This is a genomic window from Bradyrhizobium sp., assembly GCF_035309285.1.
Taxonomy (GTDB): Bacteria; Pseudomonadota; Alphaproteobacteria; order Rhizobiales; family Xanthobacteraceae; genus Bradyrhizobium.
The window spans coordinates 1-56,170 of the sequence record NZ_DATGFH010000002.1 but is presented as its reverse complement, the minus strand read 5'-3'; the positions used below and the strand labels follow the sequence as shown (position 1 = coordinate 56,170).

The window sequence follows — 56,170 nt, the reverse complement described above, 5'->3', positions numbered from 1 at the left end:
GGCAACGCCAAACACGCCTTTGTGGGAAGTCTTCATCCGCAGCCGCAACGGCCTCGCGCACAAGCATTGTGGCTCGCTGCATGCAGCCGATGCCACGCTGGCGCTGCAGGCCGCGCGCGACATCTACACCCGCCGCGGCGAGGGTCTCTCCATCTGGGTCGTGCCGTCGAATGCGATCACCGCCTCCGATCCATCCGAGAAGGGCATGATGTTCGAGCCGGCGGAGTCGAAGATCTACCGGCATCCGACCTTTTACGACGTGCCCGAGGAAGTCGGGCATATGTGACGTTTTTCGTCATTGCGAGCCAACGGGTCCGCGCGGAGCGCGGCCCGATGACAGGCTCCGCGAAGCAATCCATCGCGCCGCAAGCAAGATGTGGATTGCTTCGTCGCTTCCGCCTTCGCTCTTTGGCCTACGGCGGACAAGTCGCTCCTCGCAATGACGACGGAGCTTATCTAAGCGGATTTGAAACCATGACTGCTGCGTCAATTTCGGTCTCCGAAACCCCGCTGGTGCTCTACACGCTTCGCCGCGCCGACGATGCGCTGATCCTCGGGCATCGGCTATCGGAATGGTGCGGGCATGCGCCGATGCTGGAAGAGGACATGGCGCTCGCCAATATGGGCCTCGACCTGCTCGGCCAGGCCCGCGAGCTTTACACCTATGCCGCCAAAGTCGAGGGCAAGGGCAACGACGAGGACAAGTTCGCCTATCTCCGCGACGTCAGGCAGTACCGGAACCTGCTTCTGATGGAGCAGCCCAATGGTGATTTCGCCCGCACCATGATGCGGCAGTTCTTCTATTCCGCCTTCGCCGATCTCTACTGGCGCGCAATGATGAAATCGTCCGACATGACGCTGGCTGCCATCGCGGCGAAGTCGGAGAAGGAGAGCGCCTATCATCTCCGCCACTCGTCCGAATGGATCGTGCGGCTCGGCGACGGCACCGACGAAAGCCACGCCTGCGCGCAAGGTGCGATCGACGATCTCTGGGCGTTCACCGGCGAGATGTTCGCGGTCGATGACAGCGAGCACGCTTTGATCGAGACCGGCGTCGCGATCGATCCCGCGAGCCTCAAACCGCAATGGCTCAAGACCGTGACCGGCGTCGTCAACGAGGCAACGCTGGCGCTGCCGACGAACGACTGGATGCAGCAAGGCGGCCGCGTCGGCCGTCACAGCGAGCATCTCGGCCATCTCCTCTCCGAGTTGCAGTCGCTGCAGCGAACGTTTCCGGGGGCGACATGGTGACTGCCACTCTCAGCCCTGCTGATTTGCGCCAGCGCGCCTGGGATGTCGCCGCGCGCGTGGTCGATCCCGAAATCCCCGTGCTGACGATCGCCGATCTCGGCGTGCTGCGCGAAGTCAATGTGACCGACGGCGGCATCGAGGTCGCGATCACACCGACCTATTCCGGTTGCCCGGCGATGAACATGATTGCGCTCGAGATTGAGCTGGCGCTGGAGCGGGAAGGCCTTGGCAGGCCCAAGATCCGCACGGTGCTGTCGCCGGCCTGGACCACCGACTGGATGAGCGAGGATGGCCGCCGCAAGCTCCGGGAATACGGCATCGCGCCGCCGCTGGCCTCAAGCTCCCGCCGTGCGCTGTTCGGCGTGCAGGAAGTCGCGTGTCCGCAGTGTGGCTCGATCGACACCGAGCTCATTTCCGAGTTCGGCTCGACCTCCTGCAAGGCGTTGTGGCGCTGCAGGGCCTGCCGCGAACCTTTCGACTATTTCAAGTGTCACTGATCATGCGAGTGCCGTCATTGCGAGGAGCGAAGCGACGAAGCAATCCATTCTTGCATTGCCGCAGGATGGATTGCTTCGCGGAGCCTGTCATCGGGCCGCGCTCCGCGCGGACCCGTTGGCTCGCAATGACGGGAGGAAAGATCTGATGTCGTCTCCGACACCCCGTTTTCACCGCCTTGCTGTCGGCGATCTGCGCCGTGAAACCGCAGATGCCGTATCGCTGACCTTCGTTATCCCTCAAGAGCTCGCAGACGATTACGCCTTCGCCCCCGGCCAATACCTGACCTTGCGCACCACGATGGACGGCGAGGAAGTGCGCCGTTCCTACTCGATCTGTTCCGGCCCTGATGACGGCGAGCTGCGCATTGCCGTGAAAAAAGTCGATGGCGGCGCGTTCTCGTCCTGGGCGGCGGACGAATTGAAGGCCGGCGATCAGCTCGACGTGCTGACGCCGACCGGCCGCTTCGGCGTGACGGCTGCGCCCGATGAAGCGCGCATCTATGTCGGCTTTGCCGCCGGCAGCGGCATCACGCCGATTCTCTCGATCGTGAAAGGTGTGCTCGCACGTGAGCCGGAAAGCCGATTCTTCCTGTTCTACGGCAACCGCTCGAGCGAAGGCGTGATGTTCCTTGAGGCGTTGGAAGAGCTGAAGGATCGCTTTCTGCAACGCTTCTCGCTGTTCCATGTCATCTCCGGCGAGGAACAGGACATCCCGATCCTGCACGGCCGCCTCGACGGGGAGAAGGCGAGGGTGCTGCTGCGCTCGCTCGTTCCTGCCGCAACCGTCGATCACGTCTTCATCTGCGGCCCGACCGGCATGAGTGATGAGTTGGAGGCGACCTGTCGCGACATCGGCATCGCGGAGGATCGCATCCATGTCGAGCGTTTCGTCTCCGGCCTCGGCGGCAAGCCGCGGCCGAAAAAGGTGATTGCACCGAGCGCGCCGCCAAAGGCTTTCGCGTCGCTGATCATCGACGGCAAGCGCCGCGAGGTACCCGTAGCCGAAGGCGAGGCGATCCTGGATGCGGCGCTTCGCGCCGGCGTCGACCTGCCGTTCGCCTGCAAGGGCGGCATGTGCTCGACCTGCCGCGCCAAGCTCGTTGAGGGCGAGGCCGAGATGGACGTGAACTATTCGCTGGAGCCGTGGGAGCTGAAGGCAGGCTTTATCCTGACCTGCCAGGCCAAGCCGGTTTCGGAAAAGATCGTGGTGGACTACGATCACGTGTGAAGTTGTCATTCCGGGGCGATGCAAAGCATCGAGCCCGGAATCTCGAGATTCCGGGTCTGGTGCTAACGCACCATCCCGGAATCTCGAGATTCCGGGTCTGGTGCTAACGCACCATCCCGGAATGACGGAGAATAGGAGCTTGATGTGAACGTGAAGGCCACGCTATCGCCGGACGACCTCGCGCGGGCCTGCGCGGACGCGATGTGGAACGAGGACGATGCCTCCGCCTCGCTCGGCATGACAATCGTCGATGTCGGGCCGGGCCGCGCGACGCTCTCCATGACCGTGCAGCCGCACATGGTGAACGGCCAGCGCATCGCTCACGGCGGCTTCATTTTCACGCTCGCCGATTCCGCTTTCGCCTTTGCCTGCAACAGCCACAATGAGAAGGCTGTCGCAGCGCAAGGCAGCATCACCTTCATCAAGCCGGGCCGGCTCGGCGATCTGCTGGTTGCGTACGCGCGCGAAATTTCGCGGAACGGCCGCTCCGGGATCTATGACGTGCAGGTTAAAGTGGGCGAGGAGGTGATCGCCGAGTTTCGCGGTCATTCCCGGGTCATACCGGGCAGATGGCTGCCCGAGACCGACACCAGGCAAAAATAAGACATTTGAGGAAACGCAGGATGGCTTCGACAAATCTCAAGACCAGGGGAGGCGGTTACACCCCCGAGCTCGACGACGTCGAGCGCGCCTCACGCGACGAGATCATGGCGCTGCAGACCAAGCGCCTCGCCTGGTCGCTGAAACACGCCTACGACAACGTCGCGCATTACAAGAAGGCATTCGATACTGCGGGCGTGCATCCCTCCGACTTCAAGGAGCTGTCCGATCTCGCCAAATTTCCGTTCACGGTGAAGACGGACCTGCGTGACAACTATCCCTTCAACATGTTCGCGGTGCCGCGCGAGAAGCTCGTGCGCGTGCACGCGTCATCCGGCACCACGGGTAGGCCGATCGTTGTCGGCTATACCAGGGCCGACATCGACATCTGGTCGCAGGTCATGGCGCGCTCGATCCGCGCCGCCGGCGGCCGCACCGGCATGATCATCCACAATGCCTATGGCTATGGTCTCTTCACCGGCGGCTTGGGGGTGCACTACGGCGCCGAACACCTCGGCTGCACCGTGGTGCCGATCTCCGGCGGCATGACCGAGCGGCAGGTGCAGCTCATCAATGATTTCCGCCCCGACATCATCACGGTGACGCCGAGCTACATGCTGGCGATATCAGACGAGTTCAAGCGCCGCGGCCTCGACCCGCGCAAATCCTCGCTGAAATTCGGCATCTTTGGCGCCGAGCCGTGGACCAACGCCATGCGCGCCGAGATCGAGCAGACCTTCGACATGGACGCGACCGATATTTACGGCCTCTCCGAAGTGATTGGCCCGGGCGTGGCGCAGGAATGCGTGGAGACCAAGGATGGCCTGCACATCTGGGAGGATCATTTCTATCCCGAGGTGATCGACCCCGACACCGGCGAGGTGCTGCCCGACGGCGAAAGGGGCGAGTTGGTGTTCACCTCGCTCACCAAGGAAGCCTTCCCGGTGATCCGCTATCGCACGCGTGACCTGACGCGGCTGTTGCCGGGCACGGCGCGGCCCGCCATGCGGCGGATGGAGAAGGTCACCGGCCGCTCCGACGACATGATCATCCTGCGCGGCGTCAACGTGTTCCCGACGCAGATCGAGGAGGCGCTGCTCGCGACCCACTGGTGCGGCGGCCATTTCATCATCGAGCTCACCCGCGAGGGCCGCATGGACGAGATGGCGATCCTCGCCGAATCGCGCCCCGAGCACTGGGACGGCGGCGGCCTTGTGGAACACGCCGACAAGGTCGCGTCTTTCATCAAGAACACGATCGGCATCACGGCCGCAGTCCGGATCGTCGCCCCCGACACCCTGGAACGCTCGCTCGGCAAGGCCAAGCGTGTTTACGACAAGCGGCCGAAAGCATAGCTTTCTCCCCTCATGGTGAGGAGGCGCGTAGCGCCGTCTCGAACCATGAGGCCCCAGACGGGCCTACATCCTTCGAGACGCCGCTTCGCGGCTCCTCAGGATGAGGAGTGGGAGCGGAGTGCTCGGAGATGACAAATGGCGAAGGTGCCTTCCTCTATATTCTCCGATGCGCCGACGGGAGCTTCTATATCGGGATAACCCGGACAGCTCTCGAAATCAGAATCGCTCAGCATAATTCTGGCGCGCTCGGCGGCTACACGGCAACGCGTCGACCCGTAACTCTCGTTTTCTCGCAATGGTTCGAGCGGATCACCGACGCGATCGAGAATGAACGTAAGCTCAAGAAATGGAGTCGCGCAAAGAAAGAGGCTTTCGTGCGAGGCGATTTCATGGCACTGCGACAGCTTGCGGCACGCCGATCGTCGCGGCCTCGCTAGCTACTGGAGATGTTGATGAAGCCGGCCTCCAGACCGGATCGTTTTGCGGTCGAAGCCCGCTGCGTGCGGCTCAAGGCCGGGGCGGAGAACGCGGCGGCGCTTGCGCCCGTGGTCGAGCGGCATACGCTCGCGCGCGCCGCGAGCCAGGTGCTGATCGAGATCAAAGCCGCTGCCGTCAATCCCTCCGACGTCAAGGCCGCCACCGGGCTGATGCCCCATGCGGTGTTTCCGCGCACTTCGGGGCGCGACTATGCCGGCATCGTCGTCGACGGCCCGCGCGGCACGGTCGGGCGCGAGGTGTTTGGCTCATCCGGCGATCTCGGCATCCGTCGTGACGGCACCCACGCGACGCATCTTGCCGTCGAGGCCGAGGCGACCGTGGAGAAGCCCAGGGGCCTTTCCTTTGAGGAAGCCGCCGGCATCTGCGTTCCCTTCGTCACCGCGATGGAGGGATTTCGCCGCGCCGGCATGCCAAAGCCGGGCGAGACCGTGCTGGTCATGGGCGTTACCGGCAAGGTCGGACAGGCCGCGGTGCAGATCGCGACCTGGCAGGGCGCGCGCGCCATCGGCGTGGCGCGCAAGGCGGAGGCTTATGAGGGGCATTCGAATTCGAAAGTCGAAATGATCGACGCTTCCGCGGCCGATGTCGCCGCTCGCGTGCGCGAGCTGACGGGCGGCAAGGGCGCCGATATCGTCTTCAACACCGTTGGCGATCCCTATTTCCAGGCCGCGCATAAGTCGCTTGCGCTACGTGGCCGCCAGATTCTGATCGCCGCAATCGACCGCATCGTCCAATTCAATATCCTGGAGTTCTATCGCGGCCAGCACACCTATGTCGGTATCGACACGTTGGGGCTTTCCTCGGTTGCAACTGGCGCTGTCCTGCGCGAACTTGCGCCAGGTTTTGCCGCCGGCAAATTGAAGCCGTTTACGATCAATCCGTCCGCGATCTATCCTCTCGAGGAAGCCAAGCGCGCCTTTGTCGCGGTCGCCGGCTCGTCGCGCGACCGCGTTATCTTGAAACCGTGAACCGAACAGAATCGTCATTGCGAGGAGCGAAGCGACGAAGCGATCCAGATTTGTTCCGCATCTAGACCGCTGGATTGCTTCCGCCTTCGCTCGTTGAGCTACGGCGGACAAGTCGCTTCGCTCGCAGTGACGAGGGAGTACCTATGGATCCAAACCAAATCGCCGTCCTTTCCGGCCTCGTCATCGGCCTGCTCTTTGGGTCGATCGCGCTGCTTTCCGGCTTTTGCATGATGAGCAGCCTGCGCGGCTGGTGGGCCGACGGTGACGGCCGGCTGGTGCGCACCTATGCGCTCGCCATGGGCGTTGCGATCGCGGCCTCGCAATTACTCGCCGCGCGCGGCGCGGTCGATCTCGGCAAGTCGATCTACATGCAGCCGTCGTTCTCGGCGCCTGTTCTGTTCTTCGGCGGCCTCTTGTTCGGCTACGGCATGGTGCTGTCGAATGGCTGCGGCTCTCGCGCGCTGGTGCTGCTCGGGAAAGGAAACCTGCGCTCCTTCGTGGTGGTGATCGTGCTCGGGATCTTTGCCGAGATCACGTTGAAGGGCCTGATCGCACCGGCGCGAATCGCTGCCGTGCAGGTGACGCAGCTCACGGCCAGGATCACCTCGCTGCCGGCGCTGTTGTCGAGCGTTGGCGTCAACGAAATCTATGGACGGATGTTTGCGACCTCACTGGTCAGCGCAGCGCTGATCATCTTCGCCTTCTCGCATGGACCGTTCCGCCGCTCGTTCGGCCAGATCGTCGCAGGCGTCGCGATCGGGCTTCTGATCGCGGCCGGCTGGTACGCGACCGGGCATCTGGGTGCGGATGATTTCAATCCGGTGCCGGTGGCCTCGCTGACCTTCATCGCGCCGATCGCCGACAGCCTGCAATATGTGATGCTGTCGACGGGATCGACGCTCAATTTCGGCATCGCGACCGTCGGCGGCGTGTTCGCGGGCAGCCTGGTGACGGCGCTGCTCACCGGACGCTTCGAATTCGAAGGCTACCGCTCACCGCAGCATATGCTGCGCTCGGCGGGAGGCGCGGCGCTGATGGGCATCGGCGGCGTGATGTCCTTCGGCTGCTCGATCGGGCAGGGGCTGACCGGAATTTCCACGCTGGCGCTGGGATCGTTCGTGGCCGTCGCCGGAATCATGGCAGGCTCCGCGATCGCCCTGCGTGGCGCGCTCAGGGTGCGGCCGCTGCCGGCGTAATGCGCGAGGTCGCGAGCGTCCTCCACGTCAATCCGCGGCTCGGGTCACGATCCGAATCTCCGAGGTGAGGGTGCGGTGCACCGGACATTTGTCCGCGATTTCGAGGATGCGCTTGCGCTGGTCGGAATCAAGCGGGCCTTCGAGGCCGATCGCAACCTCGATCTGGTCGAGCATGCCCTCCCTGGTCTCGCATTCCGCGCAGTCTTTCGCGTAAATCTTGCTGTGGTTCAGCGTCACGGTGGCACGCTCGAGCGGGAACGACTTTCGGTCGGCATAGAGCCGCATGGTCATGGATTTGCAGGCCCCTAAGCCCGCGAGCAGGAAATCGTAGGGGCCGGGACCTGAATCCTCGCCGCCGGCGGAAGCGGGCTCGTCGGCGAGCAGATGATGCGGGCCGATCGTAACGGTGTTCTGGAACTTGCTTTGGCGCGTTTCGCGCACCGTGACCCGACGCGGCTCGGCTGCCTCCGTGGTGTGTTCCGCGGCGGCGAGATCGACGTAACGCGTTGCCCAGGTCGCGATGACGTCGGCGACATATGCGGAATCGCGCCGGTCGCTCAGGAGATGATCGGCGCCCGCGAGGGACACAAAGCTCTTCGGATGCCTGGCTGCGACAAAGATGCGCGTCGCATTGCCGATGCCGACGGTGTCGTCGGTCGGCGAGTGCATCACGAGCAGCGCCTTGTGGAGTTGCTTGATCTTTTCCATCAGGCCGTTTTCGGCGACATCGTCGAGAAATTCGCGCTTGATGGTGAAGGCGCGGCCGGCGAGCGAGACTTGCGCCTGGCCGTCGCTGCGGATGGTCTCGACATGATCCCTGAACAGGCCCGTGACATGGGCGGGGTCTGAGGGCGCCGCGATGGTGACGACGGCCTTCGCTTCCGGAACCTGGGCGGCGGCCGCAAGAATCGCCGCTCCGCCGAGGCTGTGGCCGATCAGGATTGCAGGGGCTTTGCGCGTTGCCCGCAGATGATCGGCGGCGCGGACGAGATCGGCTACATTGGAGGAGAAGGTCGAATTGGCGAAATCGCCCTCGCTCGATCCGAGCCCGGTGAAGTCGAAGCGTAGCGTGGCGATGCCCTTGGCTGCGAGCGCGATCGCAATGCGCCTCGCGGCCAGCACGTCCTTGCCGCAGGTGAAGCAATGCGCAAACAGCGCATAGGCCGTGGGCTCGCCGTCGGGCAGATCAAGCGCGGCCGCAAGCTGATGGCCGCCTTCGCCTTCGAATTGGAATTTTTCGGTGGGCATGCGGGTCTCCTCAGTCGTCGGAATAGCGCTGCTCACGCCAGGGGTCGCCGCGGTTATGATAGCCGCGGACTTCCCAATAGCCGGGCGCATCGTGTTCGAGGAATTCGATTGCCTGCAACCATTTTGCGCTCTTCCAGAAATAGAGATGCGGCACCACGAGCCGTACCGGTCCGCCATGCTCCGCCGCGAGCGGCTTGCCGGACCAGCTATGGACGAGCAGAGCGTCTTCGGCGGCGAAATCCTCCAGCGGCAGGTTGGTGGTATAGCCATCGTAGGAGTGCAGCACGACGAAACGTGCATTGTCGCGCGGCTCGCAGGCCTCCAGCAGCTCGCGTGTCGGCAGGCCGATCCATTGGTTGTCGTAGCGCGACCAGGTGGTGACGCAATGAATATCGGATGTGACCGGCGTTTGCGCGCGCGCCGAAAACTCGGAGAAATCCCAGAAGATCGGATTCTCGATCGCGCCATAGACATCGAGCCGCCAGCGCTCGCGCGAGATTTCCGGCGTGAGCCCGAGATCGAGCGTCGGCCAATCCTTCGTCAAGTGTTGCCCCGGCGGCAGGCGCTGCTCCTCGGGCCGCGCAATCCTGCCGGTGAGGAAACGGCCCTCCTGCGCCCAGCGCCGCTTGGAGCGCGTCAGCTTGGAGTCCGGCGGCGGCTCATGTTCATCGGTCACGGCAGGCCTCCCTTCGGGCGGCCTGCTCTTGTCGCTGATGTCGTCTCAGGCCGTCGTCCCGAATAACATCGGGAGCTGCCGCGGTCCACGCACGGTGCCTTCCGACCAGGTGACCTTGCCGGCGGGATCGAGGCGGAAATCGGGAATCCGCTTCAGCCATTCCTCGAGCGCCACCGTCATTTCCATGCGCGCGAGGTTGGAACCGACGCAGCGGTGGATGCCGAGGCCAAAGGCGGCGTGGCGGTTTTCCTTGCGGTCGATCACCACCTTCTCGGCGTCGGGAAACATCGCGGGATCGCGGTTAGCGGCAGGGAAGGAGAGCAGCACCATATTGCCGGCCCTGACCGGGCAGCCGGAAATGGTGGTCTCCTTCATCACCTCGCGCGCCATCGTCACCGGTGAATAGGCGCGCAGCAATTCCTCCACGGCGAGCGGCATCAGCGCCGGCTCCTTGACCAGCCGCTCACGGTCTGTGGGCGTCCTGGCGAGATGCCATAGCGCCGCGCCGATTGCGCTCCAGGTGGTGTCGATGCCCGCGATCAAAAGCAGCCGCAGCGAGCCCCGCACATGAGCGTCGTCCAGCGGCTTGCCGTCCTTGCCCTTCGCATTCATCAGCGTCGAGATCAGGTCGTCGGAGGGGTGCGTCTTGCGATGCTCGATATGGCCGGCGAAGTAGCTGTCCATTTCCTCAGCAGCCTTCACCAGGGTTTCCTGGTTTTTGATGCCGAGTTCGAGGATCTGGTGAATCCACTGGATGAACTGGTCGCCGTCCTTCTCGGGAATCCCCAGCATATGGGCGATGGCGCGGACCGGAATGTGCTTGGTGTAGCGCGCCGCCGCGTCGCATTTGCCATCGGCGATGAACGCGTCGATCAGCTCGTTGCAGATCGCGCGCACCCGCGGCTCGAGCTTCTTCATCGCGTCGGGCGTGAACGGCGGCAGCAGCAACTGCTTGGCCGGCTTGTGCTCCGGCGGGTCGGAGGTGATCGGCGGTGCTTTGGCCGTCTGCTCGGGACGCACGTCGCGCACGATGACGCGGCGCGAGGAAAAATGCTCGGTGTCGTTGGCGATTGCGCGCACGGCTTCGTAGGTTGTCGGCATATAGCAGCCGAGGTAACGCTCGGTATGCACGATGGGCGAGGCCGCGCGCAGCTCGTCCCAGATCGGGAAGGGATCGTCGGTCCAGCGCGGATCGGTATGGTCGAAATCGTTGACCCAGTCGGTGACCGGGGGATGTTTGGGCAAATAGCTCACAGCATCGGACATAAGGGTGGTTCCTTGTGCTCTGTTCGCTTGGTCGTTCAATACCGGGCGCGCGGAGGGGATTACTCCTCCGTCACTTGAATCGCGATTTCCGGGCAGTTGGTCTGGGCGAGCCAAGCCTTGTCTTCGAGGCCTGCGGGTACGGCGCCGTCGCCGATTTCGTGAGCGTTGCCGTATTCGTCGAGCTCGAACAGCTCGGGCGCCAGCGATTTGCAGCGGGCATGCCCCTGGCATTTGCCCTGGTCTACGTGGATTTTCAGCTTGGCCATGGCAAGCGCTTCCCTCTGTGACGCGCGAACTCGTGGCTTCGCGCGGACGTCCCTGGTTTGGATGATGCGCGGCTTCTTGCGCGCCGCGTCCTGAAGTTATACCATATTACATTCGCGTTCGCCGCATTCGTCAAGTAAAAAGATCACCGTTCACGTGAGGTTCAATGTCGCGCCAACTCGCCCGCAAGCCGCAAAATACCTACCATCACGGCGACCTCCGCGATGCGCTGGTGCAGGCCGCCTTGCGCGAGGCGGAGCAGGGCGGGCCTGAAGCGATCAGCCTCAAGGCGCTCGCGAAGCAGCTGGGCGTGTCGCAGCCTGCGCCGTACCGGCACTTTGCCGACCGGGAGGCGCTGTTGCAGGCCGTCACCGCGGAAGCCTTCCGCCAATTCAACGAGATCCTGCGCGCGGCGATCGACGGGCCCTCGAAACGCTCGAAGCTGTCGCGCTTTGCGCAGGCTGCGCTCGATTTCGGGCTGAAGCGGAACGGCATGTACCGCTTGATGTTCGCTTCGCGCACCATGGCTTGCGCCGAAAAGGACTCAGAGCTGCACGTAGCCGCGCGGGAGTCGCTGCACCTTCTGATCGAATCGTTCGAGGCGCCTGCGGTCGGTCTCTTGCGCGAGCGGCACGCCTTGCAGGTTTGGGCCGCGCTGCATGGCGTAATCTCGCTCGCCGAGCAGGGCCTGCTCACCGGTCAGGTCGCGCAGATCACGCGCGAGGAACTGATCGAGGACATCGTGCAGCAGACCAAGATGGCGCTGCAACTTGCGATCGAGAAAGCAGGCGGCGCTGGAGCCTCGTAGGGTGGGCAAAGGCGCAGCGCGCCGTGCCCACCGTTCATGATCTCGGTGGGAATGGTGGGCACGCTTCGCTTTGCCCACCCTACAATTCGCGGATCAAGCCTTCGCCACCCTTGGCTCGATCGGCGTGGTCCCGCGTAGTTCCAGAATATCCTCCAGCGCCTTTGCACCGGCGAGCAATTGCGCCTCGCCGCGCGGGGCTGCGACCATCTGTAGTCCGATCGGCAGGCCCGATGCGGTGAAGCCGCAGGGAAGCGACAGCGCGGGGCAGCAGGCCAGCGTGATCGCATAGACGATGCCGAGCCATTCGACGTAATTGTCGAACTTCTTGCCATCGCATTCGGCGACGTAGCGGTGCTCGATCGGATAGGGCGGCACGATAGTCGCGGGACAAAGCAAGAGATCGTAGGTCTCGAAGAATTTCACCGCGCGCTCGGCCAATGCGACGCGCTGCGCTTCGGCGCGCTCGAGCTTTTCGACCGTGAGCTTCAAGCCTTCTTCGATATTCCAGATCACTTCAGGCTTGAGCAGGTCGCGCTTGCTGCGAAGCAGCGCCGCCTTGCTCAGCGCAAAATCGAACGCGCGCAGCACATGGAAACACTCGTGAGCTTCGCGCAAATCAGGATGCGCTTCTTCGACCGTGACGCCGGCCTGGGCAAGGCGTTCGGCGGCCTTGCGCGTGACCGCCTTCACCTCGGGATCGACCGGGGTGATGCCGAGATCGGGTGAGTAGGCGACCCGCTTCGGCGTCTTTCCGCTCCGCGCCGATGACAGGAAAGAGACCGGCAGCACCGGCAGCGACAGCGGATCCGCTGGATGCTCGCCGCTCATGGCGTCTAACAGCAGTGCGAGATCCTCGACATTGCGCGCCATCGGTCCCTGGACGCCGAGATTGCGGTCGATCGCGGCCGAGGGCGTGTGCGCGACGCGGCCGATGCTCGGACGCAGGCCCACGATGCCGCAGAAGCTCGCCGGGTTGCGCAGCGAGCCGCCCATGTCGGAGCCGTGCGCGAGCCAGGCCGTACCGGTCGCAAGCGCCACCGCCGCGCCGCCGGACGAACCGGCCGCGCTCTTCGACGTATCCCAGGGATTGAGCGTCGGGCCGAACACCTCGTTGAAGGTGTTGGCGCCGGCGCCGAACTCGGGTGTATTCGATTTGGCGTAGATCATTGCACCGTTGCTCTCGAGATGCTCGACCAGGATGTCCGAGCGGGCCGGGACATTGTCCTTGTAGATTGGCGAGCCCTGCGTCGTTCGCACGCCTGCAACGTTGGTCAGGTCCTTGATCGGCACGGGTAGCCCGGCAAGCAGGCCGCGCTCGGCCGGCTTCTTCTGCATCAGCGTCCTGGCGTGGGCGCGAGCGCGCTCGAAGCACAGCGTCGGCAGCGCGTTAACCTTGCCATCCACCTCCGCGATTCGCTTCTCCAGCACGTCGAGCAGGTCGAGCGGCGTGACTTCGCCCTTTTTCAGCTTGTCGACGATCGCGTTGGCGGTCTCCCGCACCAGTCCCTGATCAGCCAATGGCGTTTCTCCTGAGCAATTTCTCTGTACTGTCATTCCGGGGCGGTCCGAAGGACCGAACCCGGAATCTCGAGATTCCGGGTTCGCCTCTTCGAGGCGCCCCCGAATGACGGCTCTTCCGCAGCTTAGCCCCAGCCCGCGGCTATTCCGCCGTCGACGGTAAAGATCACGCCCGAGGTATAGCCGGAGCGGTCGGAGGCGAGGAACGCCATGAGATCGCCGATCTCACGCGCGCGTGCCGGTCGGCCCAGCGGCATCCCCTTCTGAAATTCCGTGTAGCGGTTCTCGTCGCCGAACTGATGTTTGGCGCGCGTCTTGAGCAGCGTGACGTGGCGGTCGGTGCCGACCGGCCCCGGATTGATGCCGACCACGCGGATATTGTCGGCGAGGCTTTTTCCGCCGAGCGCGCGGGTGAACGCCATCAGCGCCGCGTTGCCGGCGCTGCCGCAGATGTAATTGGCGTCGAACTTCTCGCCGGCCGCGCCGATATCGTTGACGATCACCCCGCCGCCGCGAGCCTTCATCTGCGCATAGATCGCCCGCGTCAGGTTGATATAGCCGAACACCTTGAGCTCCCAGGCATGCCGCCAGGTTGGCTCGTCGATCTTGTCGATCGAACCGCCGGGAATGTCGCCGGCATTGTTGATGAGGATGTCGATGTCGGTGGCGTCCTTCACCAACCTCTGGATGTCCTCGGGCTTACGCAAGTCGACCACATGGCTGGCGGCGTCGATCTGGTGCTGCGAGCGCAGGCGGTCGGTCAGCGCCTTCAGCGCATCGCCAGAGCGGGCGGCGAGGCGAAGATGACAGCCTTCCTCGGCAAAGGCTTCAGCCGCGGCCGCGCCAATGCCTTTGGAGGCGCCGGTGATGAGAACGCGCTTGCCGCGCAGATGCAGGTCCATGGGAATGCTCGCTGGTTCGAAAAGAGGCAGGGGCGGGGGGCAGGTTCTTTGCGGTCAACATTGCACTGCAGCGTTGATCTCAACGCCAGTTTGGTCCATTGCAGGGCCATCAAACAAGCGCTTAAAGCGCAGATCAGACAGTCAAGGACGTTCTCGATGAATAGCGCAAAGAAGACATACCGGATCGCGGTCATTCCCGGCGACGGGATCGGCAAGGAGGTGATGCCGGAGGGCCTGCGCGTCATCGAGGCGGCGGCGAAGAAGCACGGCGTCGCCGTGAAGTTCGACCATTTCGATTTCGCCTCCTACGATTATTACGAGAAGCACGGCCAGATGATGCCGGACGACTGGAAGGAGAAGATCGGCAAGCACGACGCGATCTATTTCGGCGCGGTCGGTTGGCCCGCGAAGATTCCGGATCACATTTCGCTGTGGGGGTCGCTGATCAAGTTTCGCCGGGAGTTCGACCAGTATGTGAACCTGCGTCCGGTCCGGCTGATGCCCGGCGTGCCGTCGCCGCTTGCCAATCGCAAGCCCGGCGACATCGATTTCTGGGTGGTGCGCGAGAACACCGAAGGTGAATATTCCTCCGTCGGCGGCCGCATGTTCCCGGACACCGACCGCGAGTTCGTGACGCAACAGACTGTGATGACGCGCACCGGCGTCGACCGTATCCTCAAATTCGCGTTCGAGCTGGCGCAGTCCCGGCCGAAGAAGCACTTGACCTCGGCGACGAAATCCAACGGCATCGCCATCACCATGCCTTATTGGGACGAACGCGTAGAGGCGATGGCCAAGACATTCCCGAAAGTGAAATGGGACAAGTATCACATCGACATTCTCACCGCGAATTTCGTGCTGCATCCGGACTGGTTCGACGTCGTGGTCGGCTCGAACCTGTTCGGCGATATTTTGTCGGACCTCGGTCCTGCCTGCACCGGCACCATTGGCATCGCGCCGTCGGGCAACATCAATCCGGAGGGCGATTTTCCGAGCGTGTTCGAGCCGGTGCACGGTTCGGCGCCCGACATCGCGGGGCAGGGCATCGCCAATCCGATCGGCATGATCTGGTCGGGCGCGATGATGTTCGAGCATCTCGGTGAGAAGCAGGCCGCGGAAGCCATCGTCGGCGCCATCGAGCGCACGCTCGCCGAGCGCACGCTGCGCACGAAGGACCTCGGCGGCAATGCGGACACCACGGCTTGCGGCAAGGCGGTCGCGGAGATGGTGGATTAGTGCACACCGCCGTCATTGCGAGGAGCGAAGCGACGAAGCAATCCATCGCCCAGCCTGCTGAAGCTTGGATTGCTTCGCTTCGCTCGCAATGACGGCGTCAGCCCTTCGCGATCCTCCGGCAATGCTCCCACGCGGCGTGGATCAAATTCTCGCTTGCTTCGGGCGTGCGGAAGGCCGAATGCGCGGACAGCGTGACGTTGGGGATCCTGGTCAGTTGATGATCCTTCGGCATCGGCTCGATGTTGTAGACGTCGAGCCCGGCGTGGCGGATGTGGCCGGACTTCAACGCGTCGATCATGGCTTGCTCGTCGACAATGGCGCCGCGCGCTGTGTTGATCAGGATCACGCCTTTTCGCATTGCTGCGATCTTGTTGCGCGAGAGGAAGCCGCGGGTCTCGTCGTTGAGAAGCAGATGAATGGAAATCACGTGGCTGTCGGCGAGCAACGTATCGAGGCTCACGAACTCCACGCCGGGAAAGGTCTTCGGCGTCCGGTTCCATGCGATGACCTTCATGCCGCTGCCGGTTGCAATGCGCGCGACTTCCGCGGCGATGCCGCCAAAGCCGATCAGTCCCAGTGTTTTGCCGGTGAGCTGCATGGCGTCCTCGCGCAGCCAGTTGCCGACGCGCATCTCGCGATCCATCTGCGCCAGCACGCGGGCTGACGCCCACATCAGCGCGATCGCGGATTCGGCGACCGCCGTGTCGCCATAGCCCTTGATCAGATGCACGGACATGCCGAGCCCTGCGAGCTCCTCCGGGTTCATGTAGCTGCGCGCGCCGGTGCCGAGGAACACGATGTGCTTCAGCCCCGCGCATTTCTTCGCCACGTCCGTCGGAAGGGCGGTGTGGTCGACGACGCCGATCTCGGCTCCATCAAGGATCGACGGCCATTGCTCCGCCTTGATGTTCGGATCGAGATGCACCTTCACATCGGGATCGCCGGGCTTGCGCTGCCGCTCAAAGATCTCGGCCAGTGAATCATTGGCGTCGACAAACACTCCGCGCACCGAAACCTCCCTTTATTGTTGTTGTCAGGATGCGACGCCGGCCAGCGCCAGCACAGTATGCATCAGCACATTGGCGCCGGCGGTGCAATCGAGCTGCGTGGCGTCCTCCAGTTCGTTGTGGCTGACGCCGTCCTTGCAGGGCACGAACACCATCGCCGCCGGCACGATGGTGTTGAGGTTGCAGGCGTCGTGGCCGGCGCCAGACGTGATGCGCCGATGGCTGTAGCCCAGCGTCTTCGCGGCATTCTCGATCGTCTCGACCAGCTTCGGATTGAAATGCGTCGGCGGCTTGCGCCAGACGAGATCGAGCTTGACGTCAACCTTGCGACGCGCCGCGATCTCGGCGACGGCCGCGCGCAAATCACGATCCAGCGCGTCCATGATCGTGCCATCCGCGCTTCGACAATCTACGGTGAAAGCGATCTCGCCGGGAATGACATTGCGCGAAGGTTTTGCGATCACGGCCTCGCCGATGGTGCCGACCGCGTTGGGGCCGTGCTTCTTTGCGATGCTCTCCATCGCCAGCACGATCTCCGACAATGTCGCCAGCGCATCGCGGCGCAGCGGCATCGGCGTCGAGCCGGCATGACTTTCGAAGCCCGTGATCTTGCCGTCGTACCACAGGACGCCCTGACCGGAATCGACGACGCCGATGGTCTTGCCCTCGGCCTCCAGGATCGGTCCTTGCTCGATATGCAGCTCGACGAAGCCGGAGAATTTCTGGGTGCCGACGGCCGTCGCGCCACGGTAGCCGATGGCATCGAGCGCTTCGGCCACCGTCACGCCTTCGGCGTCCTTGCGCGACAGAATATCGTCCGTCGTGAAGTCGCCGACATAGGCGGCCGACGCCATCATCGCCGGCGCAAAGCGCGAGCCTTCCTCGTTGGTCCAGTTGCAGATGCAGAGCGGCACCTCTGTCTCGATGCCGGCGTCGTTGAGCGTCCGCACCACTTCGAGCGCCGCAAGCGTGCCGAGCACGCCGTCATACTTGCCGCCTGTCGGTTGCGTATCGAGATGCGAGCCGAGACCGACCGGCGGCTTCGACATGTCCTTTCCCTTACGCAAGCCAAACATCGAGCCCAGCGTGTCGACATGCACCTCGAGGCCCGCGTCTTCGCACGCCCTCCGGAACCAGTCGCGGACCTGCTTGTCTTCGGCAGACAGCGTCAGCCGCCGCACGCCGCCCTTCGGCGTTGCGCCGAATTTCGCGGTTTCGTGGATGGTGCCCCACAGACGGGCGGAATCGATCTGCAGGTTGGATGCGATTTTGGTCATTCAGGCTTCCGGAATTGCTTATGCTTCTGGCGGGGCTGCATGGTAGAATTACATGCATAACCTGTCGAGGCACGGAGCGCACACGATGAATGTTGGTTTGACCCGAACGGAGCAGGGCGAGCAGGTCACGCCGAGCCTCAAGGCGCGGCTCGATTGCCGCGCGGGCATGGCCTCTTCCACGGCCGGCATCGCCAATGGCTATGTCCAGGGCAATCTCGCGATCCTGCCGGAAAAGTTCGCCTCAAGCTTCCATCGCTTCTGCCAGCTCAACCCGAAACCGTGCCCGATCATCGGCATGTCCGACGTCGGCAACCCGAAAATCCCTGCGCTCGGGATTGACCTCGACATCCGTACCGACGTGCCGCGCTATCGTGTCTGGCGCGACGGCGAAGTGGCCGACGAGCCGACCGACATCATGGCGCATTGGCGCGATGATCTCGTCGCCTTCGTGCTCGGCTGCTCGTTCTCGTTCGAAGAGGCGCTGATGGCCGAGGGCCTGCCGATCCGCCATATCGAGCACAAGGTACGCGTGCCGATGTACCGCACCAATATCCAGTGCCAGCCGGCTGGACCCTTCGCGGGTCCCATGGTGGTCTCGATGCGGCCGTTCAAACCGGCGGATGCGATCCGCGCGGTGCAGATCACCACGCGCTTTCCGAGCGTGCACGGTGCGCCGGTGCATCTCGGCCATCCGCATTCGATCGGGATCGCGGATATCTCCGGGCCCGATTACGGCGATCCGGTGCCGGTCGAGGCCGATGAAATCCCGGTGTTCTGGGCCTGCGGCGTCACCCCGCAATCGGTCATCGCCGCGGCGAAAATCCCGTTCGCCATCACGCACGCGCCGGGATTGATGCTGATCACGGATCTGCAGAACAAGCATCTCGCGGTGTTATAGCGAGCCGTCATTGCGAGGAGCAGAGCGACGAAGCAATCCACATTGTCTCCGCGGAGATAGTCTGGATTGCTTCGCTTCGATCGCAATGACGCTGGTCTGCCGCAATCGTAGGGTGGGCAAAGCGAAGCGTGCCCACCATTTATGTTGAGGCTTATGACGGTGGGCACGGCGCGTGCGCGCCTTTGCCCACCCTACCAATCGTGCCCGTGCTCGGGCAACGTCAGCCCGAACGTCTTTGTCAAATCGTTGATCTGCGCCGGCGACAAATAACGCGGGTTCATCCCGCGCAGCAGCAGATAGAGCTTTGCCGTTTCCTCGAGCTCCTCGGTTGCGAACACCGCGGCTTCCAGGGTGTCGCCGGAGACCACGGGGCCGTGATTGGCGAGCAGCACGGACGAATATTTTCCGGCCAGGCCCTTGATGGCATCGGCGACGGCAGGATCGCCCGGCCGGTAATAGGGCACGAGCGCGGTCGCGCCGCATTTCATCAAATAATAGGCCGTCATCGGCGGCAGCGCGGCGCGCGGGTCGATCTCCGGCAGCATCGACAGCGCAACCGAATGGGTGGAGTGCAGATGCACCACGGCGCGCGCTGCGGTCCTCGTCTGGTAGAGCGCCGAATGCAGCGGCACTTCCTTGGTGGGCGCATCACCGGAGACGAGCTTGCCGTCGGCCGCCAGCCGCGACAATTTGGCGGGATCGAGGAAGCCCAGCGAGGCATTGGTCGGCGTTACCAGCCACCCGCCGTCCTCTAATTTGACGCTGATATTGCCCGAGGAGCCCGGCGTCAGCCCGCGCTCGAACAGCGAGCGGCCGAAGCGGCAGATGTCCTCGCGAAGCCTTGTTTCACTCATATCACTTCCTGCCATCTTCCCGTTTTTCGCCTTGTCTCATGCTTTGGCAGCGCGGCCAAGCCGTGATAGGCAAAGGCCAAAGCACCAAGAAACGAAGGAACCCCGGATGCCCGCCACAGATAAACCACCCGTCGCCGTGATCGGGCTCGGCTCGATGGGCTTTGGCATGGCGACGTCGCTCAAGCGCGCCGGCTTCGATGTCACCGGCTGCGATGTCACAGCCGACAGCGTCGCCCGCTTCGTCAAGGAGGGCGGCAAGGGGGCCAGGACGCCGGCGGAAGCGGCCAGGACCGCAGGCATCGTCGTCAGTGTGGTCGTCAACGCCGCGCAGACCGAAACGATCCTGTTCGGCAAGGACGGTGTCGCCGAGACGCTGGCCAGGGACGCGGTCTTCGTCTCGTCGGCGACCATGGACCCCGACGTCGCGCGCCGGCTCGCGAAGGACCTGGAAGCGACCGGCCGGCATTATCTGGATGCGCCGATCTCCGGCGGCGCGCAGCGCGCAGCCCAAGGCGAGCTCACCATTCTCGCCTCCGGCAGCGCGGCAGCGTTCGCCAAAGCGCGGCCGGCGCTGAACGCAATGGCGGCCAAGCTTTACGAGCTCGGCGATGCAGCAGGGCAGGGCGCCGCATTCAAGATGATCAACCAGCTTCTGGCCGGCGTGCATATCGCTGCCGCCTCTGAAGCGATTGCGTTCGCAGCCAGGCAGGGCCTCGACATCCGGAAGGTCTACGAGGTGATCACGGCGTCTGCCGGCAATTCCTGGATGTTCGAGAACCGCATGCCGCATGTGCTTGACGGCGACTACGCGCCGCGCAGCGCGGTCGAGATTTTTGTCAAAGACCTCGGCATCATCCAGGACATGGCGCGCAACGCGCGCTTTCCGGTGCCGGTCTCCGCCGCCGCGTTACAGATGTTTCTCGCCACCGCCGCCGCCGGCATGGGCCGCGACGATGACGCTTCGGTTGCGCGGATGTATGCGCGCATTACCGGCACCAGGCTGCCGGGCGAGTCCCACTAATCAGAAGACAAGAAGAGGACAGCGATGCCCCGTTTCGCCGCCAATCTCTCGATGATGTTTACCGAGGTGCCGTTTCTCGACCGCTTTGAAGCAGCCGCGAAAGCGGGCTTCACCGCAGTCGAATTCCTGTTTCCCTATGAGTTTCCGGCGAAGGAAATCGGCGCGCGCCTGCATGGCAATGGCCTCACGCAGGCGCTGTTCAACCTCCCGCCCGGTGATTGGGCCGCTGGCGAAAAAGGTTTTGCCGCGCTGCCGGCGCGTTTCGCCGATCTGCAGCAGAGCCTGCATACCGCGCTGCCTTACGCACAGGCGACCGGCGTGAAGCGCCTGCATCTGATGGCCGGCATTGCGGAGCGCAGCGACGCCAAGGCGGTGGAGCAGTTTTACAAATCTGTGGCATGGGCCGCGGAGTTTTTTGCGCCGCATGGCCTCGACGTCGTGATCGAGCCAATCAACCCGCGCAACGTGCCGGGCTATTTCCTGAACAATTTCATCTTCGCGCGCGATCTCATCAATGAACTGAAGATCCCGAATCTGAAGCTGCAATTCGACATCTATCACTGCCAGATCATCCATGGCGACGTCACCATGCATCTGCGCGACATGATGCCGATGATCGGCCACATCCAGATCGCCAGCATTCCCTCGCGCAATGAGCCCGATGGAGAGGAATTGAACTATCCCTTTATCTTCGCCGAGCTTGACCGCCTCGGCTACAAGGGCTCTGTCGGCTGCGAATATAACCCGCGCGGCAAGACTACCGATGGACTCGCCTGGTTCAAGCCCTATGCGGGAGTAAAGCCGTGACATTGAAACTCGGCTGCATCGCCGATGACTATACCGGCGCCTCCGACCTCGCCAACACGCTGACGCGCGCCGGCCTTCGCACCGTGCAGACGATCGGCGTGCCTGCAGACGATCTCGCGATGCCGGAGGTCGATGCCGTCGTGGTGTCGCTGAAAAGCCGGTCGATCGAGGCTGGCATTGCGGTCGAACGCTCGCGCGCGGCGGAGAAATGGCTGCGCGGCCGGGGCGCGGCGCATGTGCTGTTCAAGATCTGCTCGACCTTCGATTCCACCGACAAGGGCAATATCGGCCCGGTCATGGATGCACTGAAGGAGGACTCCGGCGACAGGATCGTGCTGGTGACGCCGGCCTTCCCGGAGACGGGTCGCACCGTCTACCAGGGCAATCTCTTTGTCGGCACAGTCCCGCTGAACGAGAGCCCGTTGAAGGACCATCCGCTCAACCCGATGCACGATTCCAACCTGGTGCGGGTGCTGGCGCGCCAGAGCAGAACGAAGGTCGGTCTGGTCGACCTCGCGACTGTCACGCGGGGGCCGGAGGCGGTGCACGCCAAACTGGCTGACCTCGCCGGCAAGGGCGTCGGCGCCGCCATCATCGATGCGGTGTTCGACCTCGATCTCGAAACCATCGGGGCGGTGGCCATCGGGCACCGCGTTTCGGTCGGCGCCTCAGGCATCGGGCTTGGGCTGGCGCGGGCGCTTGTGCGCGGCAAGGCTATGCCGTCGGACGCCAGCGCGGGCGGTGCCGTTGGCGGCCCGGCTGCCTGCCTTGCCGGGAGTTGCTCCCAGGCGACGCTTGGCCAGATCGCGAGAGCCGAGAAGATCATGCCGGTGCTGCATCTCGATCCCGACCAGATCATCAAGGGCAACGGGGAAGCAAAGCGCGCGCTGGCCTGGGCCCGCGAACGGCTCGGCAGCGGACCAGTGCTGATCGCCTCGAGTGCTGCACCGGACCAGGTTGCCGCCCTTCAGGCTCGTCACGGCCGCGATGCGGCGGGACACGCGATCGAGCAGGCGATGGCCGACATTGCCGAAGGCCTGGTGCAGTCCGGGGTGCATCGGCTGGTGGTCGCCGGTGGCGAGACGTCAGGCGCGGTGGTGGACCGCTTGCGGATTCCCGGTTTTCTCGTCGGCGCGGAGATTGCCGCCGGCGTGCCGGTGCTGCGCGCCGTCGGCGCGAAAGAGGGCAACATGCTGCTTGCCCTGAAATCGGGCAATTTCGGCGGGCCGGAGTTTTTCTCCGACGCCTTGAGCCTTATGCGCTAGGGCTTGTAGGGTGGGCAAAGCCAACGGGTCCGCGCGAAAGCGCGGCCCGATGACAGGCTCCGCGTGCCCTCCAACATCCAAAACTCGCGATAGAGGATTTTGGTGGGCACGGCGCTAACGCGCCTTTGCCCACCCTACGATTTTTTTGATTCTTATCCCACCCGCCACTGCGGGGTTCCGTCTTCGGCCATCATGATCTCGCCGAGAGAGCCGACCGGACTGCGGTCCATGTTGCAGAGACGCGCGAGCGTTTTCTCGTCGCTCGCGGGAATGCGACCCAGCGTTCGCCGTCCATCTTCCGTACGCAGCATGACGACGCCGTGCTCAATCTCGCCATTGTTGCGATAGATCACCGTGAAGGCCTCGACCTTGCCCTTGCCTTTTGCCTCGGTCACGAATTCCGGCACGGCGTGCTTGCTGCGATCGGCTTCCGACTGCACGGAGGTCGCTTGCGCGATCGCCTCGCGCGGCGCTTCGCGCGACAGCACCAGGCCATGATGCTTGGTGACGAAGCCGCCCTGGCCATAGAGCAGGCCGAGCTTTGCGCCATTGCGCATTGTCCGCACCATGGCGCAGGCCGCATGCGTCATGTACGTATTGAGCGGCGCACCAAAGAAGGTGAGCCCGCCGGTCACGGTAGGCCTGACGTCGGGGCCGAGTCCGAGCGTGCGCCGCGCCATCTTCGGCACGCAGGGAAAGCAGCTATAGAGCTCGATGGCATCGAACGTCTTGCCATCGCCGCCGACGAGGTTCATCACCGCGTTCAGCACCGCATTCTGCGGATGGCTCTCGTAAAACTGGTCGCGGAGCAAATAGTCGCGCGGCTCTTCCGCCGACGCACCACCGATAGGGTATACCAGCCGCTCCTCGGCTATGCCGGCCGCACGCGCTTTCGCAAGACTCGTCAGCAACACCGCCGCGCCCATGTTCACGGTGGGATTGGCGACCATCAGCTTGGTATAGGGCCAGGCGATCAGCCGGTTCTCTGGGCTGGGCGTCGTGATGTCATCCGAGGAGAAGCTTTTCTTCAGCCATGAGTTGGGATTTGCCGACGCGACGCCGGCATAAGCCGACCACAGCGCGCCGGATTCAGCGAGCGCCTCGCGCGGCGTCTGTCCCCAATGCGCCGAAGTCGCGGACTCATAGAGCGGATAGACCGTGATCGGGCGGAACACGCCGAGCTTTACCGCAAGGGGCTTCTGGAATGCCGCGCCGCGTTTCGGCTCCGGCACGTCATGCGCAAACGGCGTCCAGGGAGGGGTGACGTGTGCGCGCTCCGCCTTGGTCGCGGTCGATTGCGCTTCGGCACCGCAGACCGCGGCTACGCTGCATTCGCCGCGCGCGATGCGTTGGGCCGCTTCATGCAAATAGCGGATCGGGCTCTCGCCGCCGACCGGACCGTAATAGCAATGCGCCGGCTTGATGCCGAGGTGCTCGGCGAGCAGCTTTTCGGGATCGCGGTAGCGCCAGCTCAAGAAGTTGACCACGTCGAGCGAGCCGATCTCGCCGAGCAGTTTTGCACCGGAGTCGGCCTCGGCGCGCTTCAGCGCCTGTTCCAGCAAGACGAGAGGTTCGAGTCCTCGCGCAATTTCCTTGGGCCGGTCGACGATTTCGCCAACGCCAACGATGACGGGGATGCGGTCTTCGGGGATGGAAGATTTGCTATTTGCCATTTCTTCTTGTTGCTCTCACACATCTGCTTATCTGTCATTGCGAGATCCGTAGGGTGGGCAAAGGCGCGCTAGCGCCGTGCCCACCATTAGGCCTCTCGCGACAAAGCGGTGGGCAGGCTTCGCTTTGCCCACCCTACAAGTTCCGGATTTTCGCTTCGCTCGCACTGACGAAGTCACTCCGCGACCAGCGCGTTCATGTGCTCGATCGCCTCGATGAAATCTTCCTTGAACTCCTGCACCACGCTGCCCGCGGATTTCACGCTGTCGATCAGGCCGACGCCCTGGCCGACGAAGTAGCTCACGAGGTCGCGCGCTTTGGCGTTGCCTGCGGCCGCCGAACGGTCGATGGAGTTGAAGGCGTCGCGGCTGACGATCGATTGCAGCGGCATCGGGAGCGCGCCGGGGCTTTCGGGCGAGTGGTCCCAGGCATCGGTCCAGACCGAGCGCAACTGTCGTGCGGGCTTGCCGGTGCGGCCCTTCGAGCGCACTGCGTCGCGCGAGGAGGCTGCGATCATCTTCTCGCGGAAAATTTCGCTCGTCTCCGATTCCACGGTCGCAAGCCACACCGAGCCGGTCCACGCACCCGCAGCGCCCATCGCCATGCAGGCCGCCATCTGTCGTCCCGTCATGATGCCGCCGGCAGCGAGCACCGGCACGTCGCGGACCTTTTTGATCGCCTTGATCACCTCGGGCACCAGCACCATGGTCGATACCTCGCCGCAATGGCCGCCGGCCTCCGTGCCCTGCACGACCAGGATGTCGACTCCCGCCGCGACTTGGCGCAGCGCATGCTCCTTGGCGCCGACAAGCGCCGCCACCGGCACGCCATGCTTGCGGCCGCGATTGATCATCTCCTTCGGCGGCACGCCGAGCGCGTTTGCGATCAGTTTGATCGGATGGCGAAACGAGACGTCGAGCAATTGCAGCGCTGTCTCCGCGTCGAAGGGCTGCGGCTGATTGTCGGCGACGTTCCTGCTGGTCAGCTCGATATCGTACTTCTTCAGGAGATCGCGCGTGAAGTCGCGGTGCGCTTGCGGGACGCGCGCTTCCAGGCTCTTCCAGGTGACGTTCTTCTCGCCCGCTGTCGAGATGTTTTCGGGGATCAGCACATCGATGCCGTAGGGCTTGCCGTCGGCGTGGGCGTCGATCCACTTCAGTTCCTGCTCCAGCGTCTCCGGGGTATGCGCGGTCGCGCCGAATACACCAAAGCCGCCGGCCCGGCTCACCGCCGCCACCACGTCGCGGCAATGGCTGAAGGCGAACAGGGGAAACTCGATGCCCAGCATGTCGCAGATCGGCGATTTCATGGATCTCTCTCCCCGGGGAAGATTTTTCTGATCTTGCTTGAGTGAGCGAAACGCCGGTCGCGCGGGCGTGTCAAGTCTGGCAGGCGCTTTCCGCTTCGCAGAATATCTCCGCTGCGGTTTTGGCACTTGTGCTTTGGCGCTGCGGAGAGAATGCTTGCACGCAAATCGTCGATAGGAAATTCGGAAAGAGCCAAGCCAAATGACTGATGCCCCCGTCACCGAAAAGCCCGACTACGAACCGCCGAAGGTGTGGACCTGGAACAAGGAAAGCGGCGGCCGCTTTGCGTCCATCAACCGGCCGATCGCAGGTCCCACCCATGACAAGGAGCTGCCGGTCGGCAAGCATCCGCTGCAGCTCTATTCGCTGGCGACGCCGAACGGTGTCAAGGTCACGGTGATGCTGGAAGAACTGCTGGCGCTTGGCCACAAGGGCGCAGAGTATGACGCCTGGCTGATCCGCATCGATGGCAACCAGTTCGGTAGCGGCTTTGTCGCGGTCAATCCGAATTCGAAAATCCCGGCGCTGATGGATCGCTCCGGCCCCGAGCCGATCCGCGTATTCGAGTCCGGCTCGATCCTGTTCTACCTCGCCGAGAAATTCGGCGCGTTCCTGCCAAAAAACGCAAAGACCAGGGCGGAATGCATGTCCTGGCTGTTCTGGCAGATGGGCGCAGCACCCTATCTCGGTGGCGGTTTTGGCCACTTCTACGCCTATGCGCCGACCAAGATCGAATACGCGATCGATCGCTTCACCATGGAGGTGAAGCGCCAGCTCGACGTGCTCGACCGCAGGCTCTCCGACAATGAATATCTCGCGGGCAGCGTCTACACGATCGCCGATATGGCCGTCTGGCCCTGGTATGGCGCGCTGTCGAAGGGACTGCTCTATGGCGGCGGCGAATTCCTGTCGGTGCAGGACTACAAGAACGTGCAGCGCTGGACCGACCAGATCGCCAAGCGCCCCGCGGTGCGGCGCGGGCGGATGGTCAACCGCGTCTCCGGTGATCCCGCAAGCCAGTTGCATGAGCGCCACGACGCCAGCGATTTCGAGACGAAAACGCAGGACAAGATCGGAGAACCAGCCAAGACGTAGGCCGGCGCGAGACCGGGCAGGGAGGAGTCTTGATGAGTTTTTACGAGAAAGGCCCCGTTCGCATCCACTATGAGGAAGCCGGCGCCGGCTTTCCGCTCTTGGTGATCGCCGGCGGCGGGTTGAACTCGACCATTGCCGGGCTCTCCGGGCCGTTATCGCCTTACAATCCGATCACGGAGCTCAAGAGCGAGTATCGTGTCATCGCCGCCGACCTCCGCAACGCCAATGCCGGCCAGTCCTCAGGCCCGCTCGAGATCGACCGCCCCTGGGACTCCTATACCGACGACCATCTCGGCCTGATGGATCATCTCGGCATCGACAAGTTCATGGCGCACGGCTTCTGCATCGGCGGGCCGTTTATCTGGAATCTGTTGAAGCGCGCACCCGATCGCATCGTCGCAGCCGTGCTGGCGCAGCCGAGCGGCTCGCGGCCGGAGATGCCCGATCTGTTCTACGACAACAACATGAAGGGCTGGGCGCCGGAGCTGGTCAAGCGGCGTCCGGACATCACCATGGCGCAGGTCGACCAATTCCTCACCAGGATGTACCGCAGCAATCCCGATTTCGTCTTCACGGTGACGCGCGACTTCGTGCGCCAATGCCGGACGCCGGTCCTGATCCTGCCGGACGATGTCCCCGCGCATCCCTACGCGGTCGCCATGGAAACGGCGATGCTGGCGCCGAAGGCGGAGGTCAGCCTATTCCCCTGGAAGGAGCCGAAGGAGCGCGTCCCGCTCGCGGTGCGCCAGGTCCGCTCCTTCCTGCGCGCGCACCGGCCGGCGGTGGCGTAGATCTCCGTCGTCATTCCGGGATGCGTGCGCCAGCACGCAGGCCCGGAATCCATAATCCCAGGCCGATGGTTATGGATTCCGGGCTCGCGGCTTCGCCGCGCCCCGGAATGACGAGAGGTTTGTGACTGTGTCAGCTGATCGCCCGCGCCCCCTCGGCCGCCGGAAACACCACGCGGTCGTCGGTGCGGCAATAGCGGTCGGCAAACATGCGCCCCATCGGGTGGTAGCGCTCCATATGCACGCGCATGGCTTCGTCATCCCATAATTCGTCGCGAATGTAGAAGTTGATGCCTTCGCCCATGATGAGGACGCGGTCGCCGTTGACGTCGATCTCCTTCCAGGTCCTGCACTCCATCGACCAGGGCGCGTCGGCAAGCCGCGGGGCGGCGACCTTGGAGGAGGGGGCAAGCTTCAAGCCGAGATAGTGGGGCTCTCCGATCTCCGGCGGGAAGTCGCCACTGCTCTCATGCATGGCGCGCGCCAGAGGCTCGTCGGCGATGTTGACCACGAACTCGCCCGTGCGCTGGATGTTGGCAAGCGTATCCTTCATCCGCCCGTCCGGCCGCTTGTTGACGGCGAACATGCAGAGCGGCGGGTCCTCGCAGAAGACGTTGAAGAACGAAAAGGGCGCGGCATTGACCACGCCCGTCGGCCCGACCGAAGTCACCCACGCGATCGGGCGCGGCAGGACAAAGGAGGTTAACACCTTGTAACGTTCGCGCTGGGAGAGATCGGCGGCGGTGTATTCCATGATGCATTTCCCCAAGCCCCAGAGGCACCCTTGCCGCGCTTGCGCCGCAGGCCCGCGCCTCTCTTATCGGAGGCGCGTTCGCAAGAGATGCGCCAGCGTCGAACAGGCACAAAATCGCATCAACAGCTTTATACCCACAAGAGCGAAGACAGGTGTCCGTTGGCAATGCCGTCATGCAAATCTGCTTCATTTTCCAGCCATGAGATCAAAGGGGCGGGTAGGTCCGGGCACCGGCGAGGTTAAATCCATGAAGCGAGCCGTCATCTTGATGAACCGGTCCGCCCATTGGTGGCAGTGGGTCCGACACTTCGGCGATTTCGTCACGATCCCGCTGGCAATCCTGACGTTCGCGGGCCTTGCCGGCCTGTCGCGCCTCTATCTGGTGGTGGTGGGCTTGCTGGCCTGGACGCTGGTGGAATACCTCATGCACCGCTTTGTCTTTCACCACTTCCCACTGGCCCGGCACCTTCATCAGCTTCACCATGACCATCCGGCCGATCCTGACTCGGAGCGATCAAGCCTGAGTACGCCTTTAGTTGTGGCGCCCTTTGCATTGCTGTCGCTTGGCATCGCTGGCGTAGAGGATGGGTCGGCGATTCTTGCAGGACTGCTCGCAGGCTACCTGATTTTCATCGCGGTCCACCATGCTGTGCACCGCTGGCCGGTCAATCCGAGATCTCCGCTCTACTCAATAAAGCTCCGGCATCTCGTCCATCACCATCTTGAAGATTGCAATTTTGGCGTGACCACGGGCTTCTGGGACGTCATCTGTCGCTCCAGCGCAGGGGCGGTCGCAAAACGCCGGCTCCGATCTCGCCGATCTCTGGCGGGACGTCGCCGCCGGCCTCGCACATCGTATGAACCCGCTGGGTCGCATCGCCAGGGTGAGGAACGTACGGCTCCGCCCGCGTGTTAACACTCCGATTTCGGCCGCTGGCTTCCCAACAAAGTGGTTTGATCCGCGCCGGGTTGGCGCTAGCCTGACCCTTCGTCCGGAATCGGAGATCATGGGAAGCTTGGTTTTGCTCGACCTGATGGGTGGTGTCGCGCTGCTGTTGTGGGGCCTGCACATGGTCCACAGCGGCATCCTGCGCGCGTTCGGCCCGGATTTGCGGCGATTCTTGTCGAAGGCGCTGAACGACCGCTTCACGGCGTTTGCCGCGGGCCTCGGCCTCACCGCGCTGCTCCAGAGCAGCACGGCGACGGCTCTGATCACGAGCTCGTTTGCCGCCGAAGGCCTGGTCGGCCTCGTTCCGGCGCTCGCGATCATGCTGGGCGCCAATGTCGGCACCACCCTGATCGTGCAGGTGCTGTCGTTCAACATCACGGCGGTGGCGCCGGTATTCTTCATCGTCGGCCTGCTCGGCTTTCGCGCCGGTCCGCGCTCGCGCATCAAGGACGTCGGCCGCGTGTTTATCGGCCTCGGCCTGATGCTGCTGTCGCTCCATATCCTGCTTGATACGCTGGCGCCGGCGGAGAACGCGCCGACCGTTCGCGTGCTGCTTGATGCCGTCACCGGCGATCCCGTGCTGTGCATCCTGATCGGCGCCGCCGTCACCTGGGCCGCGCACTCCAGCGTCGCTACCGTGCTCCTGATCATGTCGCTCGCCTACGCCCATTTCGTCACGCCCACGGCTGCGCTGGAGCTGGTCCTCGGCGCCAATCTCGGGAGCGCGATCAACCCGCTGATCGAGGGCGCCAGGCGCGATAATCCCGCAAGCTACCGGCTCCCGCTCGGTAACCTGATCAACCGGATCGTTGGCATCGCTTTGGTCCTGCCGTTCCTGCGCCTATTCGCGGAGCATCTGGAGGCCTGGCAGCCCGATCTCGCCAAGCTCACCGCCACCTTTCACATCGCCTTCAACCTCGTGACGGCTGTCCTCTTCATTGGCGTGCTCGACGCGCTGGCAAGATTCCTGACCTGGTTGCTGCCGGACCGCGTCAAAGACACCGATCCGGCGCGACCCCGCTATCTCGACGAGACCGCGCTGGAGACGCCTTCGCTCGCGCTTGCGGACGCCGCCCGCGAGACGCTGCGGATGGGCGACATGGTCGAGACGATGTTGCGCAATGTCATGACTGCGATGATGACCAACGACCGCGCGTTGGTCGGCCAGGTGTCGCGCGCCGACAATGTGGTCGATCGGATCGATGAAGCGGTCAGGCTCTATCTTACCAAGCTCACTCGTGGCAGCCTGGACGAGCGCGAGGGCAGGCGCGCGATGGAGATCATCGCCTTTGCCAGCAATCTCGAACATATCGGCGATATCGTCGACAAGAACCTGAGCGAGCTCGCGACGAAGAAGATCAAGCGGCGTTTCCAGTTCTCCCAGGAGGGGGCCGATGAGCTATCCGCCTTCCACCGCCGGATCATGGATTCGCTCCGGATGGCGTTCGGCATCTTCATGTCGGGCGACGTCGACGAAGCGCGCCGGCTGCTCAACGACAAGGCCGCGCTCCGCAACGCGGAGCTCGCCGCGACCGAGCGGCATCTGGAGCGCCTGCGCGAAGGACGGCCGGAAAGCCTGGAGACCACCTCGCTGCACCTCGACGTCCTGCGCGACCTCAAGCGCATCCACAGCCATATCTGTTCGGTGGCCTATCCCGTACTGGAGGCCGCTGGACAGCTCGAGGCCTACCGTCGCGAAAGAAGTGAGCCCGCAGCGACTGCCGCGTCCATCACCCATCCCGTTTCGCGATAATCACCCCTTCGGGAACAGCTTGTCCCTGATGTAGCGCGAGGTCGCGGTCAGGCGGACGCCGCGCGGCTTGCGCCAGTCGGCGCGATCGATCTCGCGCTTGTCGCCGATCGCCAGCCGCCCGGAGGCCTTCTTGGCGATGAAAATGGCGTCGCTCATCCTGCGGCCGGAGTGGCGATTCTTGGCCTTGACTTCCTTCCACAGGCGAAGCCGGCCGAGCTTCAGTTTCGGCAGCTCTTCCTTGATCTCGCGCTTGAGACAAGCCTTGTCGTTTTCCTTTTGGCGCTTGCGGCCACCTGGAAACATCCAGCGACCGTCACGCCGCCGTCTCACCAGCAGGACTCGTCCCCGCTTTGCCGCCACGAGCTTGGATGACTTCGCCATTTTCTGTCGGGCACCGCCTTTTACCAAGAATCGCCGCGATTTTAGCGGGCTTTGGCCCAAACACCAAGATCACCAGGGTGAGCCGGTAATCCTACGGAGCCCGGCGCGGCGCCGTCGAGGGGTCTCAGCGCCTTCCTCCACGGTGCGGCAAAGGGCTTCGAGGGGACGACTTTGAGCTAGAATGCCGTGTACCCGCCGTCGATCACGAAGCAGTCCGCCGTATGGTACGACGAGGCCTTGCTCATCAGATAGACCGCGATGCCGCCGAAATCAGAGGGCTCCCCGAAGCGGCGCACCGGGATGCGCGGCATCACCGCGCCGACAAACTTGTCGTCGGCGAGCACGCGGGCGGTCATGTCGCTCTTGATCCAGCCGGGCAGGATCGCATTCGCGGTGACGCCGTAGCGTGCCAGTTCAACGGCGAGCGCCCGGCACAGCGCGTTGATGGCGGCCTTGGTGCCGGCATAGTGCTCGTTCCGCGCGGTGCCAAACAGCGAAGCAAGGCTTGAGGTCGCAACCAGCCGGCCGAAGGCGTCGCCTCCTTGCGCGCGCTCGGTCATGTGGCGAGCCGCGGCCTGGAACACATGGAACACGCCGTCGAGATTGGTCGCGAACATTTTGCGCCATTCTTCCTCGCTGCGCTCGATGAACGGCTTCCGTCCGCCGCCGCTAATGCCGGCGTTGGCAAAGCAGCCGTCGACGCGGCCGAACGCATCGAGCACAGCCTTCATCGCCTCCTTCACGGAAGCGGGATCGGCGACATCGCAGATGCGGGTGTCGACCTTGCCAGGTCCCTGGGCCATGGTCGCGGCGGCCGCCTTGTTCTTCTCGGCGTTGCGGCCCCAGATCGAGACGTTGCAGCCACTCAACGCAAGTGCCTGTGCGATTCCGAGGCCAATACCGCCGTTACCGCCGGTGATCACGGCCACGCGGCCCGAAAGGTCGAAGATGCTCATGGGTTTCTCCCTGGGACGTGCGTTGCCATGTTTGTATGACGCACGTCAGATAGCTTTCCCAAGCATGGACAAGCGCGTCTCAAAAATCAAATATGCGGCCCATGTCCATGTGATTTACCGCGGCACGGACTACGAGAAGCCGCTTGTGGAAAGAGGAAACGATGCAATTCAGGCACTGCACGCTCGACTTTGACGGACCGGTCGCGGTCCTCAAGCTGGATCACCAGGAGGTCATGAACGCGGTCTCGATGGACATGCTCGCCGGCCTTGGTGAAGCGCTCGACGAGATCGAGGACCGCAAGGCCGAGGTGCGCGGTCTGGTCCTGACCGGCGCGGGGCGCGCCTTCTGCACCGGCGCCAATCTGCAGGGCCGCAATCAGCCGCAGAAGGCGGGCCGCAGCAATGCCGGTCAATCGCTCGAGACCGGCTTCCATCCGTTCCTGCGGCGCGTCCGCAACCTGCATTGTCCACTGGTGACTGCGGTGAATGGACCTGCGGCGGGCGCGGGCATGAGCTTTGCGCTGCTCGGTGACATGATCCTCGCCGCGCGCTCGGCCTATTTCCTGCAAGCCTTCCGCCGCATCGGCCTCGTGCCCGATTGCGGCTCGACCTGGCTGTTGCCGCGCCTCGTCGGCAAGGCGCGCTCGATCGAGCTGTCGCTGATGGGCGAGCGGCTGCCGGCCGAGAAGGCGCTGGAATGGGGGCTCATCAACCGCGTCCATGATGACGCCGAGCTGATGAAAGAGGCGATGAAGCTCGCGCATGAGCTGGCCAACGGCCCAACCGTGGCGCTGTCGCTGATCCGGCAGCTCTATTGGGACAGCCCGGAAAACTCCTTTGAGGATCAACTCAACCTCGAAGCCAGGTCGCAACGCATGGCCGGTGCGACCGAGGACTTCAGGGAGGGCGTCACCGCGTTCCTGGAGAAGCGGCCGGCCAAGTTCAAGGGAAAATGATCGAGCAAGCGCTTCACCGCTGCGTCGCCTCCTTCTATCCCGGCGCGACCGGTGTCGCCGGCGCTGCAAAGCTTTCGGGCGGCGCAAGCCAGGAAACCTGGTCGTTCGACATCGTCCACGCCGGCGGCACCTTCGGCGCGATCCTGCGCCGTTCGCCCAAGGGCTACGGCGCGGCGCCGACGCGCGCGGCGGGGTTGGGCGCCGAAGCCCGGCTGATGCAGCTTGCGCATGAGGCCGGCCTGCCATCGCCAAAGGTGATGCATGTGCTGAGGCCCGAGGATGATCTCGGCACCGGCTTCATCATGGCGCGCGTGGAAGGAGAGACCATCGCGCGCAAGATCCTGCGCGACGAGCAGTTCGCGAAAGCGCGGCCGATCCTGGCGCGCCAGCTCGGCAAGGTCGCGGCTGGCATCCATGGTCTGCCGCGCGAAAAGCTCCCCGCGCTGCGCGAGATGTCGGCGACCAGGGAGATCGCCGAGATCGGGCGCGAATATCGCAGCTTCAACTGGCCGCGTCCGGTGTTCGAGCTGGCGCTGCGCTGGCTCTCTGACCACGACCCCGGGCCGTCGACCGAGGTGACGCTGGTGCATGGCGATTTCCGCCACGGCAATCTCATCATCGGGCCCGACGGCGTGCGCGCGGTGCTCGACTGGGAGCTCGCGCATCTCGGCGATCCCATGGAGGACCTCGGCTGGGTCTGTGTCAACTCCTGGCGGTTTGGCGAGATCGACAAGCCGGTCGGCGGCTTCGGTTCGCGCGAGGAACTATTCGCGGGCTACGCGGAAGGCGGCCGGCGCGTCGAGCCGGCTCGTATAAAATTCTGGGAAGTGATGGGCACGCTGCGCTGGGGCGTGATGTGCTGCGGCATGATGCAGCGCTTTCGTCTCGGTCCCGATCACTCCATGGAGCGCGCGATGATCGGTCGGCGCGCGTCGGAGACCGAGATCGATTTGCTGAGGCTTTTGGCTCCGCGGGCATGACCCCCGGATAAGGGTCATGCCCAATGAGATGAGGAGATGGAGATGCAGGACGAACCGACGCCGATCGAGCTCACCAGGTCCGTCGCGGATTTCCTCCGTAACGACATCACGCCGATGATTTCGGGCCACAACGCCTTCAAGCTCCGCGTCGCCATCAACATTTTGGACTTGGTAACGCGGCAATTGACGCTTGCCGAGGCCAGCGACGCCGCGGAAGCGCAACGGCTGACGACGCTGTTGGGCTCGGAGGCCTCGCTGATCGAGCAGAACCGCGCACTCGCCGAAGCGATCGCAAGCGGCGAGGTCGATCTATCGACGCCGGGGCTGTCGGACCATCTCTGGCAGACCACGCTCGCCAAGCTCGCGGTCGATCAGCCGAATTACGCGTCGTACAAGAGGGAGTTGGAGAGGGGCAAGGATGGCGCCTAATCCTCCGTCGTCATTGCGAGCGAAGCGAAGCAATCCAGAATCTGCCCGCGGAGGCGGTGTGGATTGCTTCGTCGCTAGCGCTCCTCGCAATGACGGCGCACTATCTCCCCAGCCACTTCGGCGCGCGCTTCTCGGAAAAGGCCTTCGGGCCCTCGACATAATCCTGCGAGGCCGCCATCGCTTTCACTGCCGGGTACTCGCGCTGGTCGGTCATCGCCTTCTCCAGCGAGACCTCCATGCCCATCCGGATCGCCTGCTTGGAGGCGCGGATCGACATTGGCGAGTTCTTGCAGATGGTTTCCGCCCAGCGCTCGGCAGCGGCAAGCGCTTCGCCTGCCGGCACCACCTCGTTGACGAAGCCGAGCTCAAGGCCTTCCTTGGCGGAGACGTGACGGGCGGTGAGGATCATGCCCATGGCGCGCTTCAGCCCGATCTGCCGCGGCAGCCGCTGCAGACCGCCCGCAAGCGCGGCGAGGCCGACGCGCGGCTCGGGCAGGGCGAAGGTTGCGTTTTCCGAGGCGATGATGAGGTCGCAGGCGAGCGCGATCTCGAAGCCGCCGCCCATCGCAACGCCATTGACGGCGGCGATGATCGGCTTGTCGCAATCGAAGCGCGCAGTGAGGCCGGCGAAGCCGCCCTTGTCCCAGCCGCGCTTGCCGCCCGCCGCCTGCCACTTCAGATCATTGCCGGCGCAGAACGCCTTGTCGCCGGCGCCGGTGACGATCGCAACCCATTGCTCGGGATCGGCGGAGAAATCGTCAAAGACCTTGTTGAGCTCGAAATGCGCGTCGATATGCAGCGCGTTGTAGACTTCAGGCCGCGCCAGCGTCACGATCGTGATCCGTCCCTTGCGCGTGACTTTCGAAAATTTCAGCTCCATCGTTCCTCCCAAACATTTTTCTGTGGCGCGGAATGGCCGATCCTGGCCGCAACGCCCGGCTTCGCATCATCCAATTACGCAAGCGGAGCCCGCGCCACAAGCCGCCTTCGCCTGGTTGACTTGATTTCTTCTCACCCTCATCGATCGCCACAACGATAAGCAAAGCGAAGGGAGCAGAGCCTTGGATTTCAACCTGCCAGCCGACCTGATCGCCTATCTCGACGAGCTCGACCGCTTCATCGCGCGCGAGATCAAGCCGCTCGAGGAAGCCGACGACAACATCCGCTTCTTCGACCATCGCCGCGAATGGGCGCGCACCGATTTCGAGAATGGCGGCCTGCCGCGGCCTGAATGGGAAGCGCTGCTGCGCAAGGTGAAAGACCGCGCCGATGCCGCCGGCCATTTGCGCTTTGCGATTCCGAAGCGCTATGGCGGCAAGGACGGCTCCAACCTCTGGATGGCCGTGATCCGCGAGCATTTTGCCTCGAAAGGCCTCGGCCTGCACAATGACCTGCAGAACGAGCATTCGATCGTCGGCAATCTTCCGATCGTGACGATGCTCGACCGCTACGGCAGCGATGCGCAGAAGGCGATGATCGACGGCTCGATATCAGGCAAATACCGCGTTACCTTCGGCCTGACCGAGCCCGAGCACGGCTCGGACGCCACCCACATGGAGACCAAAGCCCAGCCCGCAACGCGCGACAACGTCAAGGGCTGGCTCATCAATGGCGAGAAGATGTGGACGACCGGCATGCACGTCGCGACGCACTGCGCGTTGTTCGCGCGCACGTCAGGCAATGACGGCGACGCGCGCGGCATTACCTGCTTCCTCGTGCCGGCGAAGAGCGCTGGCGTGAAGGTCGAGCAATATATGTGGACCTTCAACATGCCGACCGATCATCCGCGCGTCAGCTTCACAGACGTGTTCGTGCCGGAGAACGCCCTGTTCGGCGAGATCGGCAAGGGGCTGTCGCTGGCGCAATGCTTTGTGCATGAGAACCGCATCCGCCAGGCCGCGAGTTCGCTCGGGGCTGCGGTCTATTGCATCAACGAGAGCGTGAAATATGCGCGAGAGCGCAAGCCGTTCGGCAAGGCGCTCTCGGAGAACCAGGCGATCCAGTGGCCGTTGGTGGAGCTCGCGACCCAGGCCGAGATGTTGCGGCTTTTGATCCGCAAGACGGCGTGGGAGATGGACCAGCTCACGCAGGCGCAAGTCGAGCACACGCTGTCGGACAAGGTGTCCATGTGCAACTACTGGGCCAATCGCCTCTGCTGCGAGGCCGCCGACCGCGCCATGCAGGTGCATGGCGGAATGGGCTACTCGCGCCACAAGCCGTTCGAGCACATCTATCGCCACCATCGCCGCTACCGTATCACCGAAGGCAGCGAGGAGATCCAGAAGCGCAAGGTCGCCGGTTTCCTGTTCGGCTACATGGGCGCGGGAAAGCATTAGGGAGAAGCCTATGGAAGGCGGCTGTACGTGCGGCAATATTCGTTTTCGCCTGACCGGCAGGCCGCTGATCGTCCACGCCTGCCACTGCACCTGGTGTCAGCGCGAAACCGGCACGGCGCATGCGCTGAACGCGGTTTACGAGGCCGACCGTGTCGAGCATCTCAAGGCCGAGCCGGAAATGATCCTGACGCCCTCCGCGAGCGGCAAGGGCCAGCGCATCGCGCGCTGCCCGGTCTGCAAGATCGCGATCTGGAGCAACTATGCCGGAGCCGGAGAAGCGACGCGGTTCGTGCGCGTCGGCACGATGGATGACCCAAGCCAGTGCCCGCCGGACATCCATATCTTCACGTCATCCAGGCAGCCGTGGGTGACGTTCGGCCCGAACGAGAGGGTGGTGCCTGAGTTCTATAATCTGAACGACGTCTGGTCGGACGAGGCCAAGGAGCGCCGCCGCATCATGCGCGAGCGCGCGAAGAAATAAATAGCACGCTCGCTTGCAAGACCAATGAGCCGCATCGCCGCCGCATATCTTGCGCGGCGGCGACGCGAGCCCGTGGTGCGCTGATCCGCCGTCAGGCGTGATGCCACATCAACTCGAACTGGTGGTGGCCATGGCCGGGGCCACTATTGTTCACGGCAAAGTTCCAGAAGCTCGGGACCGGACGGCCGCCATCATGGTGGGAATGGCCGCTGTTGTGGTGGCAGGGATCGCCTTGGCCACCCTGGTTGCCGTCATCATCACCGCCGCCCGAAGCAATCTGGCCGCCACCCTGGCCTTGGCCGCCGTTGCCCTGACCGTTTCCGCCCTGGCCGCCACCTTGTCCGCCACCCGATGCGGGCGCCCCTGAGGCCGTGGGACCAACCGGGATCGTGCCATGCGCGACACCCGCGACCGAGGTTGCACCCGCAACCGTCGTCGAGGTGCCGACAAAGCTTCCGCCACCGAGCGGGATGTTGTTGCCGGAAACGTCATTGGCGTCGGCGACAAAGCCCTGGCCGGCGGCCTGGATCTGCGCCTGGTCGGCTGCGAGCGCAGCCCCGGTATCGCCGTTCAGGATGCCCTGCAGGCCGTGGACCGCATTGTTGGTGTCGGCGAGCAGCGTGCCGCCGAGCAGCTCGTTGTCAAAGCGCGCGCCAAAAATGCCGCCCTGGCTGTGATCGAATGCCGCGCCGAACTTTTGATAGTTCTGGATCTCGGTGATGAGAGCCTGCAGCTCGCCGGGCGTGGTGTTGTTGCCGGCGGCAACGTTATCAAGCTGATTGTTGATGACGTTACCCTCGGCGATGAACTTGGCCCAGAAGTCGGTCTGCGCCTGATTGTCCTGGTAGTGCGTGATCGTGCCCTCGAGATAGGACGGCATTTCGGCAAAGCCGCCGACCGTTCCCGGATTGCCGTTGCCGCCCGCGGCCGTGTTCAGTGTCGCATCGCCCTGTACGATGTCGATGATGTCGAGCAGGTTGTCGTTGGTCGACCTGGCGGCAATGTTGGGATTGGTCGCGTAATCTTTGTCGAAACTATTGATCTGCAAGTTGATCTGGTCGAGCACTGTATCAAGGTGAATGGTAGTCAGCGCAGCGTCGGTGGGATTGAGACCCTGCTCGATTTGTGCAAGCGCGGTCGGGTTGTTGACCAGGCTGGTCAGGCCCGCCGCGACCGCCTTCATGTCGGTGTCGAACTGGCCGATATTGGTGTGGTTGAGCCCGCCGACGGCGAGATCGGCCGCTGCATTGAATACCGAGCCGATCTGCGCGAGCGTAGCGTTCGGGCCGGATGCCGCCGCCAGGGAAGCTGCATCATCCGCGCCGGTCGGCAGCGCCTCGAATCCGACATTGTTGGCGCCGGTTCCGGTTGCATAGGAAACGCCGGCTAGCGCCGTCGCAAGCGTGCTATCGCCATTGATCTCGTTGAGGATCGAGGTCTGCGTGGTATGGATCAGCTCCTGGTTCATCGCCGCATTGGCGCCGTGCCCAACCGAATGGTTGGCTTCCGTCAGCAGCGTCTGCAATTGGCCCTGGACCTGGGAAAGCACGGCGGTGTCGTTGGCCGATAGCGCATAAGCCGTGCCGCCGACGGTGGTGCCACCGGGATTGGCGAGAACGGCGTTGACGTCGTCGAGCACGGCCGTGATGTCGGTCGTGTACATGCCGAGATAGGCGATCTGGTTGTTGCTGTCGGCGGGCGTGCTCCACAATCCGCCGTCGAGTAAACGTGTCGCATCGTTGAATACGGCGCCCGCTTGCGCGAGATCGGTCGTGGTCGAGAGCGCGTCGTCGCGTACGGTTGTTACTGCCATTTACTTTGCCTCCGACTGAAGAACGTACCGCGCTCCGAGGCCGAATCATCTCATTTGAGGGTGTCGCAACTGTGTCTGCACTTGGGCCCGGCCATAATATGAATGCGGCAACTCGCGGGTCGGGCGGAATACCTTCATGGCTCGACGAATGCGCGCCGCATTTGCTCGGCGATCGGCTTGAACACATAGCTCGCCATGGTGCGGCTGCCGGTTTGCATGAACACTTCCGCCGGCATGCCGGGGACGAGCTGCTGGCCGGCGAGCCGGCGCCGCTCGTCTTCGGGAAGAGTAACGCGGACGGTGAAAAAAGACGTGTTGGTCTGCTGATCGTGGCTGGTGTCGGCCGATACGTAAGACACGGTGCCGGTGAGCTGCGGTGTCGTGCGCTGGTTGAAGGCGGAGAAACGCACGAATGCCTTCTGCCCGGCGTGTACATGGTCGATGTCCTGCGGTGGCAGCCGCGCCTCGACCTGCAGGTCATCGCTATCGGGAACGATTTCCATGATCGTCTCTCCAGCCTTGATGACGCCGCCGATGGTGTGGGCGGCGAGCTGAAGGATCACGCCGGAGGTTGGCGCGCGAATTTCGATGCGGTCGAGCTGGTCGCGCGCGGCGACGCTGCGCTCCACGAGCTCGGCTTCCTTCGCCTCGGCATCGCCGAGATCCTTGACGACTTCGGTGCGGAAATCCTGATCGATCCGAACGATCTGGAGCTGGGCCTCGCCGATCTTGGATTTGGTCTCGGCGATGGAGGCCGTGAGCTGCCCGCGTTCGCCGTCGATGCGAGCGGCTTCGCGCTGCAGCGTGGTGAGGCGGGTGATCGGCACCAGGCGCTTGTCATAGAGGTCCTGCACGCCGGCGAGTTCTCCCTGGATCAGCTCAAACTGCTTGGCCCTGGAATCGACCTGCACCTGGAGCCCGGAGATCTCCTGTGTGAGCTGCCCGACCTTGCTCTGCAGCAGATCCTTCTGGCTGTGCCGCGCGCTGGAGCGGGCCTTGAACAGCGACTCTTCCGACGCGAGCAGGCTTTTGACGGTCTCGTCGCCTGCGCGAGAGGAAAGTTCCGGCGGAATCTCGATCTGGGCACGATCATCGCGCTCGGCGGTGAGGCGTGCAATCTTGGCGCGCATCTCGTCGAGCTGCTTGTTCACCATCTCCAGGCTCGCCTGTGCCTGCGTTGCATCGAGCCGGACCAACAGATCACCGGCCTTTACGTGGCTGCCGTTCTGCACCGCGATTTCCGCAACAACCCCGCCGGTCGGATGCTGGATCGTCTTGACGTTGGACTGAACAACGAGGTTGCCGGGCACGACCACGGCGCCCGCAAGCGGCATCAAGAAGAACCAGCCGCCGCCGAGCACGCCCGCGACAAGGAGAATGCGAAGCCCGGTACGCAATTCGCGCTCGTAGGACCAGCTTGCCTTGACCGTCAGGCTGCCGTCGGCCGGGGGTGCTTCGCCATTGCTGTTGACGATGAAATTGACTCCCGCCATGACGCCGCTGCGGCAGGTTTCCACCAGCTTCGCGACCGCGGTCCCGGGTTTTGCCGGGCGCGGCTGAGCGGAATCGGGACTCTCCAGGCCGATCGACGGACCAAGGTCGAACGGCCCGGCAATTTCCGGCGCGAGCTTGGTCAGGTCCATCGCGAGCAGATTATCGGGAGCGATCGTCGGGCTCGCGCGGCGCGGCGGTGGCCGCTCAATATCGAGCGGTGGGGGGTTGCGCCGCTCTGCAGGCTCCGCCGGCGCCTTCAGTCCGAATTGCTGGAGACAGACGTCGATGACCTTTCCCACGCGGCTCTTTCGCCGCCGCTTCGGCGGTGGTGCGCGCCGGCGCTTCGGCTGCTCCGCGCCGCGGCGTTTCGGCGCACGAGGTTTGCGGGCATCGGTGTTCTCGGCCTCGAAAGCCTGCCAAAGGCGCTGGAGCTCCAGAATGAGCGCTGCGCCCTGCGGCCCGAATTCGTTCGCACGTGGATCGTCGCGCCAGTGCCCTCTTGTATCCTTGCCTTCTTCGACAACCCTCGTCACGACAGTCTCTCCGCGACCACGGCGCGCCGCGGTGTCTTGTTGGTGGATACTTGCGCTTGTGGCGCGGCCGGCGGGCGTCCCGCATGGACTCGCGCGAATACTTCCTGGCTCGGGCCGAACGCGATCGCCTTGCCGTCATACAGCACGAGCGCCATATCGAGCGCCGCCAACGCGTTGGGCCGATGCGAGATCACAATGACGATGCTGCCGGCGCGGCGCAGGAGCTGGATGGCGCGGCCAAGCGCGTTCTCGCCTTCGGCATCGAGATTGGCATTAGGCTCGTCGAGCACCACGAGGAAGGGATCGCCGTAAACGGCACGCGCGAGCCCTACGCGCTGGCGCTGGCCGGCGGAGAGCGCCGCGCCGCCCTGGCCGATCCGCGTCGAATATCCCTCCGGCAGCCCTAGGATGACATCATGGACGCCGGCGATCCTTGCCGCCTTGAGAATCGCTTCCGACGTCGCGCCGGGGTCGAAGCGACTGATGTTCTCCGCAACGGTGCCGTCGAACAGCGCCACATCCTGCGGCAGATAGCCGATATGACGCCCGAGGTCCTCATTGCGCCATTGGTCGATCGCCGCGCCGTCGAGCCGGACCACGCCGTGCTGCGCCGGCCAGACGCCGACAAGGGCTTTCGACAAGGAGGTCTTGCCCGAGGCGCTGGCCCCCAGCAACGCGAGCCCCATGCCGGCCTTCAGTGCAAAGGAGACGTTTTGCACGATCGGCCTTTCCGTACCGGGGGGCGCGACCGAAAGTTCCTGCACGGTGAGCTCGCGGCAGGGCCTGGACAGCGTCACCGTTGGCGCAGCCGGTTTGGCTGTCAATTTGCAGACGTCGCGGAGCCGCGCGATGCCTTGCCGCGCGGCGACGAGCTGCTTCCAGCTCCCGAGCGCGACCTCGACCGGCGCCAGCGCGCGTCCCATCATGATCGAGGAAGCGATCATGATGCCGCCGGAGGCCTTGTCGGCAACGACCAGATAGGCGCCAATGCCGAGCATTCCGGACTGCAATACATAGCGCAGCACTTTGGCGCCCGAGCCGAGATTGGCATAGACGTCGGTGGCACGGATGTTTTCGCGTAAATAACGTTCATTCACGCGCGCCCAGAGAGCGCCGAACCTGTCGACCATGCCGAGCGCCCAGATCACTTCGGCGTTGCGCTGGGTCGTGTCGGCGAGCACCTGACGCTGCGCGCTGGAGTCCATCGTGGCCTTTGCGGCGCTGCGCGACATCCGCTCCGTCACGAGCGTCATGGCGACGATCGCAGCGGTGCCGAGCACCGCGGTCATGCCGATTGCCGGATGAAACAGAAACAGCGCGATCAGGAAGATCGGGATCCAGGGCATGTCCAGGAATGCGGTCGGCCCCATGCTCGACATGAAGGCGCGGATCTGGTCGAGATCGCGCAGCGGCTGCTGCATCACCATGGGCCTTGCGCCGCGCAGCGGCAGCGTCGCCAACGCGGTGTGGATCGAATCCTGCAGACTCACGTCGAACAGGGTTGCGACCCGGCACAACATGCGCGTGCGCAGCGCATCGAAATAGCCCTGCATCAGATACGCAAACAGCACCATCAGCGACAGCCCGGCGAGCGTCGCGATGTTCCGGCTTGGAATGACGCGGTCGTAGACCTGCAACATATAGAGAGAGCCGGAGAGCATCAGAAGATTGATCACGCCGCTGAACAGCGCAATCCCGATCATCTTGCGGGCGCTCGCGTGCAATCCGCGCGACACCGGATCATCCGCTGGCGTCGCCACGAAAGGATTCATGGACGCGAAAGGCGAAGTGGTTGGCAGGCGGCTTTCAGCAATTCCCATCCCGTACAATTACTCCGATGAGTTGGTTCGCTGGCCGAGAGGCAAGCTGGCAGCCCATACCGACCATATTTCGGCGAGAATAAGACGATAATGAATTCAGGTGTTATGATACGGGCGATTTCCCTGTCATAGAATCGTCCACCTATCACCTTGCTTACGTGCGGATTGATCGCTGCGCGGGCCGATTGACGCCATGAAACTCAATGAAGTTTGCGCTCAGTCGACAGCGCGGATCAGTCTCAGGCAGAAGCAGGGGAACAAGAATGAACAACCTCGCTCACGACGTACACAACCGGATCGATCGATCGATCGTCCAGTAGTCAACCACGCAGCATATCGGCACATCGTTCGGGCAGCGGGGCATTGCCGCCTGGATCATTGCTGCTGACCAACCCACAGGGAGATGGCTTCCGTTCGCCGCTGGTGGCGAACCGATTTCCGGGGAACAGGTAGTTTGGGTAAGAGTACAGGTGTCTTGCTGGTGCTCGCGCGGCGCAACCCGATTTGCGAGCACCAAATTTTTGCACATGTCGGCGGCCTGCCCGGGTGGGGGAGGCGCGCATGAAGCCGCGCAAGACCGACTACGGCACCATCATCCTGCATTGGCTGCTGGTGGCCGCGGTCGGCGTTGCCTTCGTCACAGGCTTGCGCATCGCGACCGAAGCGCCGGATCGGACCTGGATCAATGCGTTCGATTTCATCCTGCCGAGCGCCAATGTCTGGACATCGCACATCGAGGCCGCGACAGGGCTGGTGGCGATCTCGATCGCCTACGTGACCTATCTTTCCCTGTCCGGCCTCGGCCGCCGCGTGCAACTCGACAAGGTCCGCCTGCGTGGGCTCCTCGGCACCCGGCAGACGCGGCTTGGTGCGATCAACGTGATGCTGAGCTGGATCTTCTTTGTCACGATCGTGGCACTGATGGTCAGCGGCGGCTTGCTCTATTTCGGCGTGCTCGCGGGCTACGACGTGATGATGCTGCATTGGTGGGCGGCCTGGGTGGTGCCGACCTTTGCCGGCCTTCACATCCTCACCCACTTTTGCATCGGCGGCGCATCGCAATTGTCGCGGATCTTCCGCCCCGAAGGCGTACCGCCGCCGCCGCCGCGGCTCGATGCGGTGGAGTTGCTCACGCTGCTCGCCGAGAGAACGTCGCCTACGGCGCGGGATGCAGGGGATGCGCCACCGCCAAGCCTGCAGCCTCAACAGCCGTCGCACGAGCACCGGCAGCCGGGGGATGGAGTGCGCGGAAGGGCCGCGCGTCACGGCGCAAGGCCGCCGAAGGCGAAACGGAAGAATGTGACGCTGCAGGCCAATCCCTTCGTGGTCGCGGCGGCGGTGGCGATCACCGGCGCATCGGCCTTTGTTGCGACCGATTATCTTGCCGTCGATACCCTCACCATTCGTCGGATCAACAGCGCCGATGCGCCGGTCCTCGATGGCGACACGTCCGATCCGGTCTGGCGAAACGCGCAGCCTTATTCGCTGATGACCAACCAGGGAGGCAATTTCGACGGCAGAGGCGAGTCGCGGGTCGAGATACGCGCCGTGCATGACGGCACCTGGGCCTATTTCCTGTTCACCTGGGAAGACCCGACCCGCTCGCTGAAGCAACTGCCACTCATCAAAAAGATCGACGGCTGGCATTTGCTGCACGACGGGTACGAGCGCGGCGACGAGCAGGCTTTCAACGAGGACAAGTTCGCGGTGCTATTGACCACATCCGACGCCGACCTCGCTGGCGATCACACATTCCATGCGAGCCCGCATCCGATTCCCGACGCACCATCGACCATGACCGGACGCGGCCTGCATTTCACGACGACCGGCGCTTATGTCGATGTGTGGCAATGGAAGGCGACGAGCACGAACGGATGGATGGACGATGATCATTTCGGCCCGCCGCTTCCGCCGACGCCGATGCAGGTGAACGATACCGTGCCCTATCGGGGCGGGTTCGAGCCGGATCCCGGCTCGGCCAACTACTCCAATAATTTCGAGTGGCCAACTGATACCGCGGAGGCCGATCCGATCGCGACGCCGCGGCGCCTGCCGAAGGACCTTGCAGCGATCGTGAAGGCTATGGGGCAGATCTCGCTCGATCCCCATGTCGGCGAGAGTGACGGCGCGCGATGGTTCATGACGGCGAACGAAACTGAGCCATATACGACCGAAGTCGATCGGCTCATTCCCGTCGGCACGGTGCTGCCCGGCGTCATCCTGTCAGGCGACTTCTCCGGTGATCGCGCCGATGTGCGTTGTGCGGCGCGCTGGGCGTCCGGCCATTGGGCGCTCGAGGTCGCGCGGCGCCTCGATACGAAGAGCAAATACGACGTGCCGCTGAAGACCGGCGTCTTCATGCGGGTGGCGGCGTTCGATCACAGCCAGATCAGGCACACCAGGCACGTCCGTCCAATCCGTCTCGAGGTGGAATGATGCGGAAGATCTGCAAAGTGACGCTGAACAAGCAGGCGTTCCACGCCAATTGCGGCGATCTCCTGCTCGACAGCGCGATCATGAACGGCATCGACTTTCCGCATGACTGCCGCAGTGGCATCTGCGGCGCCTGCCGCGTGCGCCTCGTCGACGGCAGGGTGTTCGGCGGCACGGAAGCGGGCAGCGACATGATCCACGCCTGCCAGGCGCGGATCGTGTCGGATCTCCGGCTCGTGACCGAGCCGGTTCCAGACACGATATCAATGCCGGCGCATGTCGCCGAGCTGACGCGGCTCGCACCCGACGTGATCGGCGTCAGCCTCGAGCTGCCGCGGCCTCTGCCGTATCTTCCCGGCCAGTATTGCAAGCTGCAATTCCGCGCCTTCCCGGAACGGTGCTACAGCCCGAGCTATCCGCTCGAAGGCGCGCCCGACAACCGCTTCCTGCATTTTCAGATACGCCGCTTTGCGGACGGCGTGGTGTCGTCGGCGATCGGCGAGCGCATCCGCGTCGGTCATCGCGTGAGATTGACCGGTCCATTCGGCAGCGCCTTTTTCCGGCCGGATCATCTCGGCCGCATTGTGCTGGTTGCAAGCGGCACCGGCTTTGCGCCGATGTGGTCGATCGCCACTGCCGCGATCCTGGAACAGCCGCGGCGCGACTTGATATTCGTGGTCGCGGCACGCAAGCTCCAGTCGTTCTATATGCACGCGGCGTTGTGTCGCCTGGCGCTGTTTCCGAACGTCGTGATCATCCCCGTGGTCTCCGAGCCGCAGCAGGTGTCGCCGGCGGTCCGCCTCGGCCGACCGACCGACTTCCTGCCGGCGCTCAAGTCGGATGACGTCGTCTACAGCTCGGGCGCGCCGATGATGACCAATGCGGTCGCGCGGATCGCGCGCGAAGCGGGGGTGGTCTGTTACACCGATCCTTTCGTGCCTCATGCGCGCGAGGCGGAGCGCGCGGGCCTGATGGACCGTTGGTTCGGCGTGCGAGAAGCCACGCGAAGGAGCGAGGAATTGCTGCGGGTAGCTTGAAGGCGAACCGCCCGCGTCTAGTTCACCTGCCGACCCTTGCCCACCCAATAGGGATCGCGCAAATGACGGCGCAAAATCTTGCCGGACGGATTGCGCGGCAGGGCCTCGATGAAGTCGACTGATTTCGGCGTCTTGAAGCCCGCGATGCGCTCGCGGGTGAAGTTGATGATGTCGGTCATGCTTGCTTTTCTGCCCGGCTTCATCACCACGATCGCCTTCACGGCTTCGCCCCATTTGTCGTCGGGGACGCCGATCACGGCGGCTTCGGCGATATCGGGGTGATCGCAGAGCGCGCTCTCGACCTCGGCCGGGTAGACGTTCTCGCCGCCGGAAATGATCATGTCCTTGATGCGGTCGTGGATGTAGAGATAGCCTTCCTCGTCCATGTAACCGGCATCGCCGGTGCGGAGCCAGCCGTCCTTGCCAAGGGTTGTCGCGGTTGCTTCCGGCAGATTCCAGTAGCCCACCATGTTCGAGCCGGAGCGGGTCGCGATCTCGCCGACCTGCCGCGGGGCCAGGCGATTGCCATTGGGATCGAGGATTGCGAGCTCCACGCCGGGCAGCGCTTTGCCGGCCGAGCGCATCCGCTCCAGCCCCTCGACATGGTCTTCCGGCGGCAGCGCCACGATGGTGCCGGTCGTCTCGGTCATGCCGTACATCTGTACGAAGCCGCATTTGAAGACTTCGATGCATTCCTTCAGCAGCGCGGCCGGAATCGGCGAGGCGCCATACAGCATGTATTTCAGCCGCGAGAAGTCGACCTGCCGCGCGCGCGGCTGCCGCACCACGAACTGCATCGCAGCCGGCACCATGAAGATCTTGGTGATGGCGGACTGCTCGAAGAAGTCGAGCACCTTGGTCGGATCGAACTCGCGCGCGATCACGCCGCGCGCGCCGTGATAGAAGGTCATCACGCCCCAGCCGGAGCCGCCGATGTGGAAGATCGGCATGGCCACCAGCGAGACGTCCTCGCTGGTCCATCTGTTCCATTCGGGCTTCTCGGCCTCGTTGCCGGACTGCACCAGATTGAGGAAATTGGCGTGCGAGAGCATCGCCCCTTTGGGTTTGCCGGTCGTGCCCGAAGTGTAAAGCTGGATCGCGACGTCCGTCGTCGCGATCGCTTCATCAGGATCGCCGGTGCTCTGCGCATCGCGCCAGCGGGCGAAATCCGGCCATTCCGGCGCTCCGCCTTCGGCCGTGATGATGGTGCGCACGCCTGGAAGCTTGTCCCTGATGTTGCGTGCCAGCGTGATGAATTCGGGACCGACGAACAGGAGCGGTGCTTTGCAGTCCTCGACAATGAATGCCACCTCGGGACCTGCAAGCCGCCAGTTGACGGGCGCCACCACGACGCCGGCCTTGATCGCGCCCAGCAGCAGCTCGAAATAGATGTCGCTGTTCTTGCCGAGATAGGCGATGCGCTCGCCGCGCTTCACGCCCGATGCCTTCAAGGCGTTGGCGACCTGGTTGGTCTTGCGGTCGAATTCGGCGAAGGTGGTGGTGCGTCCCTCGAATTCGAAGGCGATAGCACTGCCGCGGGCCTTCGCCCGCATGCCGACCATCTCGGCAAGATTCCTCGGCTGTTCGGCTGCGGACATGTTGCTCCCGAAGATTACATTTTGCGCAATGACGACACCAATTATCCCCGCGCTGCGCGGTCCTTTTCGTTCTGGGCCTTGATCGCCTCGCGCGCCTTGGTCCAGTCGTCGTCGCTCCAGTCGCGCAGTTGGTAGAAATTGCCGCCCATCGCGAGCCCCTGCGCGCCATCCATTGCAATGGTTTCGCCGTTGATCCAGTCGCACCCGCCCGAGATCAGGAACACCGCCAGATTCTGCAACTCCTCCATGGTGCCGACGCGGCCCATCGGATTCATTGCCTTGGTGCGCGCACCGGCCTCATCGCCCGGCTTGATCCGCTTGCTCATGCCCTCGGTCGGAATTTCGCCCGGCGCGATGGTGTTGAGTCGAATGCCGTAGCGGCCCCATTCGGTCGCGAGCGACATCGTCATCGCGTGCACGGCCGATTTGCTCATCGCCGACGGCACCACATAGGGCGAGCCGTTGCGCACCCACGTCACGGTGATGGACACCACATTGCCGCGCAGCTTGCCCGCGATCCAGCGCCGTCCCACCGCATGGGTGACGTAGAAGGTGCCGTGCATGACGATGTTGGCCACCGCATCGAAGCCGCGCGCAGACAGCTCTTCCGTGCGCGAGATGAAATTGCCGGCCGCGTTGTTGATGAGATCGGTGAGGGGACCGCCGGTCCAGATCTGCTCGATCATCTCGTCGACGGCCTGCGCGTTGCGAATGTCGACGCCGTGACTGACCACGCGCCCGCCAAACTCGTCCATCAATTCGGTCGCCGTCTCGTCGCACACGATCTTGCGGCGTCCGCAGATGTGGACTTCGGCGCCCAGCTCGAGAAAGCGCGCGGCCATGGATTTGCCCAGGCCCGTGCCGCCCCCGGTCACGAGAATGCGGCGGCCTGCGAGAAGTTGGTCCTTGAACATCGTTTCCACCCCGGCAGATGTCTGTTAATTGGTCGATTGACTAAATCCGGCCAACGCCGTTCTGTAAAGCTGCATCTAAGAATAAGGCCTTTAGGAGAATTCTGATGGAGGAACGCGTCTCGATCTCGATCACGGAGGGCGTCGCCGACGTCCGCCTGATCCGGGCGGACAAGATGAATGCGCTCGATGCCGCGATGTTCGACGCGCTGGTGGCCGCGACCGACCGCCTGTCGAAGGAAAAGGGGTTGCGGGCGGTAGTATTGTCGGGCGAGGGCCGCGCATTCTGCGCCGGCCTCGACATGGGCCGCTTCGCCGCCATGAAGGAGCAGGGCGGCAATGGCATACCGGGCGGCGAGAGCCGGGATCTGACCAGGCGCACCCATGGGCTCGCCAATTTTCCGCAGCAGGCGGTCTGGGGCTGGCGGCAATTGCCGGTGCCGGTGATCGCCGCGATTCAGGGCGTGGCCTTTGGCGGCGGTTTTCAGCTCGCACTCGGCGCCGACATGCGTTTTCTCACGCCGGACGCGCGGATGTCGATCATGGAGATCAAATGGGGCCTGGTGCCGGACATGGCGGGGACGCCGATCCTGGCGACGCTGGTGCGCGACGACATCCTGCGCGAGCTGACCTATACGGGGCGCATCTTCTCCGCGCAGGAGGCGCTGAGTTACGGCCTTGCGACCCGGGTCTGCGACGACCCGCGCGCCGCGGCCTTCGAGGTCGCGCGTGAGATCGCGGGTAAAAGTCCCGACGCGATCCGCGCCGCCAAGCGCATGCTCAACAAGCTCTCCGTCGATCCGGGTCCGGCGCTGCTTGCCGAATCCGTCGAGCAGCAGAAGCTGATCGGCGGCGCGAACCAGCTAGAGGCCGTCCGCGCCAACATCGACAAGCGCGCCCCGCGCTTTGCCGAGGTGGGATGACCTACCGTCATTCCGGGATGGTCCGCAGGACCAGACCCGGAATCTCGAGATTCTCAGGTGCGCAATTGCGCACCATAGTTCGCGCTACGCGCGCCCCGTCGGAAATAATAATGGAAACGTCCTCCCCCTACCTCGGCATCATCTCGGGCGAGCGCCGGCGCGACCACGCCGAGATCGCCGACCGCGTCACGCGCATCGCAAGCGGATTGCACCAGCTTGGCGTCAAGCAGGGCGACTGCGTCTGCATCCTGATGCGCAACGACATCGCATTCATCGAGGCCGCGTACGCGACGATGCGGCTCGGCGCTTATGGCGTGCCCGTGAACTGGCACTTCAAGCCGGAGGAGATCAACTACATCCTGCGTGACTCCGGCACATCGGTGCTGGTCGGCCACGCCGACCTGCTGCATCAATTGCGCGAGGCGATCCCGTCCGGTGTCACCGTGCTCAGCGTGCCGACGCCGCCGGAAATCCAGAGAACCTACAAGATCGATCCCGCCCATCTCGCCAAACCCGGCTTCGCGATCGATTTCGAACCCTGGCTGGCGCAGCAAGCGCCCTACGATGGCCCGGTGGTGCCGCAGCCGTCGAACATGATCTACACTTCCGGCACGACCGGTAATCCCAAGGGCGTGCGTCGCGACGCGCCGACGCCAGCGCAGAGCGCGGCCGCCGAGGGCATGCGCGCGATGATCTATGGCCTCGAGCCGGGCGCGCGGGCGCTGCTGCCGGGGCCGCTCTATCACTCCGCGCCGAATTCCTTCGGTCTTCGTTCCGGGCGGCTCGGCGGCGCGCTGGTGATCATGCCGCGCTTCGAGCCTGAGGAATTCCTGCGGCTCATCGACGAGCAACGCATCGATACCATCTTCATGGTGCCGACCATGTTCATCCGCCTGATGCGGCTGCCGGAGGACGTGCGCCGGACATACGACATGTCCTCGCTGCGTCACGTCATTCACGCCGCCGCACCGTGTCCGCCCGACGTCAAGCGCGCGATGATCGAATGGTGGGGGCCGGTGATTTACGAGTTCTACGGCTCGACCGAGTCGGGCGCCGTCACCTTCGCCAATTCCGAGGACGCGCTGAAGAAGCCTGGCACGGTCGGCAAGAACTCGCCGGGCGCGGAGCTGCGCTTCGTCGGCGAGGACGGCCGCGTGCTGCCGCAGGGCGAGATCGGCGAAATCTATTCGCGGATATCAGCCAATCCGGACTTCACCTATCACAACAAGCCGGAGAAGCGGGCCGAGATCGAGCGGGACGGTTTCATTACGTCCGGCGATGTCGGCTATATCGACGCCGACGGCTACGTCTTCATCTGCGACCGCAAGCGCGACATGGTCATCTCAGGCGGCGTCAACATCTATCCGGCCGAGATCGAGTCGGTGCTGCACGCGGTGCCCGGCGTCCACGATTGCGCGGTGTTCGGCATTCCCGACCCGGAGTTCGGCGAGGCGCTGATGGCGGTGGTCGAGCCGCAAGCGGGCGTCACACTCGATGTTGTCGACATCAGGGGGCACCTGAAGGCGTCACTGGCCGATTACAAGGTGCCTAAGCACGTCGAAATCCAGGAGAACCTGCCGCGCGAGGATTCCGGCAAGATTTTCAAGCGCCGCCTGCGCGATCCCTATTGGGAACGGGCTGGACGGCGGATCTAGGAGCCAGGACGTGGACTTCCGCTTTCGGCGGCATAGTGGACTTGGCCGGACTTGCTACTGGCTGCTCCGGTCGCGAATGACCCCAACCGGACTTCCTGGCGTGGCGCGAAATGCAGGATTTGCATAAGATATGGACCTTGTCGTAGCCGACCTGAGGGAGCGAAATGCGGCAACGTGGTCGAAGCGGGCAACCGGTCAAGGATCGCCGCGCGAATAGGCCCAAGACTCGCAAAGGATCGAGCGCAGCTCCGTCCATTGCCGACCTGCAAAAGCAGGTAGGCGCTCTCACCCGCGAACTGAAAGAGGCGCGGGAGCAGCAGACGGCGACCGCTGAAGTCCTCCAGGTCATCAATTCCTCGCCCGGGGGGCTTGCTCCAGTCTTCGACGTGATGCTTCAAAAGGCGCTGAGCCTGTGCGGAGCAGCTTTCGGTCAACTGGTGACTTTTGATGGCGTGGCATTTCGCGCCGCCGCCTGGCGGGGTTACGAACCTGGACCCGGCGCGACCACTCCCTTACCGGGTATGGCGCTCCACCAGCTCGTCCGCGGCGAGCAAATCGTCCACATCCCTGACATCACCGCCGATGATGTCTACCGCTCGGGAAATCCGGTACGACGGCGACTGGCCGATGAGTATGGTGGACGCACCGCGATTTGGGTAGCGCTCCGAAAGGACGAGCAGCTCCTTGGTGCGTTCGTGATCTTCCGAACCGAGGTTCGGCCGTTTTCCGACAAACAAATCGCACTACTGCAAGGCTTCGCAGCCCAGGCGGTGATCGCGATGGAGAACGCGCGCCTGTTCGATGAGGTCCAGGCCAAGACCCGCGACCTGCAGGAGTCACTGCAACAGCAGACCGCGACCGCCGACGTGCTCAAGGTCATCAGCCGTTCGGCGTTCGATCTGCAGACAGTGCTGGACACTCTTGTCGAATCTGCCGCGCGGCTGTGCGAAGCTGAAATGGCGTTTATCCACCGTCGCGAGGGGGAACGATATCGGGCAGCAGCAACTTTCGGGTTTCCGCCTGAATTTTGGGTGTTCATGCAAAACTATCCGATCACCCCCAGTCGAGGGTCCATTGCCGGTAGAGTGGCTTTGGAGCGGCACACTATCCAGATCGAAGACGTGGCGGTCGATCCAGAATACACGCTGAGCCAGGCCACTTCGCTCGCCCGACAACATACGACCCTCGGCGTCCCGTTGTTGCGCGAGAACGAGCTAATCGGCGTCATTGTACTCGCGCGCCAGCGCATCGAGCTTTTTACTGAAGAGCAAACAGCCCTGGTTACCACTTTCGCCGACCAGGCCGTGATCGCGATCGAGAACGCGCGCCTTTTCGACGAAGTGCAGGCCCGCACCCGCGATCTGCAAGAATCCCTACAACAGCAGACCGCGACCGCCGACGTGCTCAAGGTCATCAGCCGCTCTGCCGTCGATCTGGAGACGGTGCTCGATACGCTGGCAGAGACAGTGACGCGCCTCTGTCGCGCCGACTTTTCGAGTATGCTCCGCCGGCGGGATGACAAGTATCACCTGGTTGCGTTTCATGGCCACCCAGAGGAGGCAAAGGAATTCTTCCTCGCTCACCCCCTGACGCCTGACCGCGGCACGCTGAGCGGCCGTGTGGAATTGGAGCGTCGAGTTGTCCATATCCCCGATGTCTTGCAGGACCGGGAATACACCTATCGGGAAGCACAGAAGATCATCGGCTTCCGCACGATGCTTGGCATTCCGCTGCTGCGCGAGGACTCGCTGATTGGCCTATTCGTCGTCGCCCGCACGCACGTCGAGCCGTTCACGGACAAGGAGATCGAGCTGGCCACCACCTTCGCAGACCAGGCGGTGATCGCAATCGAGAATGCGCGGCTCTTCGAAGAGTTGCGCGACCGCCAGGCCGAGTTGCGCGTCACCTTCGACAACATGGGCGACGGTGTTGTGATGTTCGGCGCCGACACGCGCCTTGTTGCGTGGAACCGTAATTTCCAGGAAATTCTTGATCTGTCCGACGCCTTCCTCGCCCGGCGGCCGAGCTATACCGACTATTTCCGCTATCTCGCCGAGCGCGGCGAGTACTCGGCCGGTCTCGAGGCGGAACTGAGCCGCACTCTCGACGATCCAAGCCGGGAGCTGCGCTTCGAGCGTACTCGCCCGGACGGACGGGTCGTCGAAGTGCGCCGCAACCCGGTGCCGGGCGGTGGCTTCGTGCTCATTTACGCCGACATCACCGAGCGGAAGCGTGCCGAGGAGACAGTCCGCGCTGCGCGGGACGCCGCCGAGACGGCACTGCGCGAGTTGCAGACGGCGCAGGCGAGCCTGGTCCATGCCCAGAAAATGGCGGCGCTGGGGCAATTGACCGCCGGCATCGCACACGAGATCAAGAACCCGCTAAATTTCGTCAACAACTTTGCCGCTCTCTCGGTCGAGCTGCTGGACGAACTCAAGGAATCGGCGGCGCCGACGATCGGGCAGCCGGATTCCGACAAACGGGCGGAGGTTGTCGAGACGATCGGAATGCTGACGGGAAATCTAAAGAAGATCGTCGAACACGGTCGTCGCGCCGACGGCATCGTCCGGAGTATGCTGCAGCATTCACGTGGCAGCACCGGCGACTGGCAAGCGACGGATGTGAATGCGCTTGTCGAAGAGAGCCTGAACCTCGGTTATCACGGCGCCCGGGCGCAGGACCAGGATTTCGAGGTCGCGCTGGAGCTCGACCTCGACCGCAATCTCGCGCCGATCGAGGTGGTGTCGCAGGATGTCAGCCGCGTGCTGCTCAACCTCATCAGCAACGGCTTCTATGCCGTTACCAGGCGTGGCCGCGAAAGCCACGGCGACTTCCGCCCCGAACTGAGAATTGCGACCCGCGAGTTCGGCGAAGGTGTCGAGATTCGGGTCCGCGACAATGGCGTTGGCATCCCCCCGGATCATTGCGAGAAACTGTTCCAGCCGTTCTTCACAACCAAGCCTACCGGCGAAGGTACCGGGCTTGGCCTGTCGATCAGCTACGAAATCATCACCCAGCAGCACGGCGGTACGATCACGGTCGACAGCGAGGTCGGCGACTTCACCGAGTTTACCGTGCGGCTGCCGCGACACCGGCGAGGGGTGGCATGAAGAAAACGGCCCAGCACCGGGCTAATGTCGGGTATTGATGGCCGTCGCGACCAAATCCGGCGATCGTCTACATGTCGGTTGTCAGGGGGAAACGCGACATGGCGAGCGCGAGGCATAATCGACGCGAGTGACCCCAGGGCTGACGTGGTCACAGCGCCAGGGCGGAGGCAGCCTTGCGTTCTCCAGTATCGTCACGCAAGCTTGGTATGCCCTCTCTGGAGACTCGAATATGCGGATACTGTTTATCGGCGATGTCGTAGGTACGTCAGGAGTCACAGTCCTATCTGAAATGCTTCCAGGCCTGAGGTCGCGCTGGAGCATCGATCTAACGGTGGTGAACGGTGAGAACTCCGCAGAGCAAGGGTTCGGCATCACGTTAGAGACGTATCGAGCCATCAGAGATGCTGGCGCTGACGTTGTGACACTCGGAAACCATTCTTGGAACCGCAGGGAGGCACTCGAACTGGCAGCGCGGGACCATCGTCTTGTACGGCCCATCAACTACTTGCCCAATACGCCGGGGGCCGGCTTCGTCAAGGTTGACACCGCAAATGGAAAGCATGTTCTCGTCATCAACGCATTGGGGCGGTTGTTCATGGAGCCGGTGGATGACCCTTTCGGCGCCATCTCTCGAACCTTGGACCTTTATCCATTAAGCCATGAAGTCGATGCGACCGTGCTTGATTTTCATTGCGAAGCGACGGGGGAAAAACAAGCGATGGGACGTTTCTGCGACGGTAGGGTCAGCGTGATTGCGGGCACTCACACTCACACTCCCAGTGCGGATCATCGTATCCTGTCCAACGGATCAGCTTACATCACTGATGTGGGCATGACCGGAGACTACAACTCGGTCGTGGGCATGGATTGGCGTGAGCCGGTCAACCGCTTTGTCACAGGTCTGACAAACGACCGTTTTTTAGCTGCTAAAGGCGCTGCCACACTATGCGGTTTGGCCATTGAGGTCGAAGACCGCACAGGTCTGGCAGCGCGAATAGCTCCGATTAGAATCGGTCCGCATCTTGAACCGCACGAACCCACGTTCTGGGCTTGAACTGCTTTGGTCATGGATTTTCTGCTGTCGGCTCATCGAGTCATTTGGCTGCGCTGCCGAATTTGGTCGCTGTCGGTGCAAAGCGGACTCTGGCAAGCTTTTTCCGCTCGGCAAATTTGTGGGGTCACGGCCTGGTGCCAAAGCGATTGAGGACCGTCCCCGGAATGAGGGGTGCCCGACGAGGCTGGGCAAGAACTCGGCATTTGCCGCAATTGATGTACGATTCGGTTCATGACGAATCGCCCATTCAAGGCCGGCGAGAGCCGGGATCAAGCCAGCCTGCTTCCTGCGCGGATTGAGGACTATGTTGGAG

General features: G+C 63.6%; 50 protein-coding genes (1 of these 50 cut by a window edge). 30 read left to right on the top strand and 20 right to left on the bottom strand.

From position 1 onward, the window contains the following. The 9 genes from paaB to VKR55_RS00360 all read left to right on the top strand — a co-directional run. Positions 1-286 carry the 3' portion of a 1,2-phenylacetyl-CoA epoxidase subunit PaaB gene (paaB, locus tag VKR55_RS00400; protein ID WP_324398809.1) on the top strand. Its footprint begins 2 nt before the window's first position, so the window shows 286 of its 288 coding nt (coding positions 3-288); the start codon is cut by the window's left edge — 1 of its three bases falls inside, at position 1; its stop codon occupies positions 284-286. A 188-nt stretch (positions 287-474) separates the two neighbouring features. Next, the gene (gene paaC, locus VKR55_RS00395; RefSeq protein WP_324398808.1) at positions 475-1,251 is read left to right on the top strand and encodes a 1,2-phenylacetyl-CoA epoxidase subunit PaaC; all 777 of its coding nucleotides are present in this window, start codon (positions 475-477) and stop codon (positions 1,249-1,251) included. Continuing rightward, a complete protein-coding gene (gene paaD / locus VKR55_RS00390; protein ID WP_324398807.1) occupies positions 1,245-1,748 on the top strand; it encodes a 1,2-phenylacetyl-CoA epoxidase subunit PaaD in 504 nt (167 codons plus the stop codon). The genes paaC and paaD overlap by 7 nt, the downstream gene beginning before the upstream one ends. Positions 1,749-1,893: 145 nt before the next feature. Further along, positions 1,894-2,976: a 1,2-phenylacetyl-CoA epoxidase subunit PaaE gene (gene paaE, locus VKR55_RS00385; protein ID WP_324398806.1), complete on the top strand. Its 1,083-nt coding sequence runs from the start codon at positions 1,894-1,896 to the stop codon at positions 2,974-2,976. Between the two features lie 144 nt (positions 2,977-3,120). Next, positions 3,121-3,579, top strand: coding sequence for a hydroxyphenylacetyl-CoA thioesterase PaaI (gene paaI / locus VKR55_RS00380; protein WP_324398805.1), 459 nt, complete (start codon positions 3,121-3,123; stop codon positions 3,577-3,579). A gap of 20 nt (positions 3,580-3,599) precedes the next feature. Then, the gene (gene paaK, locus VKR55_RS00375) at positions 3,600-4,931 is read left to right on the top strand and encodes a phenylacetate--CoA ligase PaaK (protein ID WP_324398804.1); all 1,332 of its coding nucleotides are present in this window, start codon (positions 3,600-3,602) and stop codon (positions 4,929-4,931) included. 128 nt (positions 4,932-5,059) lie between these two features. Beyond that, positions 5,060-5,368, top strand: coding sequence for a GIY-YIG nuclease family protein (locus tag VKR55_RS00370; protein WP_324398803.1), 309 nt, complete (start codon positions 5,060-5,062; stop codon positions 5,366-5,368). Between the two features lie 15 nt (positions 5,369-5,383). Continuing rightward, entirely contained in the window at positions 5,384-6,397 is a 1,014-nt protein-coding gene (locus VKR55_RS00365; RefSeq protein WP_324398802.1) for a quinone oxidoreductase family protein, read from the top strand. A 143-nt stretch (positions 6,398-6,540) separates the two neighbouring features. Beyond that, positions 6,541-7,593: a YeeE/YedE family protein gene (locus VKR55_RS00360; RefSeq protein ID WP_324398801.1), complete on the top strand. Its 1,053-nt coding sequence runs from the start codon at positions 6,541-6,543 to the stop codon at positions 7,591-7,593. A 27-nt stretch (positions 7,594-7,620) separates the two neighbouring features. Here the strand turns inward: VKR55_RS00360 and VKR55_RS00355 are convergent, their stop codons facing one another. From VKR55_RS00355 to VKR55_RS00340, 4 genes are read right to left on the bottom strand one after another with little or no spacing between them, the layout of a single operon-like run. Further along, the gene (locus VKR55_RS00355) at positions 7,621-8,841 is read right to left on the bottom strand and encodes a bifunctional alpha/beta hydrolase/OsmC family protein (protein WP_324398800.1); all 1,221 of its coding nucleotides are present in this window, start codon (positions 8,839-8,841) and stop codon (positions 7,621-7,623) included. A 10-nt stretch (positions 8,842-8,851) separates the two neighbouring features. Then, complete coding sequence (locus VKR55_RS00350; protein ID WP_324398799.1) at positions 8,852-9,517, bottom strand: sulfite oxidase-like oxidoreductase; 666 nt, start codon at positions 9,515-9,517, stop codon at positions 8,852-8,854. Between the two features lie 45 nt (positions 9,518-9,562). Next, positions 9,563-10,783 carry a cytochrome P450 gene (locus VKR55_RS00345; RefSeq protein WP_324398798.1) on the bottom strand — a complete coding sequence of 407 codons (1,221 nt, stop codon included), beginning with the start codon at positions 10,781-10,783 and terminating at the stop codon, positions 9,563-9,565. Between the two features lie 59 nt (positions 10,784-10,842). Beyond that, positions 10,843-11,049 carry a ferredoxin gene (locus VKR55_RS00340; protein WP_324398797.1) on the bottom strand — a complete coding sequence of 69 codons (207 nt, stop codon included), beginning with the start codon at positions 11,047-11,049 and terminating at the stop codon, positions 10,843-10,845. Positions 11,050-11,213: 164 nt separating this feature from the next. Here VKR55_RS00340 and VKR55_RS00335 point away from each other — a divergent pair, with 164 nt between their 5' ends. Then, positions 11,214-11,855 carry a TetR/AcrR family transcriptional regulator gene (locus tag VKR55_RS00335; RefSeq protein WP_324398796.1) on the top strand — a complete coding sequence of 214 codons (642 nt, stop codon included), beginning with the start codon at positions 11,214-11,216 and terminating at the stop codon, positions 11,853-11,855. Positions 11,856-11,948: 93 nt separating this feature from the next. Here the strand turns inward: VKR55_RS00335 and VKR55_RS00330 are convergent, their stop codons facing one another. Both VKR55_RS00330 and VKR55_RS00325 read right to left on the bottom strand, forming a co-directional pair. Continuing rightward, positions 11,949-13,373 (bottom strand): amidase, encoded by a 1,425-nt coding sequence (locus VKR55_RS00330; RefSeq protein ID WP_324398795.1) that lies wholly within the window; start codon positions 13,371-13,373, stop codon positions 11,949-11,951. A gap of 125 nt (positions 13,374-13,498) precedes the next feature. Beyond that, positions 13,499-14,275, bottom strand: a complete 777-nt coding sequence (locus VKR55_RS00325) for an SDR family oxidoreductase (protein ID WP_324398794.1) — start codon at positions 14,273-14,275, stop codon at positions 13,499-13,501. Between the two features lie 156 nt (positions 14,276-14,431). Between VKR55_RS00325 and VKR55_RS00320 the strand changes: the two genes are divergently transcribed. Further along, positions 14,432-15,511 (top strand): tartrate dehydrogenase, encoded by a 1,080-nt coding sequence (locus VKR55_RS00320; RefSeq protein WP_324398793.1) that lies wholly within the window; start codon positions 14,432-14,434, stop codon positions 15,509-15,511. Positions 15,512-15,608: 97 nt separating this feature from the next. Here VKR55_RS00320 and VKR55_RS00315 read toward each other — a convergent pair whose 3' ends face one another. Together VKR55_RS00315 and VKR55_RS00310 are read right to left on the bottom strand one after the other, a co-directional pair. Continuing rightward, positions 15,609-16,520: an NAD(P)-dependent oxidoreductase gene (locus VKR55_RS00315; protein WP_324398792.1), complete on the bottom strand. Its 912-nt coding sequence runs from the start codon at positions 16,518-16,520 to the stop codon at positions 15,609-15,611. Positions 16,521-16,544: 24 nt separating this feature from the next. Continuing rightward, positions 16,545-17,795 (bottom strand): Zn-dependent hydrolase, encoded by a 1,251-nt coding sequence (locus VKR55_RS00310; protein ID WP_324398791.1) that lies wholly within the window; start codon positions 17,793-17,795, stop codon positions 16,545-16,547. 85 nt (positions 17,796-17,880) lie between these two features. Between VKR55_RS00310 and VKR55_RS00305 the strand changes: the two genes are divergently transcribed. Continuing rightward, positions 17,881-18,693: a putative hydro-lyase gene (locus VKR55_RS00305; RefSeq protein ID WP_324398790.1), complete on the top strand. Its 813-nt coding sequence runs from the start codon at positions 17,881-17,883 to the stop codon at positions 18,691-18,693. Between the two features lie 191 nt (positions 18,694-18,884). Here the strand turns inward: VKR55_RS00305 and otnC are convergent, their stop codons facing one another. Continuing rightward, positions 18,885-19,547 carry a 3-oxo-tetronate 4-phosphate decarboxylase gene (gene otnC, locus VKR55_RS00300; protein ID WP_324398789.1) on the bottom strand — a complete coding sequence of 221 codons (663 nt, stop codon included), beginning with the start codon at positions 19,545-19,547 and terminating at the stop codon, positions 18,885-18,887. A 106-nt stretch (positions 19,548-19,653) separates the two neighbouring features. On the opposite strand from otnC, the gene ltnD reads away from it, so the two are divergent. From ltnD to otnK, 3 genes are read left to right on the top strand one after another with little or no spacing between them, the layout of a single operon-like run. Next, positions 19,654-20,568, top strand: coding sequence for an L-threonate dehydrogenase (gene ltnD / locus VKR55_RS00295; protein WP_324398788.1), 915 nt, complete (start codon positions 19,654-19,656; stop codon positions 20,566-20,568). Positions 20,569-20,592: 24 nt separating this feature from the next. Next, positions 20,593-21,375: a 2-oxo-tetronate isomerase gene (otnI, locus tag VKR55_RS00290; protein WP_324398787.1), complete on the top strand. Its 783-nt coding sequence runs from the start codon at positions 20,593-20,595 to the stop codon at positions 21,373-21,375. Continuing rightward, a complete protein-coding gene (gene otnK / locus VKR55_RS00285) occupies positions 21,372-22,640 on the top strand; it encodes a 3-oxo-tetronate kinase (protein WP_324398786.1) in 1,269 nt (422 codons plus the stop codon). The genes otnI and otnK overlap by 4 nt, the downstream gene beginning before the upstream one ends. Before the next feature lie 152 nt (positions 22,641-22,792). On the opposite strand, the gene VKR55_RS00280 is transcribed toward otnK, so the two are convergent. After that, positions 22,793-24,313, bottom strand: coding sequence for an acetyl-CoA acetyltransferase (locus VKR55_RS00280; protein WP_324398785.1), 1,521 nt, complete (start codon positions 24,311-24,313; stop codon positions 22,793-22,795). A gap of 173 nt (positions 24,314-24,486) precedes the next feature. Next, positions 24,487-25,620 carry a nitronate monooxygenase gene (locus VKR55_RS00275; protein ID WP_324398783.1) on the bottom strand — a complete coding sequence of 378 codons (1,134 nt, stop codon included), beginning with the start codon at positions 25,618-25,620 and terminating at the stop codon, positions 24,487-24,489. A 199-nt stretch (positions 25,621-25,819) separates the two neighbouring features. Here VKR55_RS00275 and yghU point away from each other — a divergent pair, with 199 nt between their 5' ends. Both yghU and VKR55_RS00265 read left to right on the top strand, forming a co-directional pair. Further along, positions 25,820-26,713, top strand: coding sequence for a glutathione-dependent disulfide-bond oxidoreductase (gene yghU / locus VKR55_RS00270; protein ID WP_324398781.1), 894 nt, complete (start codon positions 25,820-25,822; stop codon positions 26,711-26,713). A gap of 32 nt (positions 26,714-26,745) precedes the next feature. Continuing rightward, a complete protein-coding gene (locus VKR55_RS00265; protein WP_324398779.1) occupies positions 26,746-27,504 on the top strand; it encodes an alpha/beta fold hydrolase in 759 nt (252 codons plus the stop codon). A 130-nt stretch (positions 27,505-27,634) separates the two neighbouring features. Here VKR55_RS00265 and VKR55_RS00260 read toward each other — a convergent pair whose 3' ends face one another. Continuing rightward, the gene (locus tag VKR55_RS00260) at positions 27,635-28,255 is read right to left on the bottom strand and encodes a flavin reductase family protein (RefSeq protein WP_324398777.1); all 621 of its coding nucleotides are present in this window, start codon (positions 28,253-28,255) and stop codon (positions 27,635-27,637) included. 247 nt (positions 28,256-28,502) lie between these two features. Between VKR55_RS00260 and VKR55_RS00255 the strand changes: the two genes are divergently transcribed. Then, complete coding sequence (locus VKR55_RS00255; RefSeq protein WP_324398775.1) at positions 28,503-29,171, top strand: sterol desaturase family protein; 669 nt, start codon at positions 28,503-28,505, stop codon at positions 29,169-29,171. A gap of 91 nt (positions 29,172-29,262) precedes the next feature. Next, positions 29,263-30,957, top strand: coding sequence for a Na/Pi cotransporter family protein (locus VKR55_RS00250; RefSeq protein ID WP_324398773.1), 1,695 nt, complete (start codon positions 29,263-29,265; stop codon positions 30,955-30,957). Here VKR55_RS00250 and VKR55_RS00245 read toward each other — a convergent pair whose 3' ends face one another. Further along, positions 30,958-31,338 (bottom strand): NUDIX hydrolase, encoded by a 381-nt coding sequence (locus VKR55_RS00245; RefSeq protein ID WP_324398771.1) that lies wholly within the window; start codon positions 31,336-31,338, stop codon positions 30,958-30,960. A 176-nt stretch (positions 31,339-31,514) separates the two neighbouring features. Beyond that, the gene (locus VKR55_RS00240; protein WP_324398769.1) at positions 31,515-32,294 is read right to left on the bottom strand and encodes an SDR family NAD(P)-dependent oxidoreductase; all 780 of its coding nucleotides are present in this window, start codon (positions 32,292-32,294) and stop codon (positions 31,515-31,517) included. A 161-nt stretch (positions 32,295-32,455) separates the two neighbouring features. Here VKR55_RS00240 and VKR55_RS00235 point away from each other — a divergent pair, with 161 nt between their 5' ends. Genes VKR55_RS00235 through VKR55_RS00225 form a run of 3 tightly spaced genes read left to right on the top strand, consistent with a single transcriptional unit; the run spans position 32,456 to position 34,659 of the window. Further along, on the top strand, positions 32,456-33,250 hold the full coding sequence (locus VKR55_RS00235) for an enoyl-CoA hydratase/isomerase (protein WP_324398767.1): 795 nt from the start codon (positions 32,456-32,458) through the stop codon (positions 33,248-33,250). Then, positions 33,247-34,230: a phosphotransferase family protein gene (locus VKR55_RS00230; RefSeq protein WP_324398765.1), complete on the top strand. Its 984-nt coding sequence runs from the start codon at positions 33,247-33,249 to the stop codon at positions 34,228-34,230. Before VKR55_RS00235 ends, VKR55_RS00230 begins: the two co-directional genes overlap by 4 nt. 42 nt (positions 34,231-34,272) lie before the next feature. Further along, complete coding sequence (locus tag VKR55_RS00225) at positions 34,273-34,659, top strand: DUF6285 domain-containing protein (protein ID WP_324398763.1); 387 nt, start codon at positions 34,273-34,275, stop codon at positions 34,657-34,659. Between the two features lie 100 nt (positions 34,660-34,759). Here the strand turns inward: VKR55_RS00225 and VKR55_RS00220 are convergent, their stop codons facing one another. Then, on the bottom strand, positions 34,760-35,539 hold the full coding sequence (locus tag VKR55_RS00220; RefSeq protein ID WP_324398761.1) for an enoyl-CoA hydratase-related protein: 780 nt from the start codon (positions 35,537-35,539) through the stop codon (positions 34,760-34,762). A 181-nt stretch (positions 35,540-35,720) separates the two neighbouring features. Here VKR55_RS00220 and VKR55_RS00215 point away from each other — a divergent pair, with 181 nt between their 5' ends. Both VKR55_RS00215 and VKR55_RS00210 read left to right on the top strand, forming a co-directional pair. Further along, entirely contained in the window at positions 35,721-36,995 is a 1,275-nt protein-coding gene (locus VKR55_RS00215) for an acyl-CoA dehydrogenase family protein (RefSeq protein WP_324398759.1), read from the top strand. A gap of 10 nt (positions 36,996-37,005) precedes the next feature. After that, positions 37,006-37,476: a GFA family protein gene (locus VKR55_RS00210; RefSeq protein WP_324398757.1), complete on the top strand. Its 471-nt coding sequence runs from the start codon at positions 37,006-37,008 to the stop codon at positions 37,474-37,476. A gap of 91 nt (positions 37,477-37,567) precedes the next feature. On the opposite strand, the gene VKR55_RS00205 is transcribed toward VKR55_RS00210, so the two are convergent. The 3 genes from VKR55_RS00205 to VKR55_RS00195 form a co-directional block, all read right to left on the bottom strand. Further along, positions 37,568-39,289, bottom strand: coding sequence for a hypothetical protein (locus tag VKR55_RS00205; RefSeq protein ID WP_324398755.1), 1,722 nt, complete (start codon positions 39,287-39,289; stop codon positions 37,568-37,570). Positions 39,290-39,423: 134 nt separating this feature from the next. Beyond that, positions 39,424-41,316 (bottom strand): HlyD family type I secretion periplasmic adaptor subunit, encoded by a 1,893-nt coding sequence (locus VKR55_RS00200; RefSeq protein WP_324398753.1) that lies wholly within the window; start codon positions 41,314-41,316, stop codon positions 39,424-39,426. After that, a complete protein-coding gene (locus VKR55_RS00195; protein ID WP_324398837.1) occupies positions 41,313-43,019 on the bottom strand; it encodes a type I secretion system permease/ATPase in 1,707 nt (568 codons plus the stop codon). Before VKR55_RS00195 ends, VKR55_RS00200 begins: the two co-directional genes overlap by 4 nt. A 678-nt stretch (positions 43,020-43,697) precedes the next feature. On the opposite strand from VKR55_RS00195, the gene VKR55_RS00190 reads away from it, so the two are divergent. Next, entirely contained in the window at positions 43,698-45,572 is a 1,875-nt protein-coding gene (locus tag VKR55_RS00190) for an ethylbenzene dehydrogenase-related protein (protein ID WP_324398751.1), read from the top strand. Beyond that, positions 45,572-46,606: a 2Fe-2S iron-sulfur cluster-binding protein gene (locus VKR55_RS00185; RefSeq protein ID WP_324398749.1), complete on the top strand. Its 1,035-nt coding sequence runs from the start codon at positions 45,572-45,574 to the stop codon at positions 46,604-46,606. Before VKR55_RS00190 ends, VKR55_RS00185 begins: the two co-directional genes overlap by 1 nt. Before the next feature lie 17 nt (positions 46,607-46,623). Here VKR55_RS00185 and VKR55_RS00180 read toward each other — a convergent pair whose 3' ends face one another. Further along, on the bottom strand, positions 46,624-48,204 hold the full coding sequence (locus VKR55_RS00180) for a fatty acid--CoA ligase (RefSeq protein WP_324398747.1): 1,581 nt from the start codon (positions 48,202-48,204) through the stop codon (positions 46,624-46,626). A gap of 41 nt (positions 48,205-48,245) precedes the next feature. After that, positions 48,246-49,118, bottom strand: a complete 873-nt coding sequence (locus tag VKR55_RS00175; RefSeq protein ID WP_324398744.1) for an SDR family oxidoreductase — start codon at positions 49,116-49,118, stop codon at positions 48,246-48,248. Positions 49,119-49,222: 104 nt separating this feature from the next. On the opposite strand from VKR55_RS00175, the gene VKR55_RS00170 reads away from it, so the two are divergent. From VKR55_RS00170 to VKR55_RS00155, 4 genes are all read left to right on the top strand, one after another. Then, positions 49,223-50,038 carry a crotonase/enoyl-CoA hydratase family protein gene (locus VKR55_RS00170; RefSeq protein ID WP_324398742.1) on the top strand — a complete coding sequence of 272 codons (816 nt, stop codon included), beginning with the start codon at positions 49,223-49,225 and terminating at the stop codon, positions 50,036-50,038. Between the two features lie 110 nt (positions 50,039-50,148). After that, positions 50,149-51,693 (top strand): acyl-CoA synthetase, encoded by a 1,545-nt coding sequence (locus tag VKR55_RS00165; protein ID WP_324398740.1) that lies wholly within the window; start codon positions 50,149-50,151, stop codon positions 51,691-51,693. A 164-nt stretch (positions 51,694-51,857) separates the two neighbouring features. Next, positions 51,858-54,803, top strand: a complete 2,946-nt coding sequence (locus VKR55_RS00160) for a GAF domain-containing protein (protein WP_324398738.1) — start codon at positions 51,858-51,860, stop codon at positions 54,801-54,803. A 229-nt stretch (positions 54,804-55,032) separates the two neighbouring features. Further along, a complete protein-coding gene (locus VKR55_RS00155; protein WP_324398736.1) occupies positions 55,033-55,857 on the top strand; it encodes a TIGR00282 family metallophosphoesterase in 825 nt (274 codons plus the stop codon). The last annotated feature ends 313 nt before the right edge of the window (positions 55,858-56,170 follow it).

What these genes read in the sequence shown, in the direction of transcription:
- paaC (WP_324398808.1), top strand. Translation starts at nt 475, where the DNA reads ATGACTGCTGCGTCAATTTCGGTCTCCGAAACCCCGCTGGTGCTCTAC.
- paaD (WP_324398807.1), top strand. Translation starts at nt 1,245, where the DNA reads ATGGTGACTGCCACTCTCAGCCCTGCTGATTTGCGCCAGCGCGCCTGG.
- paaE (WP_324398806.1), top strand. Translation starts at nt 1,894, where the DNA reads ATGTCGTCTCCGACACCCCGTTTTCACCGCCTTGCTGTCGGCGATCTG.
- paaK (WP_324398804.1), top strand. Translation starts at nt 3,600, where the DNA reads ATGGCTTCGACAAATCTCAAGACCAGGGGAGGCGGTTACACCCCCGAG.
- VKR55_RS00370 (WP_324398803.1), top strand. Translation starts at nt 5,060, where the DNA reads ATGACAAATGGCGAAGGTGCCTTCCTCTATATTCTCCGATGCGCCGAC.
- VKR55_RS00365 (WP_324398802.1), top strand. Translation starts at nt 5,384, where the DNA reads ATGAAGCCGGCCTCCAGACCGGATCGTTTTGCGGTCGAAGCCCGCTGC.
- VKR55_RS00360 (WP_324398801.1), top strand. Translation starts at nt 6,541, where the DNA reads ATGGATCCAAACCAAATCGCCGTCCTTTCCGGCCTCGTCATCGGCCTG.
- VKR55_RS00355 (WP_324398800.1), bottom strand. Translation starts at nt 8,841, where the DNA reads ATGCCCACCGAAAAATTCCAATTCGAAGGCGAAGGCGGCCATCAGCTT.
- VKR55_RS00345 (WP_324398798.1), bottom strand. Translation starts at nt 10,783, where the DNA reads ATGTCCGATGCTGTGAGCTATTTGCCCAAACATCCCCCGGTCACCGAC.
- VKR55_RS00340 (WP_324398797.1), bottom strand. Translation starts at nt 11,049, where the DNA reads ATGGCCAAGCTGAAAATCCACGTAGACCAGGGCAAATGCCAGGGGCAT.
- VKR55_RS00335 (WP_324398796.1), top strand. Translation starts at nt 11,214, where the DNA reads ATGTCGCGCCAACTCGCCCGCAAGCCGCAAAATACCTACCATCACGGC.
- VKR55_RS00325 (WP_324398794.1), bottom strand. Translation starts at nt 14,275, where the DNA reads ATGGACCTGCATCTGCGCGGCAAGCGCGTTCTCATCACCGGCGCCTCC.
- VKR55_RS00320 (WP_324398793.1), top strand. Translation starts at nt 14,432, where the DNA reads ATGAATAGCGCAAAGAAGACATACCGGATCGCGGTCATTCCCGGCGAC.
- VKR55_RS00310 (WP_324398791.1), bottom strand. Translation starts at nt 17,795, where the DNA reads ATGACCAAAATCGCATCCAACCTGCAGATCGATTCCGCCCGTCTGTGG.
- VKR55_RS00305 (WP_324398790.1), top strand. Translation starts at nt 17,881, where the DNA reads ATGAATGTTGGTTTGACCCGAACGGAGCAGGGCGAGCAGGTCACGCCG.
- otnC (WP_324398789.1), bottom strand. Translation starts at nt 19,547, where the DNA reads ATGAGTGAAACAAGGCTTCGCGAGGACATCTGCCGCTTCGGCCGCTCG.
- ltnD (WP_324398788.1), top strand. Translation starts at nt 19,654, where the DNA reads ATGCCCGCCACAGATAAACCACCCGTCGCCGTGATCGGGCTCGGCTCG.
- otnI (WP_324398787.1), top strand. Translation starts at nt 20,593, where the DNA reads ATGCCCCGTTTCGCCGCCAATCTCTCGATGATGTTTACCGAGGTGCCG.
- VKR55_RS00280 (WP_324398785.1), bottom strand. Translation starts at nt 24,313, where the DNA reads ATGGCAAATAGCAAATCTTCCATCCCCGAAGACCGCATCCCCGTCATC.
- VKR55_RS00275 (WP_324398783.1), bottom strand. Translation starts at nt 25,620, where the DNA reads ATGAAATCGCCGATCTGCGACATGCTGGGCATCGAGTTTCCCCTGTTC.
- yghU (WP_324398781.1), top strand. Translation starts at nt 25,820, where the DNA reads ATGACTGATGCCCCCGTCACCGAAAAGCCCGACTACGAACCGCCGAAG.
- VKR55_RS00265 (WP_324398779.1), top strand. Translation starts at nt 26,746, where the DNA reads ATGAGTTTTTACGAGAAAGGCCCCGTTCGCATCCACTATGAGGAAGCC.
- VKR55_RS00260 (WP_324398777.1), bottom strand. Translation starts at nt 28,255, where the DNA reads ATGGAATACACCGCCGCCGATCTCTCCCAGCGCGAACGTTACAAGGTG.
- VKR55_RS00255 (WP_324398775.1), top strand. Translation starts at nt 28,503, where the DNA reads ATGAAGCGAGCCGTCATCTTGATGAACCGGTCCGCCCATTGGTGGCAG.
- VKR55_RS00250 (WP_324398773.1), top strand. Translation starts at nt 29,263, where the DNA reads ATGGGAAGCTTGGTTTTGCTCGACCTGATGGGTGGTGTCGCGCTGCTG.
- VKR55_RS00245 (WP_324398771.1), bottom strand. Translation starts at nt 31,338, where the DNA reads ATGGCGAAGTCATCCAAGCTCGTGGCGGCAAAGCGGGGACGAGTCCTG.
- VKR55_RS00240 (WP_324398769.1), bottom strand. Translation starts at nt 32,294, where the DNA reads ATGAGCATCTTCGACCTTTCGGGCCGCGTGGCCGTGATCACCGGCGGT.
- VKR55_RS00235 (WP_324398767.1), top strand. Translation starts at nt 32,456, where the DNA reads ATGCAATTCAGGCACTGCACGCTCGACTTTGACGGACCGGTCGCGGTC.
- VKR55_RS00230 (WP_324398765.1), top strand. Translation starts at nt 33,247, where the DNA reads ATGATCGAGCAAGCGCTTCACCGCTGCGTCGCCTCCTTCTATCCCGGC.
- VKR55_RS00225 (WP_324398763.1), top strand. Translation starts at nt 34,273, where the DNA reads ATGCAGGACGAACCGACGCCGATCGAGCTCACCAGGTCCGTCGCGGAT.
- VKR55_RS00220 (WP_324398761.1), bottom strand. Translation starts at nt 35,539, where the DNA reads ATGGAGCTGAAATTTTCGAAAGTCACGCGCAAGGGACGGATCACGATC.
- VKR55_RS00210 (WP_324398757.1), top strand. Translation starts at nt 37,006, where the DNA reads ATGGAAGGCGGCTGTACGTGCGGCAATATTCGTTTTCGCCTGACCGGC.
- VKR55_RS00205 (WP_324398755.1), bottom strand. Translation starts at nt 39,289, where the DNA reads ATGGCAGTAACAACCGTACGCGACGACGCGCTCTCGACCACGACCGAT.
- VKR55_RS00195 (WP_324398837.1), bottom strand. Translation starts at nt 43,019, where the DNA reads ATGATCGGGATTGCGCTGTTCAGCGGCGTGATCAATCTTCTGATGCTC.
- VKR55_RS00190 (WP_324398751.1), top strand. Translation starts at nt 43,698, where the DNA reads ATGAAGCCGCGCAAGACCGACTACGGCACCATCATCCTGCATTGGCTG.
- VKR55_RS00185 (WP_324398749.1), top strand. Translation starts at nt 45,572, where the DNA reads ATGCGGAAGATCTGCAAAGTGACGCTGAACAAGCAGGCGTTCCACGCC.
- VKR55_RS00180 (WP_324398747.1), bottom strand. Translation starts at nt 48,204, where the DNA reads ATGTCCGCAGCCGAACAGCCGAGGAATCTTGCCGAGATGGTCGGCATG.
- VKR55_RS00175 (WP_324398744.1), bottom strand. Translation starts at nt 49,118, where the DNA reads ATGTTCAAGGACCAACTTCTCGCAGGCCGCCGCATTCTCGTGACCGGG.
- VKR55_RS00170 (WP_324398742.1), top strand. Translation starts at nt 49,223, where the DNA reads ATGGAGGAACGCGTCTCGATCTCGATCACGGAGGGCGTCGCCGACGTC.
- VKR55_RS00165 (WP_324398740.1), top strand. Translation starts at nt 50,149, where the DNA reads ATGGAAACGTCCTCCCCCTACCTCGGCATCATCTCGGGCGAGCGCCGG.
- VKR55_RS00160 (WP_324398738.1), top strand. Translation starts at nt 51,858, where the DNA reads ATGCGGCAACGTGGTCGAAGCGGGCAACCGGTCAAGGATCGCCGCGCG.
- VKR55_RS00155 (WP_324398736.1), top strand. Translation starts at nt 55,033, where the DNA reads ATGCGGATACTGTTTATCGGCGATGTCGTAGGTACGTCAGGAGTCACA.